This is a genomic window from Saccharospirillum sp. (genome assembly GCF_040881935.1).
GTDB lineage: Bacteria > Pseudomonadota > Gammaproteobacteria > Pseudomonadales > Natronospirillaceae > Saccharospirillum.
The window spans coordinates 37,635-94,634 of record NZ_JBBECH010000054.1 but is presented as its reverse complement, the minus strand read 5'-3'; the positions used below and the strand labels follow the sequence as shown (position 1 = coordinate 94,634).

The window sequence follows — 57,000 nt, the reverse complement described above, 5'->3', positions numbered from 1 at the left end:
TGGCTGATCAGTTGGGACTTAGCCGCGAATCTGTGGCCGGGCATATCATGCGGCTGACGCGTCAGGGCGTGATTCTGGGTAAGGGTTATTTGCTGCCCGATCAGGATCGGATTGTGGTGCTGGGAGGTGCCAATGTGGATTTGACCGGTCGCTGTCACGCAACGTATCGGTCTGGTGATTCCAACCCGGGTAGCCTGTCGCAAAGCGCCGGTGGCGTTGGCCGCAACATTGCCGAAAATCTGGCGCATCTGGGTCACGACGTGACGTTAATCACCCTGCTCGGCAACGACAATAACGGCGACTGGCTGCACCAGCGCATTGCTGCCGCTGGCATTCGAACCGATGGCCTGTTGCGCCACCCCAGCCTGCCGACCAGCACGTATCTGGCGATGAACGATCACAAGGGTCAGCTAATCGGCGCCCTGGCTGATATGGGCATTGCCGAAGCGCTGACGCCGGAAATACTGGCGCCGATGCGCTCTACACTGGTGGCGGCCGATGCCGTGGTGGTTGAAGCCAATGTTCCCGAGGCGACGCTGGACTGGCTGGCAACGCTGCCGCTGAAAGGCACGCTCTATGCCGATGCGGTCTCCACCGCCAAGGCACCTCGCCTGAAACCTCTGCTGCCGCATCTTACCGTTTTGAAGGTTAACTGCTCCGAGGCGGGCTCTCTTTTGGGTGAAACCGATATCGAGCCGGAAATACTGGCCAGTCAATTGCTGGCCCGGGGGGTTGAAACCGTAGCTCTGAGTCTGGGTCGGGATGGCCTGATGCTTTGCACCGACCAGCACCAGCACCGCCAGGGTATTTACCCGGCCCACATCGCCAGCGACACCGGTGCGGGCGATGCACTTGTCGCCGGGCTGATTCATGCCGACCGTGCGCACTGGGAGCTCTCTCACAAAGCAGCCTTCAGCCTCGGCTGTGCCGGGCTGACGCTGGAATCTAGCGGTGCCAACCACCCGCACCTTACCGAAACAACTGTTAATCAATGGATACTCGACCGATGAACACATATCTGGACATCAAACCTGAAGTGGCGGACGCTCTGGCTAAAGGCCAGCCGGTCGTCGCGCTGGAAAGCACCATCATCTCTCACGGCATGCCCTGGCCGGATAACGCTACTACCGCCAAGGAAGTGGAACAGATTATTCGCGATGCTGGCGCAGTACCCGCCACTATTGCCATCATCAATGGTCGCCTGAAAGCGGGGCTGACCGGTGATGAAATCGACACCCTGGCCAAGGCCGGTCAGTCAGTCGCCAAATGCTCCCGCCGCGATCTGCCTTTTGTGGTTGCTCAGGGTCAGCATGGTGCGACCACTGTCGCCGCTACCATGATCATTGCCGACATGGCCGGTATTCGTGTCTTTGCAACCGGCGGGATCGGCGGCGTGCATCGAGGTGCCCAGCAGAGTTTCGACATCTCGGCCGACTTACAGGAACTGGCACATACGTCTGTGGCCGTGGTCTGTGCCGGCGCCAAATCGATTCTCGATCTGGGCCTGACTCGTGAGTATCTGGAAACCCAGGGCGTGCCGATACTCGGTTACCAGACAGATTCGCTGCCCGCTTTTTATACCCGCACCAGTGAACACAGCGTCGATTACCGCCTCGACAGCGACACCGATATCGCCGCCTTTTTGAAAGCCAAATGGGGTATGAATCTGACCGGTGGCGTGGTGATCGCCAACCCAATTCCCGAAGCTCACGCCATGGACCCGGCCAAGATTCAGGCCGCTATCGACCAGGCACTGGCTGAGTCGGTCGACCAGGGCATCAGCGGCAAGGAATCGACACCCTTCCTGCTGGCCCGGGTTGCGGAGCTGACCGGCGGCGACAGCCTGGCCAGCAACATCCAACTGGTGTTCAACAACGCCCGGCTGGCGGCTGGCATCGCGCGTGAACTGATCGCCTGACCGATCTGGTTTCAGCAATCGCACTTCCTTACAGAGCCTCCGGTCCATTAAACCGGGGGCTTTTTTGTCAATTCCTATCAAACTTCCTGCATATCCCGATTAGCGGTTGCACAACGCTGCGCGGCTGGCTAGTTTATTGCTGAGATCAATGCAATATTTATACGATGGAGTCTTTGGCTTCGTAGTTACTCCAATAAAGTGCACTGCCGTACTGGTTAGCATTTAATGGAGTCCAGGGAGCGGAATGTGCTCTTGCGGAAGGGATGTCGTTAACTCAAATAAACAGAAAAGGTTAACGTTTCAATGCAGACCCACCCCATTGTTCGCCGATTTGTGTTGCTGTTCGCCTGCACGATGCCCGCATCGCTGTTCGCTGAAGACTTGCCACGCATCAATCTCTACACCGAAAACTACGGTACGTTCAATTACAGCCTGGAAGGCGCTGCCTATGAACACGACATCGAAGACATAGGTGGCACTGCCACCGAAATCGTCGAGAAGTTGTTCAATGAAGCCAACATCGACTTCAAACTGAGGCTGCGTACCTGGTCGGTTTCCTATGAGCGGGCCGTGGAACGACCCAATTACGGCGTGTATTCGACGGGTCGTACTGACTCAAGGGAAGCGCTGTTTGAATGGGTGGGCCCGGTCGGCCAGTATAACTGGATACTGCTGGCGAAAGAAGGCCATAATCTGAACATCGATAGCCTGAGCGATTTGAACGGGCTGCGCATTGGCGGCTATGAAGGCGATGCTGCGACGACCTTTCTACAGGGACAGGGTTATCAAGTCTCGACGCTGCCAAACGAATCGCTCAACGCACAGCGCCTGGCCAACGACCTGATTGATGTATGGATCACGTCAGATATCAATGGCTTCAAAATCGCTGCAGAAAGCGGCTACCCTGATGTCGAGGAAGCCTTCCGCATACGCACTGTTGGCCTCTACCTGGCCATGAACCCGGAGACCGATCCACGCGTCATCAACGCCCTGAACACGGCGTACGATAGCCTGATTGCCGAGGGCGAAATCGCCTTCGATTAACGGATCAGCCCCGGTAATAACGCTGCTCGACAAAAGGCATGCGGCTGACCGTCATCGGCAGCCGCTTGCCCCGCACTTCGGCAAATACCTCGGTCTCCAGCGCGCTGTAAGCGGTCTCGACGTAGCCCATCGCTATCGACAGCTCGGCGCTCGGCCCAAAGGTTCCGCTGGTAACCACACCAATGCGATCGCCTTCGGCGTTAAACAGCTCCGTTCCTTCACGCACCGGCGCCCGGCCAGTACCGACCAGGCCAACCCGCTTGCGCTGCCAGTCTTTGTTGGCTATCTGCCCCAGAATCACTTCTGCACCCACAAACCCGCCCGGGCGTTCACCATCGGCGCGGCGCGGTTTGGAAATTGCCCAGATCAGGCTGCCTTCCAGTGGTGTCGTGGTGGTATCAATGTCGTGACCGTACAAGCACAAGCCACTTTCCAGGCGCAGTGAATCCCGCGCGCCCAGACCGATCAGCTCGACCTCAGGCTCAGCCAGAAAGCGCCGAATCAGGCGGTCGGTATCGGTTGCCGGAATGGAGATTTCATAGCCGTCTTCACCGGTATAGCCGCTGCGCGAGACATAGCAGTCGGCGCCATCGAGCGTTAGTTGCCAGTTGTCCATAAACACCATTCTGGCGACGGCCGGTTCATACCGCGCCAACACGTCCACCGCCTTCGGGCCTTGCAGCGCGACCAGCGCCCGGTCGTCGAGCCGTTCCAGCGTAACGCCGTTGCTTAAGTGCGCTTCCAAATGGGCGATATCGGCTTCTTTACAGGCCGCATTCACCACCAGGTACAGGCAGTCCTCATACCGGGTAACCATCAGGTCATCCAGAATGCCACCGGTCTCGCTGGTAAAAATCGCATAACGCTGCTTACCCACCGGCAAGTCAATAATGTCGACCGGCACCAGTTTTTCGAGCTCAGCCGCCGCCTGCTCACCATGCAGCTTCAGCTGCCCCATGTGCGAGACATCAAACAGCCCCGCAGCAGACCGCGTATGCAAATGCTCCTGCTTAACCCCCAGCGGATACTGAACCGGCATCGAGTAACCCGCAAACGGCACCATGCGCGCGCCCATCTCAACATGAAGGTCAGTCAGCGGCGTAGTTTTCAAAGAATCTGTGCTATCAGTCATAGATCACCTATTGGCGGTTAAGCAGCCCGGAAGCCCATTCAGAAAAGTAGAGTGAACCGCATAATGCAACAACACCACCGTGTTTCCAATAGGAAACACGAGAAAGCAGGAGTCCCATTCAACCACGCAGACCAGCTTTGGGTGCCGGGTACTGGGTTGGCGGGGCGTCGGTCCCCATGGATGGGGACCGCCGAGCTTACATGGATGTACTTGCAGCGACCCGCCAAGCCAGTACCCGGTGGCCAAAGCGACTTCTGCCCTCGGCTTCAATTCAACCGACCTTAAAGAAGCCTCCCAGCTAAGCCGTCACCCACAGCACCTCGGCATCCTGGTCGCTGGTGGAGACCAGGGCGTGGCCCATGGTGCAGTCGTAGTAGGCGGAATCGCCCTCGTTTAGGGTGACTGGCTCGTAGAATTCGGTGTAGAAGAGGATCGAGCCTGAGAGGACGTAGAGGAATTCTTCGCCGTCATGGCGGATCCACTCGCCGAACTCGTCGAAGGTACGGGTATGGACCCGGGTGCGGAATGGCACCATTTTCTTCTGGGTGAGTTGGGTGGCGAGCAGCTCGTGTTCGTAGGTGGGGGTTGGGTGGGGCTTGCCTTCGCCCTTGCGGGTGATGTCGCGGCGGCCGCCGGCGCTTGCACCAGTGCGTGGCTGGGCGAACAATTGGGGAATATCGATGCCCAGCCCGTGGACCAGCTTGTTCACGGCGCTGAAGGTCGGTGAGATCTGCTCGTTCTCAATTTTCGACAGCGTGGAGCGGGCCAGCCCGGTGCGTTTGCTGGCTTCTTCGAGAGTCAGGTTCTGGCTCAGTCGTATAGCGCGGACACGCTGGCCCAGCTGTAATGGCTCCAGCGTGGCTTCTGTAGCGCTCTTGCGGGCAATGCGCATGGCTTTGGTCTCGCCTTCTTCGGCGGCCTGCTTCAGGAAATGCGGTTCGTCTGACATGCGTCGCCGGGCTCGCTGTAACGGTGGGTGATCACTGGTAAGGCACTGAGTATCGCACAGGCACCACAGGCAGGGAACGCTCGTTCTCTGATGATCCGCCTTTGTTTCCTATAAGAAATATTTGTTGTCATCATGAAAGGCCATTGCTACCCTTTCTGTTAACGAATACTGGCAACCTGACCGCTGCATCCGGGTTACCTGTCAAAACCGGCGCCCGCGCCGGTTTTGTGTTTCCGGGCTTGCCAAACCTGACTTTAAGATCAACTTTCGAGGACACGTCGATGACCGCCATTCCGACCGAACTGAGATACGCGAAAAGCCACGAATGGGTGCGCGACAACGGCGATGGCACCGTCACCGTTGGCATCACCGACCATGCCCAAACTCAGCTCGGTGACGTGGTGTTTGTTGAATTGCCAGAAGTCGGCCAGGAATTAAGTGCCGGTGGCGAGTGTGCGGTCATCGAATCAGTCAAGGCCGCCAGTGACATCTATAGCCCCATTTCAGGCACCGTCACCAGCGTCAATGACAACCTCGAAGACGCGCCCGAAACCATCAATGAAGCCTGTTATACCGATGGCTGGATCTTCACCCTGACGCCCGCCGCCGATACCGAACTGGACGCCCTGCTGACTGCAGATCAGTACCAGGCAAATATTACTTCAACGGACGCTTAGCAGCGTCCGGTTTGGAGGCCGGGTGTGCCTTGGTGCCTGAGGTCCGTGTCAGGCACCGGGTATGCCGCTCCGGGGTCGGCGTTAACCCATCCATGGGGCCTAGACCGCAACATCCATGTTGCGGACTTCCCCGGATCGGCATACCCGGCACCTGACACTCAGTTGATTACAAAGTCAGAACCTTAAGTCGACAGAACCTTTTTTTACTGTCAGTTCCACTCTCTTACCCCGAGGCACCCTCATGAACGCCAAGCTGCCACTTACCCGTAAACCCCTCGCCCAACTGGTCGGTGCCAGCTTTACCCAGCGCCATATCGGACCGGATGTGGCTGAACAGGCTTCCATGCTTTCCACTTTGGGCCTGGCTAACGTCAGTGAACTGATCGACCAGACAGTCCCAGGTGCCATTAGGCTGCAACGCCCGCTGGCGGTCGAGCCGGGTTTGAGTGAAGTTGAGGCACTGGCTGAATTGAAGCAGATCGCCAGTCAGAATCAGGTGTTTCGCTCTTACATTGGCCAAGGGTATTACAACACCCAACTGCCGGCCGTGATTGTGCGCAACGTTCTGGAGAACCCGGCCTGGTACACCGCCTATACGCCGTATCAACCGGAAATCTCCCAGGGCCGGCTCGAATCCCTGCTGAATTTCCAGCAGATCATCATGGATCTGACCGGGCTGGATTTGGCCAACGCCTCTCTGCTCGATGAAGCCACTGCCGCCGCCGAGGCGATGGCGTTGTGCCAGCGCGCTAACCGCCGTAACAAAAGCAATGTTTTCTTTGTCGCTGACGATGTGCACCCGCAGACCCTGGCCGTTCTGGAAACCCGGGCCGAGCATTTCGGGTTTGAATTGGTGGTTGCGCCCGCTGAACGCATCAGCGAACACAAACCGTTCGGCGCCCTGTTTCAGTACCCCGGTACCGATGGTCAGATTGCTGATTTGGGCAGTTTGATTACCAGCGCCAAGGCTCAGGGCGCTATGGTCGCCGTCGCCAGCGACCTGCTGGCACTGATGCTGTTGAAATCACCGGGTGAACTCGGTGCCGACATCGTGCTTGGCTCGGCCCAGCGCTTTGGCGTGCCGATGGGTTATGGTGGCCCGCACGCCGCTTTCTTTGCTGCCCGCGAAGACCTGAAACGCCAGGTACCCGGTCGTATTATCGGGGTTTCGGTCGATTCACGCGGTAACACTGCCCTGCGCATGGCGATGCAGACCCGGGAGCAGCATATTCGCCGCGAAAAGGCGACGTCGAACATCTGTACCGCCCAGGCCCTGCTGGCGAATTTGGCAGCATTCTATGCCGTTTACCACGGCCCTGAGGGTCTGAAGACCATCGCCGAGCGGGTGCACCGCCTGACGGCGATTCTGGCGCTGGGCTTGCAGAAGAGCGGCATCGGGGTGCCAAACCGTTTCTTCGATACCCTGACTCTCAGTGGCTTCGATGCCAGCGTACACGACCGCGCGCATCGCCAATTGGTCAACCTGCGCGACTTCCGCGATGGCCGTATCGGTATCAGTCTGGATGAGACCACCACCGAAGCTGATGTGCTGGATCTGTTCAGCATTCTGCTGGGCGACGACCATGGTCTAACCATCGCTGAGCTGGATGCCCAGTTGCTGACCGATAACACAATTGGTATCGACCCGGCCCAGCGCCGAACCGATGCGGTGCTGAGCCACCCGGTGTTCAACCGCTACCACAGCGAAACCGAGATGCTGCGGTACATCCGCTCGCTGGAAAACAAAGATTACTCCCTGGTGCACGGCATGATCCCGCTGGGTTCCTGCACCATGAAACTGAACGCCACCGCCGAGATGATTCCGGTCACCTGGCCGGAATTTGCCAATCTGCATCCTTTTGCCCCGGTTGAACAGGCACAGGGCTATGCCCGCTTGCTGGCGGATCTGGAACGGGATCTGGCGGAGATCACCGGTTACGATGCCATTTCGCTGCAACCCAACTCGGGTGCCCAGGGTGAATACGCGGGGTTGCTGGCCATTCGCCGCTATCAGCAGGCCATTGGCGAAGGTCAGCGCACCGTCTGCCTGATTCCCGCTTCGGCCCACGGCACTAACCCGGCGTCGGCGGCGATGATGAGCATGGACGTGGTGATCGTGAATTGTGACGATGAAGGTAACGTCGACCTGGCTGATTTGCGTGCCAAGGCCGAAGCCGCGGGCGACAGGCTTTCGGCCTGCATGATTACCTATCCGTCCACCCACGGCGTGTATGAGGAAGGGGTGCGGGAACTGTGTGACATCGTTCATGAGTTCGGCGGCCAGGTGTATCTCGATGGTGCCAACCTGAATGCCCAGGTCGGCCTGACACAGCCGGGCTTTATTGGCTCCGACGTGTCGCACCTGAACCTGCACAAGACCTTCGCGATTCCGCACGGCGGTGGTGGCCCGGGCATGGGGCCGATTGGGGTAAAAGCCCATCTGGCACCCTACCTGCCGGGCCACGTTGAAACCAAAGGCAACGGCGCTGTTTCGGCCGCGCCTTATGGTTCAGCGGGCATTCTGCCCATTACCTGGATGTACAACCGCATGCTGGGGCATGAAGGGCTGCGCCAGTCGTCGGAAATCGCCATTTTGAACGCCAACTACATCGCCGAATGCCTGAAAGACGATTACCCGGTGCTGTACCGGGGTCGCAATGGCCGGGTAGCCCACGAATGCATTCTCGACATTCGTCCGCTGAAAGCCGACACCGGCATCACCGAGGAAGACATCGCCAAGCGCCTGATGGACTATGGCTTTCACGCCCCGACCATGAGCTTCCCGGTACCGGGCACGCTGATGATCGAGCCGACTGAGTCGGAGTCCCAGGCTGAACTGGATCGTTTTATCGAGGCCATGAAAGGCATTCGTGCCGAGATCGAGCAGGTGAAGAGCGGACAGTGCAGCGATGAACAGAGCCCGCTGCGCCACGCGCCTCACACCCAGCAAGACCTGATCGGCGACTGGGACCGGCCCTACAGCCGTGAACAGGCGGTATTCCCGACCGCCGCCACCCGCGCGGCCAAGTTTTGGCCCGCGGTAAACCGGGTCGACAACGTACACGGCGACCGCAACTTTATGTGCAGCTGCCCGGGTACCGACACCTACCGGGATCGCTAACTTGACCTCTCCACCATGGCGGCCCATCCGGTGCCGCCGGTAAGAGTCTGTGCAGGCATACTGCACCCCGGGCAGCAGAGTGCTACATTAACCGGGAACCACTGCTAGCTGTAATGTGATGTCAGACTCAGTAGATGCACCCCGGGTTATACCGGAGAAGCCAAATCCGAACTCAACAGAGCTTTTTATGGCCGTGTCCCGAGCGTCGCGCCATCTGATGCGTCCCGGCGGATGGCGCAAGGGCATTGCCGACTTTCTGGCTGCCCTGGGCGCAGCCACCCAGACCAACCGGGCCTGGGTGTTTGAAGTGGTTGATCAGGGGCCAGATCATTATGTGACTAACTTCATTTACGAATGGTCGTCCGCTCCCGAATATTCAAACATCAACGATCCCCGCTTCAACCACAAGAGAGTCGCTATCGCTAACGACGACACTCGTGAATTTTATCAGGCTCGCCTGAACGGTGAGATACTCTTTCATCAGCGCACGAATCTCGGCCCCTACTTACAACACGAGTTCGAACTGCAAGGTATCCACTCCATGCTGACGATACCCATCACTGTCGAGGGTTGCTGGTGGGGCATTCTGGGCTTTGATGATTGTGATGCACCGCGCGAATATTCCAACAGCGTGATCGCTGCGCTTGAAATCGCCGCAACGCTGATCACAAATGGCATATTGCGCGAACGGCTGGAATGGGAAGTTAATCACGACTATCTGACTGGCCTGTACAACCGCCGTGCGCTGATTCGGCGCATTAAGCAATCGTTACAGAAATCACCAACGCTGGGCTCGCTGATCATTATCGACTTGGACGATTTTAAACGCATCAACGACACCCTGGGTCATCAAGCTGGCGATGCGGTGCTCAGAAACATCGCCAACACCTTACGCACTGTTCTGCCGGAGAACGCCACCCTGTCGAGATTTGGGGGCGAGGAATTTGCACTCTGGGTCGCTGCAAACGGCCCGACAGCCTGCACACTGGCAGAAACTCTGCGCCAGAAACTGCAGGAACATCGCATTACCTGGCGAAAAACCGAACTGACCATCTGTGCCAGCTTCGGTGTCGCCCAAATGCGTCCGCACCCGCATCATGAATCCACCCAGGTCATGTTCGACAAAGTGTTCGCCCGAGCGGACCGGGCTTTATTCAAGGCCAAGGACGCCGGACGAAACCGGGTCGTGTATAGCGACTGACACATCACTCCATTACGACAGCTGGAACCGGTTTGAATTTTTATTGTGACCTCAGCGGCCCGGTTCACATTCCGGGTGCCCACATCAACCTCTTCTGCACCCGCTTCCATTTCTATTACTACATCCTGAATTCCGCTCTAGCAGACATGAATCCGGCCAAAATGCAGGTGGTTTCATGAAGGTTTTGTAGAAGAAGGTTATTTCACAGCACTTGCTGGTTACAGAGCGGCCTGAGTCGCTCTGTAACTGGTGCCGTCATCAGGCTGTAGCAGAAGAACTGCGGGGGCGAGAGGGTCTTGGCTTGCGACGCACGGTCGGCTTGTTGGCAGGGGTGTCTGAACGGCGATCGTTGCGGTCACCGGACGAACGGCCCTGGCTGTTGCCACTGCCATTGCGTGACGATTGCGGACGACTTGGCCGTGAACTGCTGGCCGGACGTTTGCTGCTGGGGCGACCTTCCGGTACTCGCTGATCGGGCTCGAAGCCCTCAATTTCGGTGCGTTCGATGCGCTGGCTGGTCAGCTTTTCGATGCCGGCCAGAAAGTCCGCTTCATCGGCACTGACCAGGGAAATCGCCTTGCCCGATGCACCGGCACGACCGGTACGGCCAATGCGGTGCACGTAGTCTTCGGCGATGTTGGGCAGATCGAAATTCACCACCTGCGGCAGCTGGTCGATGTCCAAACCCCGGGCGGCGATGTCGGTCGCAACCAGAATACTGACTTTACCGGCCTTGAAGTTGGCCAGTGCCTTGGTACGGGCACCCTGGCTCTTGTTGCCGTGAATGGCAGCAGCGCGAATGTCGTTCTTTTCCAGAAACTCGGTCAGTTTGTTGGCGCCGTGCTTGGTGCGGGTGAACACCAGCGCCTGCTGCCAGCTGCCGTCGTGAATCAGCTTGGCCAGCAGGGCGGGCTTGCGCTTTTTATCGACGGTGTGCACCAACTGAGTCACCGTGGCGGCCGTGGTGTTGCGCGGCGTGACGGAGATTTCAACCGGGTCGTTCACCAGGCCTTTGGCCAGGGTGCGAATATCCGGTGAAAAGGTAGCTGAAAACAACAGGTTCTGGCGCTCTTTGGGCAGCACGGCCAGAATTTTCTTGATGTCGTTGATGAAGCCCATGTCGAGCATGCGGTCGGCTTCGTCCAGCACCAGTACTTCGAGTTGCTTGAAGTTAACCGCACGCTGGTTAAACAAATCGAGCAGACGACCCGGTGTGGCCACCAGGATGTCGGCGCCTTTGCGCAGGGCCATCATTTGCGGGTTAATTTTAACGCCACCGAAGACAACGGTTGAGCTCAGGTTCAGGTGGCGGCCGTAAGTAACGACGCTTTCCTGGATCTGGGCGGCCAGTTCCCGGGTTGGGGTCAAAATCAGTGCGCGGGTGCTGTTGCTGCGGGCACGTTCGCCGTCAGCAAGGCGTTGCAACAAGGGCAGGGTAAAGCCTGCGGTTTTGCCGGTGCCGGTTTGGGCAGCGGCCATCACATCACGGCCTGATAGTACGGCGGGTATAGCCTGGGCCTGAATGGGTGACGGTGTATCATAGCCTTGGTCGGCCACTGCTTTCTGCAGTGGCAATGACAGGCCGAGAGAGGCAAAGCTCATAGTTCGGAGATTCTCTATTTTGAAAAGCAAAGATGGGTGACCCATCCTTTTAACAGGCAGGTCGCGACGCCCGTTTTTGAGCGGCGGTGCAGCTTACAGGAAGCGGCGTTACAACGCCATGGTTGGGGGCGAATCAACCAGCCGAGATCGTAACGTCGGCCAAACGGCTGCGCCGTCCCACGGGCTGGGGTTCTATACAGGTTTTCCGCACTTCATCCAAAACCTCTCAGAGCTCAGCGGTTAAACGCTTCAATTACTTCACGGGGAATGGCCTGGGATTTGATCTTATCGGCATCGTCCGGGTCACGCCCAACCCAGACCCGGGTTTCGAAACCCTCTACAGCCAGGGCATCGCCTTTCAAAATACTGTGGTGCACATCGAAACTGCTGCGCCGAAATTCGGTAACGGTCGATTCAATCACCACCTCTTCGCCAAAATGGGACGGGATATAAAACTTCGAACGGGTATCGACCATGGGTATACCGACCATGTCGAACTGCTTGAGCATGTCGAATTTTGGAAAGCCGGCTTTGGCAAACAGCTTGCCGGTACAGGCATCGAAGTACGCAAAATAACGGGGGTAAAAAACGATGCCGGCCGGATCGCAATCACCCCACTCAATGGTTTGTGTATGTCGGTTGATGAGCATGGGATGATCCTTAGTCGGTGAGTGTCATGACAGCGGCGGACGGGATTGACTGGTATATCTCGTCAACCACTTTGGCGCGGTTTTCCAGCACGGCGCGCTGATTAATCGAGCCTTTGTCGGTAATTTCATGAGCATCGAGACGCGGCAGTTCCGTGAGTAACACCAAACGTTCAACGCGGTTCGAACTGCCCGTGCTGCTGGCCTTCAGGTCACGCAGCAATTGCTTGAAGCGTTCAATGACAACGGGGTGTTTCACCACGTCGTCGATCTCGGCGTCTGCATCCAAACCAGCCAGAAGACGACACTGCTCCCGCTCGGGGAACACCAATGCGGAAACAAAAGCCCGATCGAGCCCGGCGATAACGACGTCCTGAACCACAGGCGCACCGGCGTCAATAATTCGCGCGCGCAACGGCCCGACACTGACCCAGGTGCCGGTGTTGAGTTTGAAGTCTTCCGAGATGCGGCCATCGAATTTCATGCCGCGCTGCGGGTTTTCCGGGTCGATGAATTTGGCGGCATCGCCCAGACAATAGAAGCCTTCTTCATCAAACACCTTGGCGGTCACATCCGGCTGGCGCCAATATCCCGGCATGACATTCGGACCTTTGACCCGGCATTCAAGCTTGCCGCCATTGGGTACCAGCTTTACCGCAACCCCCAAAGCCGGTAGACCGATCACACCGGATTGCGATTCTTCCAGCGAGGCAAACATCGCCGACGGAGCGGTTTCAGTTGCCCCCAATCCGGTCAACATTCCAATTTTGGCGCCGATGGTTTTAATGGCCAGGTTGTCCAGCTTGTCCCAGACGTGCTGGGAAAGCCCGGCACCGGCAAAGAACATCAGATTCAGGTCCCGGAAGAAGCGTTCGCGTAACGCATTGTCTTGCTCCAGCCGGTCGGCCAGTAGTTCAAACCCTTTGGGTACGTTGAAGTAAACCGTCGGCGAAATTTCCTGGAGGTTATGGATTGTGCGCTCAAACAAGGCAGGCGTCGGCTTGCCATCGTCGATGTACAAGGTACCGCCGTTGTACAACACAATGCCCACGTTGTGGTTGCCACCGAAGGTATGGTTCCAGGGCAACCAGTCGAGCAATACCGGCGGCTCTTTTTTCAGAAAGGGCATAACTGCGGCAAGCATCTCCTGGTTCGATGCCAGCATCCGGTTGGTGTTGATAACGCCTTTGGGCATGCCGGTTGAACCGGAGGTAAACAGAAACTTGGCAATGGTATCGGGCGTTAATGCGGCATGCGCCTGGTCGACTGCATCAGTAACCGGTGTCGACACCAGACTGCTGAACGGTTGTGAAGTGCCAGTGTAACCGGTGGTATCCAACGCAATCACCTGGGCATCATCTGCTGCGATGGCATTGAGAGCGTCGCCATAATCGCTGGCGTTGTCGACAAAATAGGCTCCGGGCGTGAGCAGTTCACAGATGTATTTGGCCTTGCCAAAGTCTTTACTGATCAGACAATAAGCCGGTGACAAGGGCGCATAGGGTATGCCCACATACATCGCTGCCAAAGCCAGCAATAAATGCTCGGTACTGTTGCCACTCAAAATCGCAAGAGGTCGTTCGGGCGTCAGCCCCATATCCAACAGCGCCTGCGCCAGTGACCGAACCCGTTGCAGCGTTTCACCATAACTGACCGGTTCCCATTCACCTTCGCTGTTGCGCTCAGCCACAAACACCCGGTCTGTCGCAACGCTGGCCCAGTGATCCAACCGTTCGATTAACGTATCGGGGTAGGCCGGTAGCTGCTCTTCGGTTTCCAGCAACTGAGTGCCGTCGGAACGCTTCGTCAATCGAGCGGTCGCCTGACCGATTTCAATATCGCGGTAACCTGTTGCCATTTCCTCACCTTTTTATTTTAGTCACCCGGCTCTCTTTTTGTTGCGAGCGTGGGTTGTTACTGTGGTTAACGTTGAATTTTATGCGGTGGCAATCGTTCGGGTTGCAGGCCCGCTTCACTCCGTGCCGTTTTGGAGGCACATCCCTGTGCCGCCAAACGGCACGCGGGCGTCCTGCCCGCTACTGCGTGAAACGCCCCTGCAACCCTGTGTTAATTGCCAACCTAAACTTTAAAAATCTTAAAACTATTTTTTCATTTTCAGGTTAAGCGTCGCCACCAAACTAAGAGCAAGCTGCCGGGTGTACCTATCCGGGGTAGTCCGCAGCAAGGATGCTGCGGACTAGGCTCCATGGATGGATTCACGCCGACCCCGGATAGGTATACCCGGCTGCTGGCACGAACTCCTGGCAAAAAACTCACCCGAACTGGTACTGGCCAATGCCACGGTCCGCATTTTGAACCCGGTCCAGATGCACTCGTATTTCTGGCAAATGGTGCGCGCAGTAGAACGCCAGTAAGGCCTGGATGTTGTTTCGTTCTTTGGGCGATACTGTGTCGTTTTCGGCGGCCAGCACTGACAAGGCCAATTGCCAGCCGAGAGCCAGAATGCCGGTGGCTTCCAATAGAGCTACTGACGCTGCGTGCATTAGGGTGGCGTTGCTGGCCTGGTGTTCGAGCAGGTCGCGGGCGGTGTTGTGCAGTGCATCTATTTTTCGGGTTAGCAGTGCCCAGTCTGTTGAACATTCCGGATGTTCGCTGAGTGGCTGAAGGTCGGTTTTTATACGGTTCAGCCAGTCGTAAAATATTTCGCCATTGTCGCGCTGGAGTTTTCTGAACAGAAAGTCTTGCGCCTGGATGCCGGTGGTGCCTTCGTAAATAGTGCTGATGCGCAGGTCGCGATAAAACTGAGCGACGCCGGTTTCTTCGATGAACCCCATGCCGCCGAATATTTGAATGGCATCGCCGGTTAAGCGGTTTGCCATTTCGGTAACGTGTGCCTTGAATATTGGTGTGAGTAAATCGAGTTCCTGTTGTGCTTGCTGCGACTCGGGGTGATGTTTTTCTCGTGCGCAATCAACTTTGTGGCCGAGGTGCAGGCCCAGCATTCGCGCCGCAAACAGGCAGCTGCGCATACCGAGTAGCAGACGTTGGATGTCCGGGTGTTCGACGAGGGCTACTGGGCTCTTGCCGGTTTCTACGTGGCGGCCCTGCTGACGTTCTTGCGCCCAGGCGAGTGCCGCCTGGTAGGCTCGTTCAGCTACAGCTACGCCTTGCAAGCCAACGCTTAACCGGGCTTCGTTCATCATTACGAACATGACCGACAGGCCACGATTCGGTTCGCCGACTAATTGGCCCCAGGCGCCCTGGTTGCCACCCAGTTGCAACGAACAGGTTGGGCTACCGTGCAGGCCGAGTTTGTGTTCGATGCCGGTGCAGGCCACGTCATTGGGTTGCAATTGACCGTCTTGCGTTTCAACGTGACTGGGCACGGCAAACAGGGAAATGCCTTTGCTGCCTGCCGGTGCATCGGGCAATCGTGCCAGCACCAGATGCAGTTTGCGTTCTGTAAAATCGTGATCACCGTAGGTGATAAATTGCTTGTCGCCCTGCAAACGGTAGCCGCCCCGCTCATCGGCTGTGGCCCGGGTTTTCATCAGCCCGAGGTCTGACCCGGCCGCGGGTTCAGTCAGCGCCATGGTGGCGGTCCAGTCGCCGCTGACCAGGTGTGCTCCGTACTGTTCGATCAAGTTCGTATCACCACTGGCCAGTAAGGCTTCGACAGCACCTTCGGTCAGTGGTTGCACCAGGCTGAACGCCAGGTTCGCACTTTGCCAGCCTTCTGTGACGGCCATGGCCAATACCTTGGGCAACGCCTGGCCACCCAGGGATTCCGGCAAACACAGGCCTGTCCACCCTGCTTCCCGGAATTGCGCGTAGGCCTCTGCCCAGCCATCCGGAGTTGTCACTTTGCCCTGGTCGAGACGACAGCCTTGCTGATCACCGGTTGCATTCAACGGCGCCAGAACCTGCTCGGCGAAGCGGGCCGCTTCTTCGATAACGGCGCTCATCAGTTCATCGTCGAGCGCTTCGCAGGCGGGCAACCGGTTCAACCGGTCACGACCGATTAAATGCTGCAGCCCGAAACGGATGTCTTCTACCGGCACACGATAGGCAGTCATGCGGTTACCTCGCCGCCATGCGCAACGCGCCATCGAGGCGAATGACTTCGCCGTTGAGCATGGGGTTTTCCAGAATATGAGCGGCGAGCGCGGCAAATTCTTCAGGCTCACCCAGGCGGGCCGGAAAGGGCACGGAATCGCCGAGTGATTGCTGCACTTCTTCGGGCAATACCGACATCATCGGTGTTTTAAACAGCCCGGGCGCTATGGTCATTACCCGAATGCCGAAGGCCGACAATTCCCGTGCCAGTGGCAGCGTCATGCTGACGATGCCACCTTTGGATGCGGCGTAGGCTGCCTGACCAATCTGGCCATCGTAGGCAGCGACCGAGGCGGTATTGATGATAACGCCCTGCTCCAGACCTTCGTTCGGCGGTGAGTGTTGCATCGCCTCGGCGGCCAGGCGGATCATATTGAAGGTACCGATCAGGTTGACCTGAATGGCTCGCGAAAACGTGTCCAGGCGGTGCACGCCCTTACGCCCAAGCACGCGCTCGGCACCAGGAATGCCTGCGCAATTAATCAGCGCATTGAGTGGACCCCAGCGCTCCTGAAGCGCGGCCAGGGAGGCGCTAACTTGGGTTTCATCGGTGATGTCGGTATGCGCAAAGACAGCGTTGTCGCCAAGCTCGGCGGCCAGTTTTTGACCGGCTTCATCGTTTACATCGGCCAGGGTAACCCGGGCACCGGCGGCGACTAAATGCCGCGCCACCGCTTCACCGAGCCCGGAACTGGCGCCAGTAACCAGAGCGTTGAGTTCAGACAGTTTCATAACGCCCCCTTAACCCGCATTTTCCAGCAGCACGCTGATGCCCTGCCCACCCCCGGCACAGGCCGAGGAAATGCCAAACTGTTCACCGCTTTCTTTCAATTGACGCGCAACGGTGTGAGTGAGGCGCACGCCGGTGACGCCCAGCGGGTGACCGATGGCGATGGCGCCGCCATTCACGTTTACCTTATCGCGGTCGAGCCCGAGCTCACGCTCAACAGCAATATACTGGGCGCCAAAGGCTTCGTTGATTTCGATACGGCCAATGTCGGCCAGTTTCATTTTCTGATTGGCCAGCACGCTGCTGATCGCCGGTGCCGGGCCGATGCCCATGATTTCTGGCGGCACACCGACTACTGAGCCACCGACAATGCGCGCCAGTGGTTTCAGCCCGTGAGCTCGCACGTATTCACCCGAGGCAACCAGCACAGCGGCAGCGCCATCGACAATGGCTGAGGAGTTACCCCCGGTTTGCACGCCGCCGAAAGCCGGGCGCAGCTTGTTCAGAATCTCCAGCGGGCTCGACCGAACGTGACCGTCCCGATCGAAACTGGCGGCGCGATCCGACAGCTTGAGACCCCGGTTTTTATAGCCTTCCAGCGGGAAGTCGGTGTTGGTGACCGAGACCACTTCGTCGTTGTAAAAACCCCGGTCCCAGGCATCGATGGCGGCGGCAAAACTGCGCGCTGCATAGTCATCGACCTCAGCCCGGCTGATGTCGTAGCGTTTGGCCAGCTCTTCGGCGGTGTGGCCCATGGCCATATCCGGGGCGGTGTCGATCATCGCTTCCCAGAGGAAATCACCGAACTCTACCTGGCCCAGTTTGAAGCCAGCACGCTGGGTATAAGACGCCACCGGGTTGCGGGACATCGACTCGGCACCGGCACAGAGCACCAGTTTCGCCTTGCCGAGTTTGATCTGGTCGGCAGCGGTCAGAATGGCTTCGAAGCCGGTGGCGCACAGTCGGTGCACCAGCAGCGAAGGGGCGGTTTGTTTTACACCGGAGTACAAACCGATGTGGCGCGGCAGCATGAAGGCATCAAAGCTAGCCTGGGCCACGCTGCCCGCAATCACAGCATCAACGTCACTGGCGGGAATGCCGCTGTGTTCGAAAGTGGCGCGGGCTGCGTAAATGCCAAGATCAATTGGAGACACTTCACGCAGTACGCCGCAGTAGTCGGCAAACGGCGTACGCCTTCCGTCTACCAGATAGATATCGTCGTATTGGGACAAGAGCGCATCGCGCTCGGAAGCCTGATAAGTAGTGCTCATGATCATTTCTTCCTGTTCAGAAATTGGCCTATGCGGGCCTGAACCTCGGGGCTGGTCTGGGTCATGCCGGCGACCAGCGATTCGGTAAAGAGACCGTCGTCCATCGACATGCTGTCGATGCGGCTCATGGCGCTGACCATGGCCCAGTTCGACAACGGTGAGTTCTGCGCGATGCTGGCGGCCAGCTCGCGGGCTTTGGCCTCGCCTTCACCCGAGCCAACCCGGTAATGCGCCAGACCCAACCGCTCACCTTCATCGGCATTCAGGGTTCGACCGGTCAGCATCATTTCCGTCATCCGGCCCGCACCAATAACGTTGGCCACTCGCACCGAGGCACCGCCGCCAACGAAGATGCCGTGCCGGCCTTCGGGCAACCGAAAGAAGGTGGAATCTTCTGCAATGCGGACATGAGCGGTCGACGCCAGCTCAAGCCCGCCGCCAATCACGGCGCCTTTAAGCACGGCAACGATAGGGATGCCCGCGTTGGTCATTTTGCCAAACACCCGGTGCCACATCTGGGAGTGACGCACTACTTCAAACGGCTCCCGGGCCTGATGTTCGGCCAGATCCAGACCGGCACAGAAGTTGTCGCCAGACCCGGTCAGAATCACCACGCGAATGGACGCGTCCAACGGGTTGAACAGTGCTTCCAGTTCGAGCAGCAAAGCATCGTTAATGGCATTGTGTTTCGCGGGACGATTAAGGCAAACATGGGCGATACCATCGTTTACGTCCATTGATACCAGTGCGGTGTCGGTCATAGCAACCCATCCTGTTCGGGTTGGCGGCGCCCGATAGAAAGACCACTATCCAGATGCCGCCCATGAATTCGTTAAGCGAAGACTACCGATTAATTGTTGTATTTGTAAACAATTTATTTTTAATCATTTTTAGCGATAAGCCGCCACTGGTTTGGAACAAAACGCTCTATATAAAGGCTATACCCAGACTCCATGCGGCTTACACTACCTCTTATTCAGTATGGCTGTCGTCAGTATTTATCCAATTTATGTTGATAAGCACAACAATATATGACATAAACAACACAGATCTTACCCGGCGCCTGACCGCGCCGACTGAACACCGGCACCACTAACCAATACAACAAGACACAAAAGAGGTTATAGAGATGCGTAAGACTCGATTTCTCGCCACCCTGACCCTGAGCGCAGCAACACTCGCCTTTGCCGCCCAGGCCGTCCACGCCGAAAATATGCGCCTGGCTCCGGGCACGCCGCCTGCCCACCCAGGACATACGCCGCTGTTTACCAGCTTCCAGGAACAACTCGCCGATAAAACCGGCAACCGGATGAACAGCACCATTCTGGGCACGGAAGTCGCCAATCTGGGCAACATGCGTACTGCCGTTACCAGCGGCCTGGCCGATGCGGGTATGTTCCTGCCTGCTTATTTCCCATCGGATTTGCCGGAAATCAACCTGGTCGGTGACCTCTCGTTTCAGGGCACCAACTCCCAGGCCATGGGCGCTGCGATGACCGACTACATCGTCAATTGCGCCGACTGCCAGGACAACCTGAAAAACCTGGGCATTGTCTACACCAGCAGCCACGCTTCAGACCTGTATCAGTTACTGACGACCGAACCGGTCAGCGACATTGACGACTTACAGGGTTTGCGCTTGCGTGCCGGCAACCCCCAATACGCTCGCTGGGCAAGCACCATGGGTGCGTCACCATCAAACACCTCGGTCGGCGAAACCTTTGAAGCCATCTCCCAGGGCATTCTGGATGGCACCATCGCTTCCTCGGCGGATCTGATCTCCTTCCGGCTGGACGATGTCATCACACACATCACCACCATTCGCCTGGGCACCTACCACTCCACCATTTCGCACGCCTTTGGCCGCAACAGCTGGGCACGTCTGAGCGAAGCAGACCGCAAGATGCTGGCTGAATCATCCAGCCTGTCTAGCGCACTGGCTACCCAGCGCTGGGCTCACGAAATGCCCGCTGAAGCCGAGGCACTGGCGCGCAATGAAGGCATCGAGTTTGTTGAACCCAGCCAGGCATTGCTAGACGCAACCGCCACCTTTGTTGAAGACGACATGGCTCAGGTCGTTGCCGATGCTGAATCGCGGTATGGTCTGGAAAACGTGGAAGCCAAGCTGGAGCAGTTCACGACGCTGGTCGATAAATGGACCGAGATTGCCACAGAACTCGATGACGACCCCGAGGCCATTGCTGAACGGGTGAACGAGGAAGTCTGGGCCAAGGTCGACTTTTCTACCTATGGTGTTCAGTAACCCCTGCATGTACTAAATTTGCCTTAAGCAGTTGGCGATGGATTGGTACCACCGGTCCCTCGCCTTTTTTATCAGAACGTGAGTGAGTAACTCGATGTCGATGAGCGGATTAAATCGCCTGGCCGATCAGCTGTCCCGGGCACTGGCGTTGCTGGGCACCCTGGGCATCGCCGCCATGTTGATCCATGTAACGTTGGATGTGGTGCTGCGCAGTACGATGTCCTATTCCATTCCCGCCACGCTGGAGATTGTCACTCGCTACTACATGGTGACCCTTGCTCTGCTGCCACTGGCCTGGGTGGAACATCAACGCAATATGATTGCCGTTGAAGCCGTTACTGACGTTCTGGGTGAACGTTTTAAAGCCTGGACTGATGTATTGGTTGCGGTGATTTCCCTGCTGATCTATTTCATTTTTATGGTGGCGACCTGGACCAAGGCCGTCGAACAATTTGAACGCGGTGCCTACGTTATGTCGCTCGATTTCCCGATGCCGGTCTGGCCCACCTATTTTGTGATTCCTATTTCGTTCGGCCTGGCCTGCTTGGTCTGCCTGATACGACTGATCATCCATCTTTCCCCCACCCCATCCACCAACGCCCCGGAGTAAGGATTCACCATGTCGGTTGAAATCGGTTTGTACGGTCTGGTTGCTCTGCTGGTGTTGCTGGCCCTGCGTGTACCCGTTGCCCTGGCGCTGATGGCCGTCTCGCTCGGTGGTGTAACCTGGATGATCAACTGGGACGTTGCCATCGGTATGCTTGCTGGCACGCCCTATGATTTTGTTGCCAAATGGACGCTGAGCGCCGTGCCCATGTTCCTGCTGATGGGCTTCGTCAGTTACCACGCGGGCCTGACCGCCGGGCTGTTTAATGCGGCCAAGGTGGTGTTTCGCTGGCTGCCGGGCGGCCTGGCGATTTCCAGTATTTTTGCCAGCTCCGGCTTTGCGGCGGTATCTGGCTCCAGCCTGGCCTGCGCTGCTGCCATGGGCCGCATCGCGATTCCGGAAATGGTTAACAGCGGCTACAAGCCAAGTTTCGCCTGCGGCACTATTGCCGCGGGCGGCACCATTGGCGCGCTGATCCCTCCAAGCATTCTGATGATTGTTTACGGCGTTTTCGCTCAGGTGTCGATCACTCAGGTGTTCCTCGGCGGCATTACCATTGGTCTGCTGACGGCGTTCAGTTACACCATCGTTATTCTGCTGGTCAGCTGGCGCCGGCCGGACATCGTGCCGCGCAAGGTCGAAGGCGCCTACGATTACAGCCCGGCCCAAGCCATTCGTGAAATCTGGCCAGTGTTGCTGTTGGGTTTTATGGTGTTTGGCGGTCTGTTCAGTGGCTTTTTCACGGCGACTGAAGCAGGTGCGATCGGCGCGGCCGGTGCCATTATTATTTCTGCGGTTTTGGGCAAACTGAGCTGGGCACTGATTCGCACCTCGCTGCTGGAAACCCTGTCGACCACGGCTTCGCTGCTGATCATTGGGGTTGGCGCCAGTATGTTTACGGTCTTTCTGAGCCTCAGCGGTCTGGCGGGTTTCATTTCCCAGGCGGTTTCTGGCTGGGACCCAAGCTACCTGCAACTGATGCTGATGGTGGTGCTGATCTATCTGTTCCTCGGGCTGTTCATGGAACCCTTTGGCGCCATGCTGGTGACGTTGCCGATTTTAATGCCAGTTTTCGAGCAATACGACATCAGCCTGATCTGGTTTGGCGTGCTGCTGGTAAAACTGCTGGAGATCGGCATGATCACACCGCCGGTGGGCATGAATATCTTCGTGATACGCGGCGTCGCCGGCCAATACGCGAGTCTGGTCGATATTTTCAAGGGCGTCAGTACTTTCCTGATTGCCGACCTGGTGGTGGTTGCACTGGTTATTTTCTTCCCGGCGATCGTGTTGGTGCTGACGGGTAGTTGAACTTTGTGCCAGGAGTTTTTGCCGGACGCTGGTTTTGCCCTTCCTCGGTGTAATACGGTGGTAATCGCCCGTGCAGGCCACCGGGGAGACCCATCCGGGGTCGGCATGAACCCGTCCGTGGGGCAACTAATAACGGGTCACAAACACTTTGGAGTTTGTGTTGTGATCTAAAAAACCTTAGGTGGTAATATGGACGCTTTGTCCCCCGAAAGGAACGAACCTAACACCAACACTGGCACATCAACAGGAGCCCCGATGACCCAGAACACCCAAAAAATAGATGCCACCTTGTTGAACAGTCTGGTGGGTTACCGGTTACGCCGGGCACAGCTTGCCTATTTTGAGAACTTCACGGCGACCTGCACCGAACAGGGCGTAACACCGGGTCTGTTCGGTATTCTGTGTGTGGTGCGGGATAACCCGGGGCTGACGCAGACCGCCGTGGCCAATGCCATCGATACCGATCGCTCGGCGATGGTATCGGCGGTCGATAAACTGGAAAAGCAGGGGTTGATTGAACGTCGCCAGTCGGATTCCGACCGGCGTTCCTATGCCTTGTTCCTGACCGATGAAGGTGTGCGGTTTACCGAGAACCTGCATAGAAAAGTACTGGCGCACGAGGCTCATTTTGAGCAGGTAATGAACAAGGGTGAGAAAGAGTGGTTACTGGGCATGCTTGAACGCATTATTGAGCTGGATCATCCCGAGGGCTGAACGTGTCGAGAATTACGGGGCGTTTAACTCATCCGCCCAAAAGCCCTGTCATGCCGTATACCACCGCACCTACCAGAGTCGCCACGCCCACGTGACCGCTGATCCGCAGCGCAACCAGCACCGATACGCTGCCAACCACCAAGCGCAGCATTGAACCAAATGCCTCCTCCGGCTGCCAAAGCCCAACCACCGATAACACGATCAGGGCGGTAATCGCCGTCAGCCCCAGGGCACTGAGCATCAGGGTCAGTCGTGATGGGCGTTGGGACAAACCAGACCCGGTGATCAGAGGCAAAAATCGCATTAAAAACGTGCCAGCCCCGGCCAGCAGAATCAGAGTCATGAAATTCAAGACCGACCCTCCCGGTTCACACCCACCCAGGGCCGAATCAACGCGCCGCCGATCATGCCGACAATCATCGCCACATGCCCGGGCAGCCACAGCAGCGAGAGACCGGTTAGCACGGCACTCACTGCAATTACCGGCCAAAGCGCTCGCTGAAAGGCTTGCCCGATCAAGGCAATGAACAAAGCGGGCAACACAAAACTGAGCGCCTGGCCAATCACACCGTCATCGCCGCCTAGGCCAGCTCCCAGCATCACACCCAAGCCGGTGCCCATCACCCAGGAGCCATAGGCACCGAGCCCGACACCCACGCACCAGACCGGGGGCAGCTTGCGCCGGGTGGCTTCGGACATCGCCGTGGCAAAAGCCTCATCGGTCAGGCCAAACGCCAGCAGCGGCGACCAGCGACCCGGTTTGCGAGTCAGCTGTGCCGCCAGGGCCGGGCCATAGAAGACGTGGCGTACATTCAGCAGCAACACGGCCATCAGTGCTGTCAGTCCACCGGTTCCGGCCGCGAGCAGGCTGGCCAGAACAAACTGGGCTGCACCGGCGAAGACGATGATGGAGATGGCCATCGCCTGCCAGGGCGCGAGGTTTGCCTGTAACGCTACTACGCCAAAAGAAAACGCCATGGGCACGTAGCCGATAGCCAGCGAAGCGCTGGCTCGCAGGCCAGCTAAAAAATGTGACAGGGTAGAAGATGAATCGTCAGACACGGTCATGCTCAATGGCAAAATCAGTAAGCTTTGTATCGAAGGTGACGGCATCACTCAAGCATTAAATGAATTTGTGCGGTGATCGACAACCTTCAGAGAGAACTTCACTCTGGTGACTATCAGCCAGTATACAGCCCGCCCTCGCTCCGCTAACCTGTCTTCCGGATTACTTCCCAAAACCGTGTCAAAAAGGATGTAACATGATCGCACTGGTCGTCGGCCTGGTTATTTTTCTCGGCATCCACTCCACCCCTATGCTGGCGCCGCAATGGCGGGAATCGATGATTCGCCAGATGGGCCGAATGCCCTGGAAAGCTCTGTACAGCCTGGTATCGCTGATGGGATTCGGTCTGATCATCTGGGGCTATGGCATGGCCCGCCTCGACCCGGTCTGGGTCTGGTTTGCCCCCGGCTGGACCCGCCACCTCTCAGCCTTGTTGATGATCCCTGCTTTTATTTTCCTGGCAGCCGCTTATGTGCCGGGCAACCGCATTAAAGCCCGGCTTGGCCACCCCATGGTGCTGGCTGTAAAGACCTGGGCCATCGCTCACCTAATCGCCAACGGTACCCTGGCTGATATTCTATTGTTCGGTGGCTTCCTGGCCTGGGCCGTGGCGTATTTCATTTATGCCCGCCGTAAAGACCGTGCAAACAACACCCACTACCCGGTCAACGGCCTCAAGTACGACATCATCGCGGTTGTTGGCGGCCTGGTGGGCTATGCCGTATTCGCTTTCTGGGCCCACCAGTGGCTGATCGGCGTTCCACCCTTCGGTTGAGTTTTGCCTTGGTGCCAGGAGCCCGTGTCAGGCACCGGGTATACCTGTCTGGGGCCGGCGTGAACCCTTCCATGGGGCCTAGACCGCAGCATCCATGCTGCGGACTTCCCCAGACAGGTATACCCAGCACCCGACACTCAGCTGGTCGCAAATTCCGCACTTGAGTTCTAGTAAGCCTTAGCTTCTAAGCAGACCCCCAGACAAACTGGTAAACTGAGCGTCTAATTCTTACAAGCTCGCATTCAAAGTTGGCACTATGCAAAGTGTCGGCAACCCGGTTGCCGACACGAACCACAGGCAACAAGGCCAGCCCTGGCACCGGAATGCGAGCGACACCCTCAGGACACAGCCCATGATGCAATCCGACGACCTCCACCTTCACCTGCGTAACCTGGTCGAAGACGACTACCCCCAACTCAAGCGCCTGATGGACCGGGTGTATGACGATATTGGTGGCGCCTGGCCGGAAGAGACCATCAAACGGCTGATCAAGGATTTTCCAGACGGCCAGATTGCCATTGATGATGATGGCGAACTGATCGGCGTGGCGCTGAGCGTGCTGGTGGATTACACCACTTTCTCTAACCCGCACAAATACGACGATCTGATTGGTCAGCGGGAGATCATCCTGAACAACACCCGCGGCGATGCCATGTATGGGCTCGATGTGCTTATCGACCCGGATTACCGCGGCCATCGCCTCGGGCGTCGGCTCTATGATTCGCGCAAGGAACTGTGCCGTCAGTTGAATTTGCGTGCCATTCTGGCCGGTGGCCGGATTCCCAATTACCACGAACACGCTGATGAACTGAAACCGACCGAGTACATCGACCAGGTCGCCCGCAAGGAAATTCACGACCCGATTCTCTCGTTCCAGTTGGCTAACGACTTTCAGGTTAAACGCCTGATGCGCCGCTACCTGCCGGAAGATGAGAAATCACTCGGCTTTGCCACTCTGCTCGAATGGAACAACATTCTCTTCGAGCCGGCCGAGCTCGTGCTAGACAACACTCGAAGCCATGCCCGCGTTGGCGCTGTGCAGTGGCAGATGCGTGAATTTGCCTCGGTCGAGGATGTGTTGCAGCAGGTCGAATATTTCATCGATGCCTTATCGGGTTACCAGAGTGACTTCGCGGTGTTCCCGGAGCTGTTTAACGCTCCGCTGATGGGCCTGACCGACCAAACCGATCAGGTTGAGGCGATCCGATTTCTGGGGACTTTTACTGAAAAGTTCAAAACTGAAATGAGCCGCATGGCGGTCAGCTATAACATCAATATCATAGCGGGTTCGATGATTGAGGCCGACGACAACGGTTACCTGTACAACATCGCCTACCTGTTTCGCCGCGACGGCACTCAGGAGCGCCAGGCCAAGCTGCACATCACGCCGCAGGAGCGTCGCGACTGGATCATCGAGGGCGGTAACGAGCTGGCGGTTTTCGAGACCGATGCCGGGCGGGTTGGCATGCTGATCTGCTACGATGTTGAGTTCCCGGAGCTCGGCCGCCTGCTGGCCGATGACGATATGGACATTCTCTTCGTCCCGTTCTGGACCGATACCAAAAATGGCTACCTGCGCGTGCGCCACTGTGCCCATGCCCGGGCCATCGAAAACGAATGCTATGTGGTCATTTGCGGCAGCGTTGGCAACTTGCCCTCAATCGAGAACCTCGACATTCAGTATGCTCAGAGTGCGGTCTTCAGCCCGTCGGATTTCGCCTTCCCGCATGATGCGGTGCTGAACGAAACCACGCCCAACACCGAGATGATTTTCTTTTCGGATCTGGATTTCAACAAACTGAAACTGGTGCGCAGTGAAGGCTCGGTCACCAATCTGAAAGACCGGCGCAAAGACCTGTTCAGCCTGACCCGGCGCAATCCGAAGTAAGGTGGTTGCCTGGTGTCATGAGTCAGAAATTCGCAGGTCAATGGGCTTGGGTGGTGACCTCTGCTTCTGTGGCAGTCGGACTACCAGGTACGCCTTCTGAAGGCACGCCGTGAACCCATCCATGGGGGCTCGAAGACCGCATCCCTGCGGTCTAACGGCCTCCAGCAGGCGCACCTGGCAGTCCTTGGGTGAACATGAGGTAACTTCAGCACGAATTTCTAACTCATGACACTAGACGAAGTCGACTCTCGCATTAAACGCCACCACCACTCGATCCTTACTGCCGAAATACGGCAAGGCCGAGTGCTTTAGATAGGATGGAAAAATAACCACCTGCCCCGCGACGGGCTGGATGTCGTAAATACCCTGTCCATTCAGGTAATGACTCCCCGCATCCAGAAAATGATCGGCATTGACTCTTGGGTCGTAGAATCGGTTTACACCGCTGCGCCGCTCAAAGTCGGCATCGCCGACTTCAAGGTAGTAGATACCGCACCAGGAACAATTGGGGTGGGAGTGAGCATCGTGGTAGCCGCCCGTTTGGGTGAGGTGATACCAGCTTTCGGTGATGGTGACGTCTGCGCTGGCGTCTTCTGGCCAGTGGCCTTCGTTTGCGTAGGTGGCTATGTCCAGCACCAGCGACGATAACGCCTGGTTTAGCACCTGCACGTCGAGGTCGTCACCGTCGAGAAAGTCCAGCTCACTTTCGAACAGATGCTGTTTGGCGCCCACGGCGACTTCGCTGGCTACCGCTATTTTATGGTGAGCATGATGGCGATAAATAAGCGAGATCAGTTGGCTGGCGATCAGCGAATGCTCTGCCAGGGGCGCAATGAACAGTTCGCTGCCCCACAGCGGAATTGGTTCGATCATCGGTTCATCCTGTGCGCTGATGGCTGCTGGTTCGGCTGGGTGGTGATCTTGGCACATGGTAATCAGGCTCGGTAAGAACAACGGTGTGCCAGTGTACGGCCAGTGCCCCACCCAGACAAACACGGATGACTGTTGCGCTGCAGGAACGAAGCGGTCGACTATGACTTGCCAGGCCATGCTACCCTGAGGCTATGAAGAAACCCCCTAATTCGGAGATTTGAATGAACGCTGTTACCCAATTACTCCAGTCCCACCGATCGATTCGTGCCTTTACCAACAAACCGGTCCCGCAAGAGCTGGTAGAAGATCTGGTCCGCTGCGGCCAGGGTGCTGCTACGTCGAGCTTTATCCAAACCACCACGGTGATTCAGGTCACTGACCCGGAAAAGCGCGCCAAACTGGCTGAGTTGGGCAACAACCAGAAATACATTAACGAAGCGCCGGTGTTTTTCGTATTCTGTGCCGATATGAACCGTCACAAGCAAGCCTGCGAGATGCACGATGCGCCCATGCTGAGTGGTTTCACCGAGCAGTTCCTGACCGCTTCAGTCGATGCTGCCCTGTTCGCCCAGAACCTGGTCGTGGCAGCCGAATCTCAGGATCTGGGCATCTGCTACATCGGTGCGTTGCGCAATAACCCTCAGGGTGTCAGCGATGTGCTCGGCCTGCCCGATCTGGTCTACCCGGTCTTCGGCCTGTGCATCGGCTACCCCGACCAGAACCCGGAGGTAAAACCCCGTTTGCCGGTGTCAGTCGTACTGAAACAAAATGGTTACGAGCCAGATGATGTGGCGACTGTAAAAGACTACGACGAACACGTCCGACACTACTACGCGACCCGCAGTGGTAATCCAAAGAGCCAGAGTTGGAGCGAACAGATCTCAGGCATGCTGCAAAAAGAAGCGCGGCCCCACATGTTGCCCTTCCTGCAGAAGCGCGGGTTTTTGTTGAAGTAGTCGGCTGCCCTGGTTCAGCATACCTAGTGCGCCATGAGTCCGTGCCAGCCGCCGCTTGCGCCTATCCGGGGTCGGCGTGAACCCATCCATGGGGCCTAGACCGCAGCATCCTTGCTGCGGACTTCCCCGGCTAGACACAACCGACGCCAGGCACTCATAGCGTGGTTACTTGCGCTACTTTAAGAAGTAACTGGTCTTGTTCGTGTCGAAGACGGCCTAAAGGGCCCCCCCTTGCTTTACCTTCAGCCGCCTAAACCATCCACAACACCATGTCGTTTGGTTGCTCCAGCAAGGCTTTCCAGTCATTGCAGAAGCGAGCAATGGTGCCTCCGTCCAACACCCTGTGATCTCCAGACCAGCTGACCTGAATGATGTCTCGAATTTCGAGTTCATCCTTTTTGTTGGGTCTTGGCAGGCGCTGTAAACGACCAATTCCGACAATAGCCACCTCCGGTGCATTGACGATGGGTGTGGTGACCGTGCCGCCAATGGAGCCGATGTTGGAGACGGTAATCGTGCCGCCTTTCAGATCATCCGGACTCAGACGTCCCGACCTTCCGGATTCTGTTAAGCGTTTTATCTCTTCGGCCAATTCCAGCAGGCTAAGGTTTTGCACGCCTTTAATGTTCGGCACCAGCAGGCCCATTGGTGAATCCACCGCCATGCCTATGTTGTGATCGGCGAACTGGTGGATTTCATCGCCTGCGTCGCTCATGTGGCTGTTCACAATGGGGTGACGTTTCAGGGCAACTGAGAGGCTCTTGATGAACAGACTCATCACGGTCAGTTTAACGCCCTGGCTTTCCAGTCGCTGGTTCAGCGAACGGCGCAGCCGGGTCAGTTCGGTGACGTCGATTTCTTCGGAATAGGTAAAATGCGGAATGGTTTGGGCCGAATGCGTCATCTGCCGGGCCATGGCCGCGCGCATGCCTTTGACCGGAATGATGTCGACGTCGCCTTTGTGGGCCGTGGCTGCTTTGGGTTTGGCGGTTTCCGTTGGCTTGCGCTTGGATCCAGGCTCGTCTTCCAGTTCACCCATAAAACGCAGCATGTCTTCTTTCAGTACCCGGCCATTCTTGCCGGAGGCTGGCACTTTACCCAATTCAATTTCATGTTCACGCGCTATGCGTCGCACCGCGGGAGTCGCCAGTACCTTGCGCCGGTTTTCATCGGTGCTGCTGATACTCTGGCGCGTCTGCGTAACCGCTTCCGGTGCCTTGGGTTGGGCGACGGCCGGGGCAGTGGGCGTGTGGTCTTCGTAGTCGCTCAGGGCAAGTCGGAACAGGGGCGAGTGCACCCTGGCGATCTCGCCCTGCTCGACATAGCGCTTTACCACCCGGCCTGCGTGTTTGGCGGGAATTTGCACCAGGGCTTTGTCGGTTTGCACATCGGCTACCGGTTGGTCTTCGGTGACGGTATCGCCTTCTTCGACCAGCCATTCGACCAGTTCGCATTCAACAATACCTTCGCCGATGTCCGGCAGGATGAAATCTTCTTCGTAACCCGCCTTGGCGCTAGCCGTCGCTGGCGAAGCACCCTGGTTTTCAGGTTTGGGTTCTGTTTTTTTCTCTGGCTGACTGGGTGTAGATTCGTCTTCAATTTCCAGTGCAAACAGAGGTGCATGTACTTTGGCGATGTCGCCCTGCTCAACGTAACGTTTTAACACCCGTCCTGCGTGCTTGGCGGGAATTTGCACCAGGGCTTTATCGGTTTGCACATCGGCCACCGGCTGGTCTTCGACGACGATGTCGCCTTCTTCAACCAACCATTCCACCAGTTCACACTCAACAATGCCTTCGCCGATGTCCGGCAGGATAAAATCTTCTTTCATGGTCCTGCTCCTTAATAATTCATCGTGGCGTGAATGGCTTCGAAGACTTTGGTCTCATCCGGCATGTATTCGGCCTCGTGCGATAACGGATACGGCACATCAAGCCCGCAAACGCGATTGACCGGAGCTTCGAGGTGCAGGAACGCCTGCTCCTGAACGGTGGCGGCGATCTCGGCGCCGAAGCCATTGGTCAGCGGGGCTTCGTGGGTGACGACCAGGCGACCGGTTTTCTTCACCGAGGCAATCAGGGTATCGACATCCCAGGGCAGAATGCTGCGCAGGTCGATGACTTCGCAGTCGATGCCTTCCTTTTCCGCCCGCTCGGCGGCCTTGCTGGCGACCTCCATCTGGGCGCCCCAGGCGAGCAAGGTGCAATCCTGCCCTTCACGCACGATCTCGGCGACGCCGATGGGCAGTTCGTAATCGTCTTCGGGCACGTCGCCCACGGCAGCGCGGTATAACCGCTTTGGTTCAAAGAAAATCACCGGATTGTCATCGCGAATCGAGGCCAGCAACAACCCTTTGGCCTGATGCGGGTTGCGGGGCACGACGACTTTTAAGCCGGGGGTGTGCGCAAAATACGCCTCGGGGCTTTGCGAGTGATAATGCCCGCCGCGAATGCCACCGCCGTAAGGGGTACGAATGGTCAGCCCGCCAACGTTGAATTCATTGCCGCTGCGATAACGGAACTTGGCGGTCTCATTCACAATTTGGTCGAACGCCGGAAAAATGTAATCACCAAACTGGATTTCAGCGATGGCTTTATGCCCTTGCGAAGCCAGGCCATTGGCAAAGCCTATAATGCCCTGCTCGGTCAACGGCGTATTAAAACAGCGCGCCCGGCCGAACTTCTCCTGCAAATGGCTGGTCGCCCGGAACACACCACCGAAGTGGCCAACGTCTTCGCCGAAACAGACGACTTTATCGTCTTTTTCCATGGCGGTGATCAGGGCGTTGTTAATCGCCTGTAACAGATTCATCTGACTCATGCGTCCAACCTCCCTGATGTTTTCGGATACTGATCCGGGTATTTGCGCATGTGCGCTTTCAGCTGTTTCAATTGCTGACGCAAATGCGGTGTTGGTTCGTCGTAGACATCGGTAATCAGGTGATCAATGATCGGCACCGGCCGTTTTTCGGCTGCTTTCATTGCCGCCAGAATGGTAGCCCGGTGTTCGGCATAGAGCGTCTTCTCCTGCTCATCACTCCACCAACCTTTATGAGTCAGCCAGTGTTTGTAGCGCAAGATCGGGTCTTTCTTGGCCCACTGGGCCTCTTCATCTTTGGAGCGATAGCCGGTCGGGTCATCGGAAGTGGAATGCGCGCCGAGCCGATACGACATCGCCTCGATTAGCACCGGTGCATTGTGTTCCAGCGCATAGGCTCGCGCTGCAGCGGTGGCCGCATAAACAGCGAGTAAATCGTTACCGTCAACCCGCATCGTGGCAATGCCATAACCAATACCGCGCGAGGCAACGCCGTCACCACTGAACTGCTCAGCCGAAGGCGTGGAAATCGCATAACCGTTGTTACGACACAAAAAGATCGTCGGGCATTTCAACACGGCCGCCATGTTCAGGCCGGCATGAAAGTCACCCTCACTGGCGGCACCCTCACCAAAGTAACAAATGGTGCAGGCATCAAGGCCATCCAGTTTCTGGCCATAGGCATAGCCTGCCGCTTGCGGAATCTGGGTGCCCAGGGGCGAGGAAATGGTGTTGTAATTCAATGCTTTGCTGCCGTAGTGAATCGGCATCTGGCGGCCCTTGCCAAGGTCGCGCTCGTTGGAAAAGCACTGATCCATAAACTGGTCCACGGTGAAACCCCGGTGGCGCAAGGCACCCTGCTCCCGGTATTGAGCAAAGATCATATCCTGAGGCTTCAACGCACCCGCACTGCCGACACTCGCCGCTTCCTCGCCAAGCGAGGCCAGATAGAACGGAATTCGACCCTGGCGCTGCGCCCCAACCATGCGTTCATCCAACACGCGGATAAACACCAGGTCGTCATACAGTTTCAACGCCATCTCTTTATCAAACTCAGGCTCCTGCGCGCCTTTGTACAGCGTGCCGTCCTGCTTCAATACCTTAAAGGTGGGAATATCGAGGGCATCGCCCAGCACAAAGCCCGGCTTGTGGATGCTTTTACTCATAGGACCCGTTCCTGTTCTTGTTAACAATTCAGACCGCCTTTTGAGCGACCCCGGTTCACATTATTCATTGCTGAGGGATCACCTCAGTTGAGCCTAGCTTAGGGGCAAATGGGTTGCCTGGCAGCCACTTCTGCATTGAAGCCACGAGTTACCCTGTTGGGCTGGGTTTACGTTTGTGGCTCGGGGCCGCGAATGGCGCCGGGTAGGGGTCTGGCGGGTCGCTGCAAGTACATCCATGTAAGCTCGGCGGTCACCATCCATGGTGACCGACGCCCCGCCAGACCCCTACCCAACGCCAATCGCTGGTCTTCAGTGGTTGCCTTCAAAACTAAAATTCATATTTAAGGTGTATGCGGAACTGGACTTTTACCTCTGTATTTTTTGGTCAATTTGAAACCACCGCTGCAGCTTAAGGGATACCGGGTGCACCTTTTGCGGACCGTTAGATCACATGGATGTGATCTTCGAGCCCCCATGGACGGGTTTACGGCGTGTCCGCAAAAGGTGTACCCGGTGTCCCGACAAAACCTCCCGGGCGGCTACACAACTTGCCACAGTAATCACCCCAAAGCCTGGTTAACCTTGGAAGGCACAGGCTTGCCCAGTTTTTCGAATAACCACCGGCCCGTCGCCGCCAGCGCTTCAAGGTCGACGCCCGTGTCGAAGCCCTCGTTTTCGAGAAGGTAGACCACCTCTTCGGTGGCGACATTGCCGCTGGCTCCGGGGGCATAAGGGCAGCCGCCGGCACCGCCGACGCTGCTGTCGAAGGTGCGGATGCCAAGGTCGAGGCCTGTCATGATGTTGGCAGCGGCCATGCCGTAGGTATCGTGGCAGTGGAGTCCCAACTGGTCGGCATCGTGTTCGGCGAGCAGGGCGGTCAGTACGGCCTTGATCTGACGTGGCGTGCCGCGACCGATAGTGTCGCCCAGGCTGACTTCGTAGCAGCCCATTTCGAACAGGGCCCGGACGACCGGTAGCACCTGCGCCGGGGTAATTTCGCCTTCGTAGGGGCAGGCTACCAGGCAGCTGACGTAACCGCGTACGCGTACGTCGGCGGCCAGGGCCTGCTCTGCCACTGGTTTGAATCGGGCCAGGCTCTCTTTGATTGAGCAGTTGATGTTCTTTTGGCTGAACGTTTCGCTGGCGGCGCCAAAAATGGCGATGTCTCTTGCGCCCGAGGCCTGTGCCGCCTCCCAGCCCTGCAGATTCGGAACCAGCACAGGGTATCTCTCGTAGCTGGTGAGATTCAGCCCGGCCAGCACCTGATCAGTCCCGGTCATTTGCGGGACCCATTTCGGTGAGACGAAACTGCCCGCCTCTACCGTGGACAGGCCCGCCTCTACCAGACGCCGGATCAGCTCCAGCCGGTCAGTTACCGAGAGCGGGGTAGATTCGTTTTGCAGGCCATCGCGCGGCCCGACTTCCACCAGATTGACTGCTGGCCTGCTCATGCGGCGGCCTCCTCATCGGGTTCTACCACAAACAGCACCTGGCCATCTTCGACCCGGTCGCCGACCGCCAGTGAGCACTGCACCAGGGTGCCGTCAACTGGAGCTGTCAAAGTGGTTTCCATTTTCATGGCTTCCATCGACAGGATCTTGTCGCCGCGTTTAACCCGGGCACCCGCCTCCTGATGCACCGCAGTTACCGTGCCGGGCATCAGCGCTTTCACCTGGCCATCACCACCCTGTCCATCTTCATGGGCAGCTTCGGCCTGCCACCAGACCTGGTGCCAACGGCTGTGACCATCGTCTACCTCGATGCCGGTAGCATCCGGCCAGGCATCCAGCTGACAACGGTGCTGACCCGCGCGGCTTTGCAGGCGGTAACGCTCGTCACCCAAGTGCTCGACTGTGACGTCGCTCAGTGTCAGCGTTTCAGTAGCGCAATGTGCCTGCCAGACGCCCTGATGTACCGTCACCACACATTGCTCGGTTTCACTTTGGTTATACAGCCAGCGACGTTGCTGAAACCGCCGCCAGCCGGAAAGCCGCTGCCAGGGGTCGGTGTGATCGGCATCGCGGTGATTCTGCACCACGCTGGCGGCCAGCGCCGACCAGCAAGCCGGTTGGTCTGGCTGGTGTTGCCAGAGGTCGCGGTGGGCCTCAATCCAGTGGGTGTGGATGTTGAAATCGGCTACGTCAGTTGCAGCGCAGAGGCGGCGCAGGAAATTCAGGTTGGTGGTGAGGCCGATCAGGCGGGTCTCAAACAGCGCGCGATTCAGGCGGGCCAGGGCTTCACCCCGGTTCGCGCCGTGCACAATCAGCTTGGCCAGCATGGGATCGTAGAATGGTGAGACCTCACTGCCGCTTTCGATGCCGGTGTCGATGCGTACGCCCGGGCCTTGGGGCCAGACGACATGACTCAACCTGCCGGTGGTGGGGCGAAAATCCTGATCCGGATCTTCGGCGTACAGGCGCACTTCAAAGGCGTGGCCTTCCGGGCGCGCCGGGCGCCCGCTGGGCAGTGGCTCGCCTTCGGCGATACGCAGCTGCAGCGCGACCAGGTCGAGCCCGGTGATGCATTCGGTAACCGGGTGCTCGACTTGCAGGCGGGTGTTCATTTCCAGAAAGAAAAAGTCGCCACTGGCATCGACGATGTATTCGACCGTGCCCGCGCCGACATAGCCAATGCTCGATGCCGCGACTTCAGCGGCCTGCCACATCGCCTGACGGGTCTCGTCATTAAGTTTCGGGGCTGGGGCTTCTTCGACCACTTTCTGGTGACGCCGCTGCAACGAGCAATCGCGTTCAAACAGCGACCAGACAGTACCCTGCGTATCGGCCATAATCTGCACTTCAACGTGGCGCGGATTAACCAGATAGCGCTCCAGCAGCAGCCGGTCGTCGCCAAAGGCGTTACGGGCTTCGCGGCGGGCGCTTTCCAGCGCATCGGCAACCTGATCGAGTTTCTCGACCACACGCATGCCTTTACCACCGCCCCCGGCCGAGGCTTTTACCAGCAACGGGAAGCCAATGCGTTCTGCTTCTTCAAGCAGGCGGGTATCACTCTGATCGTCGCCATGGTAGCCGGGAATCATCGGCACCCCGCGCGGTTCCAGCGTTTGTTTGGCAGCGGCTTTCGAGGCCATGGCACGCATGGCAGCCGGGGGTGGCCCGACCCACGCAATGCCGGCTTCGGTCACAGCTTCGGCGAAGTCGGCGTCTTCCGATAAAAAGCCATAGCCCGGATGTACCGCATCAGCACCGGTGTCGCGCACCGCCGCCAGCAAAGCATCGCGATTCAAATAACTCTGGCTAGCCGTCGCGCCGCCCAGGCAAATGGCCTGATCGGCTTCGCGCACGTGCAGGGCGTTGCGGTCGGCATCAGAATAAACCGCGACGGTTTCAATGCCGAGCGCGCGGGCGCTGCGCTGAATGCGCCGGGCAATTTCGCCGCGGTTGGCGATGAGTAAACGGTGTATGCGTTTCATGAGGGTTCAATCCAGTTCGGGTTGCGCTTGTCGAGAAAGGCGGTCAGCCCTTCCTGGCCTTCGGCGCCGACACGCTGGCGGCCGATGCGGCCAGCCAGTTCGTCCATTAGTGCATCATCTACAGGCCGTTGAGCAACGTCTTTGACCAGGGCTTTGGCCATGGCCTGGGCCTCAGGGCCACCGGCGGTCAGGTCACTGAGCAGTCGCGACAGTTCGGCCGCCAGGTCTTCTTCATCGACCACTTCGTGCACCAGACCCATGGCGCAGGCCTGCTGGGCAGTGAAACGTTCACCAGTTTGAAAATAACGCCGCGCCTGACGGGCACCCATGGCGCGCACCACAAAGGGAGAAATAGTTGCCGGGGTCAAACCCAGCCGTACTTCACTCAGCGCAAAAAAAGCGTTCTTGGTGGCCAGCACGATGTCACAACAGGCGAGCAAACCGACACCGCCCCCCATGGCCGCACCCTGGGTAACGCCCACTAGCGGTTTGCGACAGGTATCGAGTTTCTGCATCAAAGTCGCCAGCTTGCGCGCGTCGTCCCGGTTTTCGGTTTCGGTGCGGTCTTTCATCGCCCGCATCCAGTTCAAATCGGCACCGGCGCTGAAATGTTTGCCTTCGGCTTGCAACACCAGAACTCTAATGCCCGGATTAGCATCAAGCGCGTCAATTTGATGCGTTAATTCCGCAATCAGTTCCGCACCGAAGGCATTGCGTACTTCGGGCCGGTTCAATGTCAGATAGGCAACTACGCCTTCTTGTCTAACCGTTAGTGCCTGCATAACAACTCCCGCCTCACTCATCCACATTCGGAGTTTAACTTGACCTTTTTGCCAATCGTCCGTGCCAGTCACCGGGTGTGTCTAACCGGGGTCGGCGTGAACCCATCCATGGGGCCTAGACCGCAGCATCCATGCTGCGGACTTCCCCGGATAGACACACCCGGCAACAGTCACTCTGATAGCAGCCAACTCCTAACTTGTATAATTACATCCGAAACACGCCATAGCGTGTCGGTTCTGTCGGTGCGTTGCGACTCGCTGAAAGCGCCAGCGCAAGCACGACCCGGGTGTCGGCCGGGTCGATAATGCCGTCGTCCCATAATCGACCGGTGGCGTAGTAAGGGTCGCCCTGAGTTTCGTATTGCGCCTGAATGGGTGCTTTGAAATCAGCCAGTTCTATTTCGCTCATCGGTTCACCTGCCGCCGCTTTCTGATCGGCTTTAACCGTGGCCAAAACGTTCGCCGCCTGTTCTCCACCCATAACGGAAATGCGCGCATTGGGCCAGGTCCATAGGAACCTCGGGTCGTAGGCGCGGCCACACATGCCGTAGTTGCCAGCGCCGAAACTGCCGCCAGTAATGACGGTGTATTTTGGGACCTTGGCACAAGCTACGGCGGTGACCAGCTTGGCACCGTCTTTGGCGATGCCGCCGTTTTCATATTTTTTGCCGACCATAAAGCCGCTGATGTTTTGCAGGAAGACCAGCGGAATATCGCGCTGATTACACAATTCAATAAAGTGCGCGCCTTTTAAAGCAGATTCCGAAAACAGAATACCGTTGTTGGCGAGAATGCCGACCGGTTGGCCTTCAATATGGGCGAAGCCGCAGATCAGGGTGGTGCCGTAGAGGGCTTTGAATTCATCCAGCTTCGAGCCATCGACAATACGCGCGATCAGTTCACGGGCATCGATTGGGGTGCGGGTATCGTCTGGAATCAGGCCGTAAATTTCTTCCGCCGAGTAGGCCGGTGGCTCGGCTGGTTGTAAACCACGTTCGGGTTTTGCGGGCCAGTTAAAGTGGCGAACGGCCTGACGCGCCTGCACCAGTGCGTGATCGTCGTTGTCGGCCAGATAGTCAGCTACGCCACTGGTGCGCGCATGTACATCACCGCCGCCCAGGTCTTCGGCCGAGACTTCTTCGCCGGTGGCGGCTTTTACCAGTGGTGGACCGCCGAGAAAGATCGTGCCCTGATTGCGCACGATGATACTTTGGTCACACATCGCCGGTACATAGGCACCGCCCGCTGTGCAGGAGCCCATTACCACCGCCAGTTGTGGAATCCCCTGGGCCGACAGGTTGGCCTGATTAAAAAAGATGCGGCCAAAATGTTCGCGATCGGGGAAGACTTCATCCTGCAGCGGTAAATACGCGCCGCCGCTGTCGACGAGGTAAATACAGGGCAAACGGTTTTCCGCTGCGATGGCCTGGGCGCGCAAATGTTTCTTTACCGTCATCGGGTAATAAGTACCGCCTTTAACAGTGGCGTCGTTGGCGACGATCAAACAATCGATGCCTTCGACCCGGCCAATTCCGGCGATCACACCGGCGCTGGGCACGGCGTTTTCATACAGACCCCAGGCCGCCAACGGCGCAATTTCCAGAAAGGGGGAACCGACATCCAGCAGGCGTTCAATACGTTCACGCGGCAGGCGTTTGCCCCGGGCGAGGTGCTTGGCGCGCGGGCCTTCGCCACCGCCCAGCTCGACCTGGTGCAGACGCTGTTGCAGTTGGTCGCGCAGGTCTCGATTTGCTTTTTCCTGTCGCTGAAACTGCTCTCCGCGCACGTCGATGCGCGATTGAATTCGGCTCATGCGCCACGCTCCTCAATGGATCGAACGATAATTAAATTCTGAATGTCGCTGGTGCCTTCGTAGATTTTGGTCACTCGCACATCCCGGGCAATTTGCTCCAATGGGAAGTCACTCAGGTAACCATAGCCGCCCAATGTCTGCAGCGCATCGGAGCAGACTTTTTCGGCCATTTCGCTGGCAAACACCTTAGCCATGGCGGCTTCGCGCAAGCAGGGTAACCCTACGTCTTTCAGCCGCGCTGCATGCCAAACGAGTTGCCGCGCCGCTTCTATTTGAGTCGCCATATTTGCCAGCCTAAAACTCACGGCCTGATACGTCATTAAGGGCTCACCAAAACTGGTGCGCTCAAGCGCATAAGCACAGGCCACTTCATGCGCGGCTTGCGCCATACCGACACATTGGGCGGCAATGCCAATACGGCCGCCTTCAAGGTTACTCAGGGCAATCGAATACCCTTGGCCTTCCTTACCCAATAAGGCATCTGCAGGTAGGGCAAGGTCGTTAAAAGTTAGCTGCGCTGTATCCGAAGCCCGCTGACCCATTTTCTCTTCAACGCGACTGACTTCGTAACCGGGCAAATGCGTCGGCACCAAAAAAGCACTAATGCCCTTCTTACCCGCCGCCGGGTCCGTCACCGCAAACACAATGGCGAGATCTGCAATCGCGCCATTGGTTATAAACTGTTTGGTGCCATTCAACACCCAGCCACTGTCGGTTTTGGTCGCCCGGGTCTTCAATGCCGACGCATCCGACCCGGCCTGCGGCTCAGTCAGACAAAACGCACCCAGCTTTTCACCACTGGCCATCGGTACCAGCCATTCCTGCTGCTGTTGCGATGACCCAAACCCAAACAAGGGCCCACACACCACAGAGTTCATTACCGAGGTAATGGTCGACAAAGCCCCATCACCCCGGGCAATTTCTTCAACCACGAGCGCCAACGTCAGATACCCGGCACCCACGCCCCCAAGCTCTTCAGGCACAGTCAGTCCATAAAACCCCTGCTGACCCATTTCCCGAATCGCATCAATCGGATGCTCACCACTGCGATCCCACTCAGCCGAATGCGGTTTCAACTGCTCCCGCGCAAACACCCGTGCTGCATCACGCATCATGATCTGAATATCACTTAACCCAAAGTCGGACTGTACTGTCATGAGATCGCCTGTCGTATTTATTCAGTTTGCTTCGGTGCCGGGAGTTAAAGTTCCGGGTTTCCCGGTTGGCTCTACTTGATTGCCGGGCGTTCGTGGCGGGCGCCGGGTAGGCCCTTCCGGGGTCGGCGTGAACCCATCCATGGGGCCTAGACCGCAACATCCATGTTGCGGACTTCCCCGGAAGGGCCTACCCGCCACCCCCCACTTGTCTCACGGCTTAACTCAAATTCAACCACTCGATCTTCAGTCTTTTTCCAAGTGATTCTGCAACCACCGTGGACCAGCTCAGGAGGTCGGGTATGGTGCTGGCGGGGCGTCGGTCCCCATGGATGGGGACCGCCGAGCTTACATGGATGTACTTGCAGCGACCCGCCAGGGCCATACCCGACCTCCTGAGCGACTTCAGCCACGGAGCCGAAGAAGCCACCGTTAATTCAACCACCGAAGCACCCCATTCCACCGAACCTCAACGGGTCTCGTTGAACAACTCACGGCCAATGAGCATGCGTCGGATCTCGCTGGTGCCCGCGCCGATCTCGTAAAGTTTGGCGTCGCGCAGCAGACGGCCGGTTGGGTATTCGTTGATGTAGCCGTTGCCGCCGAGTACCTGAATGGCATCGAGGGCCGCCTGGGTTGCATTTTCGGCAGCGTAGAGGATGGCACCGGCGGCGTCTTTGCGAGTGGTTTCTCCGCGATCGCAGGCCGCTCCAACCGCATAGACGTAGGCGCGGCAGGCGTTTAGGCGAGTGTACATGTCGGCGACTTTGCCCTGCACCAGTTGGAACTCGCCGATGGGCTGGCCAAACTGTTCGCGTTCGTGCACGTAGGGCAGTACTACGTCGAGGCAGGCTTGCATGATGCCGACCGGGCCGGCGGCGAGTACCGCGCGTTCATAGTCGAGGCCGCTCATCAGAATTTTTACACCGTCGCCCTCGGCACCCATAACGTTTTCGACCGGGACTTTGCAGTCCACAAACACCAGTTCACAAGTGTTACTGCCGCGCATACCGAGTTTGTCGAGCTTCTGGGCAGTGCTGAAACCGGGGAAGTCTTTTTCGATCAAAAAGGCGGTGATGCCGCGCTTGCCTCCGGTCGGGTCTGTTTTCGCGTAGACCACCAGTACGTTGGCTTCCGGGCCATTGGTGATCCACATCTTGTTGCCGTTGAGTAGATAGTGGTCGCCTTTGTGTTCGGCTTTGAGCTTCATGCTGACCACGTCGGAACCTGCACCGGGTTCACTCATGGCCAGTGCCCCAACGTGCTCGCCGCTGATCAGTTTGGGCAGGTACTTGGCTTTCTGGTCGGCGCTGCCGTTGCGGCGAATCTGGTTTACGCAGAGGTTGGAATGGGCGCCGTAACTGAGGCCGACGGACGCCGAGGCGCGACTGATTTCTTCCATCGCAACCATGTGGGCCAGGTAGCCCATGCCGGTGCCGCCCAGTTCTTCGTCAACGGTGATGCCGAGCAGACCCAGATCACCGAATTTTTGCCACAGGTCGGCCGGGAAGAGGTTGTCGTGGTCGATCGTCGTAGCGCGCGGGGCGATCTCTTTTTGCGCGAAGTCACGGACGGTGTCGCGCAGCATGTCGAGGGTTTCGCCCAGGCCAAAGTTCAATGCGGGGTAACTGTTCATAGCGATCTGCCGTCCTGTTTGATTTGTTGTGATTGGATCAGTCTCTGCAGGCTAATTAACGTTGACGTTAACGTCAACTTAGGCCAATGGTGGGCGCAGTCAAGAGAAGTTGACGCTTCCTTGAAAGCGCCGCTCCAGGCGGGTCTGTAAATGAAGAGTCAGGCGGGCTGCCCAGTATGACTACAATCGGGTATTGTAGCGCCAACACGAATAACGACAGGTTTCTTCATGAAATACATACTATCGCTGCTCTCTGTTCTTGCCCTTACTGCTTGCACTGCCGCACCCACCAAAGCCCCTTATGCCGGAGAGAACGAAGGTTTGGTCATTTTTGGCGCCGAGATCGAAGTGCGCGGCGATGCCGAACTGGAATACGATTTTATGCTCACCGTTGAACACCTGGACAGCGGTGAGCAGTACCGGCGGCGCATGCAGGTCGAGGAGAGCAAGACCTACGCCGTTATGGGTCGGTTGGCGCCAGGTGAGTATCGGTTTGTGAAACGTGAAGACATTCGTCGTGATGGTCGTGGTATCCGTCTGTTCGACATCGACGGCGAATTCAGCGTTGAAGCTGGCTATGTGACCTTGCCCAAGCGGGTGATGGTTGAGAAGAAGCTGTTCACACGGAAGGCTGAGATCACCGATCTCGACAGCGATGCCGCCGAAGTGCTGTTTCTGACCGATATTCTGACCGATGACACCTATGAGGGATGGTCGCTACTGCGCCCGGCTGAATAACGGGTGCGTCAGTTAGGGCCCTAAACCCGATATTAGTTCCCCACCCGTCGGTCTATCACCATGCGCTGGCACTCGCTAATCTGCTGATCTACATCGCCGGGGGTCAGAAAACCGGCAAAGGCCTGCTGACCATCCCGGTAAGCGAGCGCCAACTGTGGTGGCCCGAGAATGGGTAGCGGGTGATACAACCAACCGGGTGTAACGTCTTCGCCCCTGCCAGTGACGCTGGCGACGGTAAACGCCCTTTTATCTCGCTAGTAAGTCATCGCACTTCAAGATCGGCCAGGCACAGGTCGGTTTGTTGGCCGCTGTTGTCAGAATCGGCCATTAAGCCGATGGCGTCAAAGTGATCGGGCCGGTCACCGAAGGCAACCTCCCAGTCATCAAGGAGGCGACGTTTTATGCTATGCCAGTCTCCCGACTCACCATTGCTGACCACCCACATGTGAAACTGGCTGGTAAAAGGGTTTGGCCAATGGCTGTCGACCGCCAGCTCACCGGCATGCACATAGGCCAGCACGCGCGAGCGCCAGAAAAACAGGGGGTGTTCGACCGCCACATAGATGCGACCGGCGAAGTCATCACCGGTTTTCTCCTGCCGGGTTACGGAGGTGATGTCTTGTTCCGTGCGCCAGCGCCAACTCAGTTCGGTGGCGTCATCGAGTTTAATTCCCTGCTCCCGTATCCTTGCCGAGGCTGTGTTGTTGGAGGTCATACGCAGGCAGGCATCGCTGGCTTGCCATTCAAAACGGGACTCGCCCTCGAAGCTGTGTTCCTTCCATGTGTCTGTTTCATCGAGTGGCAGCGGTTCGGCCACCAAAGAGTTGAGGTAAAGAGCCAGCAAAAATGTGGAACCGTGCCTTGGCACAGCGCTCAGGGGGCGTATCATTGCAATGTTACTCCATATCATTCGCCAGTTTCACACGTTATCACAGGGCCAACATGTTTCCGCTTTCGCATTTCAATCATCGTTTGTCGACTCATTTACTGACTGCAGCCCTCACGGTGACAGCGTCTTTTATACTGGTCGCTTGCCAGAATGACGATGACACCAGCGTGGCCGATATGGCCAACCGCACCGCCGAGACAGCGGTTGCAGAAAATGCAGCCGAGGCTCCCAACCTCGCCTTAACCGAAGAAGAACAACTCATAGAACCCCCGAAAGGTTCTGAAATAGCCCCGATGTCCGTCGCGCCAGGCGACGATCTGGCCTTTCAGGAACTGAGTTGGGACGACTTGCTCCCGGCAGATTTCGATTTCAATACACTGCGCGACAAGATTGATCTCGAAAGCTACAAGATCTACGACCTGACGGATGACGACCCCGAAGCCCAGCGCCTCTATTCCGACTTGCAGTCGGTGATGGCCGATGTGCCCATGGTCGAGGCACTTGATGGTGTCGAAGCTCGCATACCGGGCTTTCTGGTGCCGCTGGAAATGTCCGCCGATGAAGTCCGTGAGTTCTTTCTGGTGCCCTACTACGGCGCTTGCATTCACTCGCCACCACCGCCTGCCAACCAGATCGTTCACGTGGTGCTGGACGAGCCGGTAAAGTTTGACAACCTGTTCGAACCCTACTGGGCCAAAGGCACCATCGACGTCATCAAGACCGATACCGATATCGGCACCGCCGGTTACCGGTTGAATGTGGCGTCTATTTCGCCTTACGAGTGACGCTTTCATCCAGGTTTAATTCAAAACCGAGCTCCAGCGCATCGGCACAGGCGTCGTCATCACTCGAACGGGAAGCAGGTTACTTCAGGCACCGATTGTTTCTCAACCCAGGCGGGTCAGTTCCAGCGCGGTTACACCCGGCAGCGACCAGACAAACTCGGACCCCATCAGCGCCGAGGGTGTGGTGCTGCCCAAAGCCGAGACAGACTGATTCAACACCGCCGTCACGATGGCCAGGGGCGCGGTGATGGTCAGATCGTAGCCATTGGGTGTTTCGAACCGGCCGACCACTTTTTTGCCCGCTGCATTACGCGCTTCACCCCAAAGATAGGTGCGACTTTTCGCGCGCTGCTTAGCCGTCGGGCCCGGTACATTTTTTTCAATGCGACGCTTCATAAACGCCTGCACCCAGGGTTGGCCCATCAGCCAGCGCATCGACTGCAAACGCTTCATGCGCTTGACCGTTCGCTCGGTGACCGGCACGTAAACCGCGATATTTTCCACGCCTATGCTGTGATAAGCCGTGCTGACATCGCCCCAGGGAATGCTGACCGCAGTGCGCTCACCCTGCCCCATATCCAAACGCCGCGTTTTCAGCGGCGTTTCCACGATGCGGCCATTTTTGCGAATGCGGCTCAGGCCTGCCATACCCTCAACCGAGGTTTTCGCCGTGCCCGGGCTCATCGGACCTCCGGCCTTAAAGGCGAGATCGAGCTCGGTCAGATCCGGCAGGGCCCGCTTAAGCTGCGCCGCCAGGCAATCGGTCGGCACCACATCAAACCCCACACCCGGGCAGACAATGATGCCAGCTTCCCGCGCGCGTTTGTCAATCTCCTCGCGGTGGGCGTGTTCAAACACATCCATTTCACCAGTGATGTCCAAATAATGCGTCTTGCTCGCCAGGCATCCCTCGAGCATGGGTCCACTGGTGGCGGAGAAGGGCCCCGCGCAGTGCAGCACCAGTGTCATGTCCTCCAGCTCGCGCTTCACCGCAGCCGAATCCGACAGATCGAACACCCGAAACCCCAGATGCAATTCATTGGCCAGGGTGCGCAACCGGTGTTCATTACGCCCGGCCAGCATAGGTGTTAAACCACGGGCCACGGCCTCACGGGCAATCAGCTCACCGCTGTAACCGTAGGCTCCGTAAATCATCCAGTTCTGTGCCATGGTCCACTCCCTATTAAGCCTGAAAATGCGTCGCTATTCAGCCAACAGCCTAGCGTATTGGGCTGATCAATGATGGTGCTGATCAACGATGGTATCATGCACCAAACTGTTGGAGTTGATGAATTGTATTCAAGAATAATGAAAGGAGGGCGATGGCCGCTTCATTTTCAACACCGGTGTCGGCCTGAACAAACACCACAGAGGCTCCCCGCTGTGCCGCCATCTGGCGCAGAGTGGTGATCATGTTCTGAACAGTTTTTGCTGCCTTTAGAAGAACTTGTAGTTATTGCGGCCTGCCTTTTTAGCCAGATACATGGCAGCGTCTGCATTGTGCATCAGTGTTTCAGCGTCGACGCCGTTTTCCGGGTAGATACTGATGCCTATACTCGGGGAAACAGTCAATATATGGCCATCAATCTCGTGCGCGGTTGCGAACCTTGCCAACAGCTTTTCGGCAATATGGGCTGCATCTATTTTTTCTTCGATTTCAGTCAACAGGATAACAAACTCATCGCCGCCATGCCGACTCACAGTGTCGGTAAAGCGCACACAGTTGACGATATCCGCCGACAGCTCTTTGAGCAACTGATCACCTACTGCGTGGCCCAAGGTATCGTTTATCTGTTTAAAATTATCCAGATCCAGAAACAGCAGGGCTATCTGCTTATGGTGACGTTTTGCCATGCCGATTGCATGAGTCAGACGCTCGGCCATCAATAGCCGGTTTGGCAGGCCGGTGAGAAAATCATGCTGGGCACGGTGGTCCATATCACGAATCACCTCCCCCGATTGGCGAGCGTCGTGGAACACAATGACTGCACCGGACAATTTACCGAGATGATTGCTGATGGGGGCGGCGGAATCTTCGATGGCCATGTCAGTTCCGTTGCGGCAGACCAATACACTGCCCAGCGCCAGCTCAACGATTTTTCCTTCGTCAATGGCACGCTGTGAAGGGCTGATGGCACGCTGCCCGGTTACCCCATCGATAACATAGAACACCTCTTCCACCTTACGCCCAAGCGCATCTTCGCTCTGCCAACCGGTGAAATTTTCAGCCACCTTGTTGAGGTATATCACGGTACCGTTCAGGTCTACAACAAGAATGCCATCACCAATGGCGTCCAGTGTAATATGAGCGATATCCTCGAACGAGAGGGTACTAAAGGGACTGCTAAGAAAGTTATTCAATAGTGGTTTGGTTCGCGTACGCTGGTAAATTTCAACCAGATGCCACATGGTATACAGCTGGGATTGAATCCAGATCTTGAGAGAATCCATACCTTTAAAAAAAGGATGTTCTATCGCTTTATATTTTTCAGGTACCGGTCTACTGCGGTTTCCTAAGCCCGTGTGCCTCTGTGAGACAACTGAGTGTGTACTTTTGTTGGAAACGTGAGTAATGGGCATCGTCTTATCCAATTCATTGACCATAGCATTTACTGTGAATCGCCAATTTTTGGGTGTCTGTGCGCGAGCCCACTTACCCATATTATGAACAATTCCACTGGTCAAACCCGAACAGGATTCAGTAGAACGACTGCATCAAAATTGACTCTCTCCTACTGGGTATCGAATTTCATGGGTTTCGGGAATGACTATAGCTCATACCCTGGCGTTAAGCATGGTGTTTTACCTATGGTTTGTACTGGCTTCTATTTTGGTTCAATGGGCTATCAGTCTCCCGGGTACGCCATACATACATCCCTGTCATCCCTGTCGTTCGTGTTCTCCCTGTCGTCCATGCAGATTCGTTATTTCTTAGCCTAAGCGATGGCGACCTGGAAAACTGATAGACCATTAATGTCTGTACCAGCTCTTAGCCAGATTACTCGGGCAAAAGCACCCGCTCTGTACGGTATCGAACATTGGTGGAAAAAGTGCTGTTTTGTGACCGAGACGACCAGTCAGGACCGGGATCTGGCAAGCGCTTTCTGCCTGGGTGGGTGGCAGGCTGTTGATTAACCGGTCCCGTTCAGGGCCTGACCGAATAATACCCAGTCATCTGTGCGCTACTACACCAGTCGGGTTTAATGAGCATCTAAGCCGTTATAGCTAAGAAGCAGGGTGGCGCATGAAGCCGCGACGCAATAGAGTGAGTGGGATAACGCACAGACACTCAAGCAACTGAACGATATTATCCGCAGATGTGGACATTCCAGATAGGGGTCCATCGCCAGTTGAAAAAAACGATTTTAAGGAATGACCAATTTTTCAGGGACGATTTTCTCGAATGCACAGCACCACAGATGTCTTAACCTTCCTCCAACAGGTTTACCGCCAAAGGAGACCGATATGAACTGGGATACTATTGAAGGCAACTGGAAAGAATACAGGGGCAAAGCAAAGGAAAAATGGGGCAAACTGACCGATGACCGGCTCGATGTAATCGCTGGCCGACGCGATCAATTGTTGGGTGAGATTCAGAAATCCTACGGTGTCAGTAAAGATGAAGCCGAAAAACAAGTTACCGAGTTTGAAGAAGCTAAAAGGGATGTACCGTCATAACCTATAAATAATCTGTATCTCAAACCTGCAGAGGGTGTCGCAGGCGCTAGTTGTTCTCTGACCTACTATCACTAGGATAAATAGCCTAAAGGCGCCCTGTCAGGAACATAACCAGCAGAACCACTACTACCAAGCCTAACAAACCACTGGGCATATAGCCCCATCCACGACTGTAAGGCCAAGCCGGAATGACGCCCAATAAAGCCAGCACCAGGATAACCAGCAGAATTGTAAACAGGCTCATGTCAGATCCTCTCTAAAAACCTGGAGAACCGGACATTAGCTTACTGAAAGTGGTGAGTTCGGTGCGCTATCGTACAGAAAATAAATAGATGCCGTTTTACAGTTCAGGTGACAAGAAAAACCAACCAGGGAGGGACTGACTGATGAAGACATCTCAACTGATCGCCGTGGTACTCATTTTTCTGGGCGTGCTCACACTGGCCTATGGTGGCTTTACCTATTCCCAGGAAACCAATGAGGAAAACCTGGGTTCTTTGAGTCTGGCCGTCGATGACAGGAACCGGGTATACATTCCGGTGTTGGCAGGCGTAAGCGGAATACTGATTGGTGGACTTATCTTTGTGTTTGGTCGTTCCCCGCGTTCATAAATAGCAGAGGTTCGATAATCAACATTTATTTAAAAAGGAATATCAACATGTTACCAGTTAGGATGAGAAGTTTCAGCGACCACTTACTCGCTACCGTCATTGCGGTGGTAACGGTCGTCCTGCTAAGTGCCTGTGCTTCAGCACCGGTTTCTCCGGAATCTACTTTGACCAGTGCGCGTGAAGCCATTGCCAGCGCGGAAAGAGCGGGTGCCCGGCAGTATGCAGCGGCAGAACTGGATGAAGCCCAGCAAAAGCTCATTCTGGCCGATGAAGCCGTCACCAATGAAGAAATGGAAGAGGCTGAACGCTTCGCACAACAGTCCCTCATTGTTGCTGAGCTGGCGTTGGCACGTACCGAATCCGCCAAGGCGTTGGAAATTAATCAGGAAATAAACCGTAGCACAGATGCCCTTATTGAAGAAATGCAACGAGTAGGAGAATGACCATGACTATTTTAACAACGCATGCCATAAAGCGCGGATCTAAGATCAGTGGATTGGTGCTCTCGTTGCTGCTGGTCGCTGCTTGTTCTTCAACACCGGCGGTCAGTCCCGAAGGCTCCGCACAGGTGCGCAATAAACTGACCGCACTGCAAAATGACAGCAATCTGGCCTCCCAGATTCGTGCCGAGCTACGCGAAGCAGAAGAGGCGGTTCAAATTGCCGAGCAACCTCTACCTGAAGACGAAGCTGCCCTTGGAGAACACCGAGTCTATATAGCCGAGAACAAGGTAGCCATCGCCGAGGCAAAAGCCACCGCTCGTTTTGCCGAAGTACAGCGTGCCCTGCTCAGCGAGGAGCGCGAAGCTGCGCGGCTTCAGGCTCGTACGCAGGAAGCAAACCAGGCGCGCCTGGAGGCCGAACGTGCACGCAGCGATGCGGATGCCGCACAACAATCGAGAGCTCAGGCTGAAACCCTTGCTGCTCAGCAAGCGGCCGAATATCAACGACAGATCGATGCACTGGAAGCAGAACCCACCGACCGTGGCCTGGTGCTCACACTGGGAGATGTTCTCTTTGCCACCGGAAGTGCTGAAATTCGGGGCGGTGCCAGCACCAACCTCAACAGGCTGGTGAGCTTCCTGCAGCAGTACCCGGAACGCAAGGTTCAGATCGAAGGCCATACCGATAATGTTGGTAGTTCGCAGATCAACCAGGTGCTGTCAAAACAACGTGCAGAATCGGTTAGAAATTACCTGATTCAGCAGGGTATCGCTTCAAATAGAATAACGGCTATGGGTCTCAGCATGAACCAGCCAATTGCCAGCAACGATACGGCTGAGGGACGGCAGCAGAATCGCCGCGTTGAAATTATTATCGATGAGCCCTCCTAGTCAATAACACTCGCTTTCTGGAAAACACAGATCAGCAGATAGTTACAGAGGAGCATTGAGCATGATTAAGAAAAAGGGATTTCCCTTGAAACTGGTCGGCGGTCAACTCCAACAACAGCATGTGGATTCGCCACCGCCAGACACGGTGTCCGGTGACAGGAAAGCACCACAACCCGAAGTAGTTTCAGAGTGGGAAGACGAAGGCGGAAGGCTGGATCCGCCAAAAGATACGCCAGACTCCGACTCGCCCGGCAGAGGAACCTAGGGAGCCTCTGAACAACTCCCCCAGGGCTCCCTAGTAAACACGACGCAAAGAAGGCCCGGATAGAGGACGTCCGGGCTTTATCCGGCAGAAAATATTTTGTCGCTTTCTGCCAGATTACAACGGCACAACCTACCCTCTCAGCATTCAAGCCGCTTTAGACTCATCATCACTTCATTTCGCAACCAGCGGTTTTCCGGATCAGCATCGGGCGACCGGGCTGTCGGTGTCGGAGAGCAATCGCACTGCAAAGCTGTGGAACCCGTTTCTACCACCCGGTACCACTGAGAGGGTATCGCCACTGATGTGCCCACCGGGGGGTTCAGCAATTACGTGTATGTCTTTTGTTGACCAGCTCGACTGGCTACAGAGGCGTAACCAGACCTCAGTTAATTTTGGCAAATTGGCACGACCGGTATTGCTCTATGGAAAAAAATGACTTTACTATGGACCACCCATCTCCAAGGAGCACCTCGATGCTGATGTCAGCCGCCAAATCCACCCTGGTTCTGGTCGATTTTCAGGAACGTCTAATACCAGCCATTGACGATGCAGAGTCCGTGGTTGAGCGTGCCCTTACGCTCGCCGAGCTGGCACAGCTGATGGAAGTGCCCATTATTGGAACCGCGCAATCGCCGGATAAACTCGGGGCCACCATTGACCGAATTCATCAGCATTGCCAGCAAACCTTGCACAAAAACACCTTCGATGCTTGCGAAAGCGGGCTGCTGAACGCTCTTGAAGATCGCCGGACACACGTGGTTATTGGTGGCTGCGAGGCCCATATCTGTGTGCTGCAAACCGCCATGGGTTTGCTGGATGCGGGTTTTCGGGTCTGGGTAGTGGCCGATGCGGTCGGCTCCCGCCTGCCCGCCAACCGCGAACTGGCGCTGCAACGGCTGCATCAGCAAGGTGCCGACATTGTCTCGACTGAAATGGTGGCTTTTGAATGGCTGGGCAGGGCTGACCACCCACAGTTTCGGAACGCTCTGGCGCAAATAAAATAACAGCAACCGGTATACACTGGCGCACCCGATCACGGCCGGATTACTGAACCATGCTTGCTCAATTTACCCAATGGATGCCCGACTCCCTGAGCACACTGGCATTCTGGAGTCTGGTGTTTGTCAGCTACCTGACCTCGGCCATAACCGCTGCCCTGGGGATTGGCGGCGGTGTGACCCTGCTGGCGATCATGGCCAACCTGCTACCGACCAGTGCGGTCATTCCCCTTCATGGCGTGATTCAGTTCGGCTCCAATGTCGGGCGATTGAGCATACTGTTCCGGTTCGTCGACTGGCGACTGGTTCTGTGGTTTTCCATTGGCAGCCTGATCGGTTCAGTGGTTGGCGCCGGTGCATCTACCCAAATGCCCGCGGCCGGCCTGCAGATCGCCATGGGTGCGTTCATTCTCTATACCGCCTGGTTCCCGCCCATTAAATTACCTTCCGGTAAGAAGTTCCTTTCATTGCTCGGCGTTGTCACCTCGTTCATTAGCATGATTGTTGGCGGCATTGCACCCCTCGTGTTCGCGGCCATCAAACCGATGTTCGCTGAACGTACCGCCCTGGTGGGAACCATGGCCGCGCTGATCAGCGGCCAGCAGTTGCTAAAAGTCCTGTTCTTCGGTTTTTTTGGCTTCGTGTTTACCGACTGGTACCTGATGATCGCGCTGATGCTGATCACCGGCTACCTCGGCACCCTGACTGGCAGACTATTTCTGGAGCGTTTTACCGCAGAGCAAGTGCAACCGGTGTTGAAAGTCGTGCTAACCGTTATGGCCGCTCGGCTTTTATACCTCGGTCTGTTTGGTTAGCGATCAAACACCTCAGGGTTATACAAATTGTGTCGCCCGACTGCCTGAATATCGCGCTCGCCACAGAGCGCGAGACTGACGTCCAGTTCATTGCGTAATATCCGCAACACATCGGTTACCCCAGCCTCACCGGCGGCACCCAGCCCATACAAAAACGGCCGGCCGATATAGGTTGATCTGGCACCCAGACACAAGGCTTTCAGCATTGCCTGGCCGGTATGAATGCCACCGTCAATATGAACTTCAATATCGTCACCGACCGCATCCAAAATCGCGGGCAGCACTTCAATACTGGAAGGCGCACCATCGAGCTGACGGCCACCGTGGTTCGATACAACAATGGCATCGGCACCGGTTTTAACTGCGAGCTTCGCATCTTCGGGGTCCATAATGCCTTTGAGAATGATCGGCCCGCCCCAGCGCTCCTTAATCCAGGCAATGTCGTTCCACGACAGTTTAGGATCCAGCTGTTTGGCCGACCATTCCGACAGCGACGTCATGTTCTCAATACCTTTGACGTGGCCTATCACATTGCCAAAGCCACGACGTTTCGTACCCAACATGCGCATCGCCCAGCCGGGCCTGGCCATAATTTGCAGCAAACTGTTCAACGTGAACGAAGGCGGCGCGCTGAGCCCATTGCGAACATCCTTGTGGCGTTGACCTAGAATCTGCAGGTCCAGCGTTACCACCAAAGCACTGCATCCGGCGGCCTTGGCACGATCAATCAGCCGACCTATAAAATCCCGATCACGCATCACATACAGCTGGAACCAGAAGGGCTTAGTCGTGTGAGCAGCCACGTCTTCAATCGAACAAATGCTCATCGTCGACAAGGTAAAAGGCACTCCGGCTTGTTCAGCAGCCCGGGCAGCAAGAATTTCACCATCGGCCCATTGCAGGCCGGTCAACCCCGTTGGTGCAAATGCCAATGGCATTGAAACCGGCTGGCCAACCATTGTCGTTGCCAAACTTCGATTGCTCATATCAACAGCGACACGCTGGCGAAATTTTAACTTATCAAAATCCGACGCATTTGCCCGGTAAGTCGACTCAGTCCAGGAGCCTGAATCCGCGTAATCATAAAACATCCGCGGTACCCGACGACGGGCCAGATGCTGGTAATCGAGAACATCACAGGGTTTCTTCATAATAAACACATCCTTAAATCATACGAATCCCAGCTAAATTCTGTAATTGCAACATGCTTAGTGGTGGCTACCGGGTAGGCCTATCAGGGGAAGTCCGCAACATGGATGTTGCGGTCTAGGCTCCATGGACGGATCTACGCCGACCCCTGATAGGCCTACCCGGTGGCCGCCACGAACTCCTGGCACTACCTCTACCTCTTGCCTGTTCAGCTTCGCTGAACAGGCGGCTGGTCGTTAGTATCCAGAGTAATCTCCGGATGCGGACTTTCAATTGGTGTCGCCCGTTGCGCCAGATAAGCCCCGGCAATAACTACCAACGAACCTACCAATTGCACAGTCGATAAAGCCTCACCCAATAACAGCCAGGCCAACACAATGGCGGTCACCACTTCCAAATAAGCCACCCCACCGGCAACAGGCGGTGAAAGCCTTCGAATCGCGGCAACGCCGGTCACATACGCCAGAGCCGTGGCAATCAATCCCAGCCAAACCACAGACACCATAGCCGAGGTTTGCATACCGGCAATGGTGATGTCGCCCGCCAGAATCGACCAGGGTAAGGTCCAGGGCTGAGCGATCAGGGAGAGCGCGAGAAAGGCAACGACACCGCCAATGGCGATCAGCGCCAGTGGCTCAACATCGTCCTGTGCCGCGTCGGATAATAGAAAGAACGAGGCCTGGCCCACGGCGGCACCGGCAGCGAGCAACAACCCTAGGGGGTCGAGCACCAGCCCATCCCAGACTTCGAGCAGGCCAGCCAAACCAAGCACCGCCAATGCTACGCCCAAGATAGCCGAACCCGCCACAGGCTGACGACGCACCAGGCTGACCCAAAGCAATACCAGCACGGGCCCGAGAAATTCAATCAGCAGAGCAATGGCAACGGGAATGCGTGACACGGCACCAAAGTAAAGCGCCTGAACACCCGCAATGGGAAAAACGCCATAGGCGATCAGCAAGCGCCACTGAGTACGCAATATCCGACGGTAATGCCAGGCAACCGGGAGCAAAATCAACACCATGCCCAGCAACCGCAGCCAGGTAACATGAAGCGGCGACATGCCTGCCACCATTAATGGTTTGGCAAAGGCACCGGACCCACCGAAGGCAAGGGCAGACATCAGGGCAAAGCCCAGCCCGGTTAGTTTCTGGTGGGCGGCGCCCGGTGCTTTAATGGCCGTAGTCATGGTTCGCCATCAGAGGTCAAAAATGAACCCGGAGTCTACTCCGACAGATGAGTAAATGCATCTGCAAGGAGCGTTGCAATAACGGTTCCGTTTACGGTCCTAAACGCTGACTACAAAGCATCACAAGACAAGCTTTAGAGCCTGAGCTAAGCTACCCTAAACGTCAAAACCGTATGTCAATTATGGTCACCGTAACCTTTACCCCCAATCTGCAACGCCATGTATCGAGCCCGCCCCGTGAAGTCAACGCCACCACGGTGTCCGAGGCGTTACACCAAATTTTTGCCGTAAACGAAATGCTCGCCGGATACATTCTGGACGACCAGCACCGGTTGCGAAAAAACATCGCCATTTTTGTTGACGGCGCGATGATTCAGGATCGACATACCCTGACTGACCCTCTGCAGCCGACGTCTGATGTGCAGGTGCTGCAAGCACTCTCCGGTGGCTGACACACCGGAAAGCAATGATAAAAAAGCAAGGAGCCTCCCATGAACGAGACACTGCACATCGGTACCCGCAAGGGGTTATTTCAATTCACCCGCACCGGCCCGGGCCGATGGCACCAAAACGACCCGGCCTTTCTTGGTGATCCGGTCACCATGGTGCTGACCGACGCGCGCACGGGCAATCGCTACGCCGGGCTGAACCACGGTCATTTTGGGGTCAAACTGCACGCGGCCAGGGCGGGAACGAACGACTGGCAGGAGATTGGCACACCCGCCTTTCCCAAAGTGGATGAAGGCGATGGACCGACTGTGGACTTAATCTGGGAACTGGTTCCGGGTGGCCCGGATGAACCCGGCACTCTGTGGACAGGGACGATTCCCGGCGGCCTGTTCAAGTCGACCGATAGCGGCGCGACCTGGAATCTAATCGAACCGCTCTGGCAAAAGCCAGAACGTGATAAATGGTTTGGTGGCGGTTACGACAAACCCGGTATTCACTCCATTTGTGTGCACCCGAACGACAGTAAAACCATTCGGTTGGCCATCTCTTGCGGCGGTGTCTGGGAAACCAGAGATGGTGGTGAAACCTGGCAGCAAACAGGCCAGGGTCTGCGTGCGGCGTTTATGCCGCCGGAACTGGCCTACGACCTTGTCTCACAGGACCCGCACCGCATGGTACAATGCCCGGCGGCACCGGAGCACCTGTGGATACAACACCACAACGGCATTTTCCGCTCTGAAGACGGCGGCCACCAATGGACCGAGATCAGCGATGTCTCACCCTCGGTATTCGGCTTCGCCGTCGCAGTGCATCCGACCCAACCCGATACCGCTTGGTTCGTACCCGCAATCAAAGATGAACACCGCATCCCGGTAGACGCCAGACTGGTCGTCACCCGCACCCGCGATGGCGGCAAACACTTCGAAACCCTCACCCAAGGTCTACCGGAAGAACCCGCCTACGACTTGATTTACCGCCACAGTCTAGACATCGACGCCAGTGGCAACCTACTAGCTTTCGGCTCTACAACAGGCAACTTGTGGGTCAGTGAAGATCAGGGCGATCACTGGAAATGCCTGTCCAAGCACCTGCCGCCCATTAATGTGGTGCGGTTTGATCCGTAATACAGCGATGAAGTATGCCTTGTTGCCAAGAGTCCGTGTCGAATACTGGGTGTACCAAGCGCTACTGCATCGCCACGTGACGCAACTCACCCATAGCCTGACGAATAATACTGACACTCGACTTCAAAAAGAGCCCTGCCATCAGCGCCGCAACGATGAGATCTGGCCAGGGGCTAGCGGTAATACTTACCAAGACCGCCGCGCCGATCACAGCAACATTGCCAATCGCATCGCAGCGTCTGAACGGCGCAGTTCAGTCGTTTGGCCAGATGCCATTAAATCCCTGCTGCGCTTGTCGCGCCACGCCGACGAACCTTGCCATGAAGCCAACGCCATTGCTGAGGAGCAACTGACTGCTGTCAGATCCAGATTAGCCAGGTTGCAGGCGCTGGAAGAGGAGCTGTCACGGATGGTGGGGGTTTGCGAAGGCGGTACGGTGGAGCATTGCCGGGTAATTGAAGTACTGGAAAATCATGCCTTGTGTTTGCATGATCATGAAGCTGGCAAATAGAGCATCTAAGAAAACGAAAAAGTCATTTATTCAAACGCGCCCAGGCACGATCAAACACTTTCTCACCAGAGATTGCAACTTGCTGCCCTGAGCGTAATTCTTCCAATCTGTGCCGCGCTACTTCAGCCCATTATCTATCAATATCTGACTCGGGCGGATTGAAGCTGCGCAACAACGAATCAATCAGCCTAGCTCGCTCCTCAACTGGCAGCATAGCGGCCTCGTCTATCAGTTCATTTGTCTTCATTGTTCTATCTAGTGCTGTTCAAGCATCTCTTTGATGGTAGTGCAACCTCATCCAACACGATAGTGATTTTACCGAATACAGCGCGACTCACTGTTATTATTTCAACTCTGCTTTCTTGCCAGCGCCGCCCGACAATCCCGCTCAGCCTGCTCCAGTTCCTGCAGGGTTTTTTCCAGGTCTTCTTTTTGTTGAAGCAAGGTTTCGCGATGTTCAGTCAGGGTGCGTAAGTATTGCTCCAGTTGCGGGATTTCATCTTCCGGCGTTTCGTAGGCAGTGACCAGTTGCTGGATCTCATCCAGACTGAAACCCAGACGTTTGCCGCGTAATATCAGCACCAGCCGGGCACGGTCGCGTTTGTGATAGATGCGACGCTGACCGTCGCGTTCCGGCGTCAATAACCCTCTGTCTTCGTAGAAACGGATGGTTCGCGTAGTGACATCAAATTCGCCCGCCAGGTCGCGGATGGTGAAGGTTTGCAGGTCGGGAGTCGCTTTGTTCATAAAGTCTGGGTCTTCAGATAATAAGTCGCAGGTTACCAATATTGAGCTGCAATGTTTGCAACCAATCGAGTGCCAGTTACCGGGTGTACCTAACC

At 56.6% G+C, this 57,000-nt stretch carries 55 protein-coding genes (1 of these 55 cut by a window edge); 25 read left to right on the top strand and 30 right to left on the bottom strand.

Annotated elements, in window-relative coordinates; all coding sequences use genetic code 11:
- The 3 genes from WEB54_RS09970 to WEB54_RS09960 all read left to right on the top strand — a co-directional run.
- Window positions 1–1,010, top strand: partial view of a PfkB family carbohydrate kinase gene (locus tag WEB54_RS09970; protein WP_368054703.1) — the 3' portion only. 67 nt of this gene lie to the left of the window's left edge; 1,010 of the gene's 1,077 nt are visible here — the last part of the coding sequence; its start codon lies off the left edge, out of view; it ends in the stop codon at window positions 1,008–1,010.
- A complete protein-coding gene (locus WEB54_RS09965) occupies window positions 1,007–1,918 on the top strand; it encodes a pseudouridine-5'-phosphate glycosidase (RefSeq protein WP_368054701.1) in 912 nt (303 codons plus the stop codon). Before WEB54_RS09970 ends, WEB54_RS09965 begins: the two co-directional genes overlap by 4 nt.
- Before the next feature lie 303 nt (window positions 1,919–2,221).
- Window positions 2,222–2,962 carry a substrate-binding periplasmic protein gene (locus tag WEB54_RS09960; RefSeq protein ID WP_368055352.1) on the top strand — a complete coding sequence of 247 codons (741 nt, stop codon included), beginning with the start codon at window positions 2,222–2,224 and terminating at the stop codon, window positions 2,960–2,962.
- A 4-nt stretch (window positions 2,963–2,966) separates the two neighbouring features.
- Here WEB54_RS09960 and gcvT read toward each other — a convergent pair whose 3' ends face one another.
- Window positions 2,967–4,094: a glycine cleavage system aminomethyltransferase GcvT gene (gcvT, locus tag WEB54_RS09955; RefSeq protein WP_368055350.1), complete on the bottom strand. Its 1,128-nt coding sequence runs from the start codon at window positions 4,092–4,094 to the stop codon at window positions 2,967–2,969.
- 298 nt (window positions 4,095–4,392) lie between these two features.
- Window positions 4,393–4,986 (bottom strand): helix-turn-helix domain-containing protein, encoded by a 594-nt coding sequence (locus WEB54_RS09950; protein ID WP_368054255.1) that lies wholly within the window; start codon window positions 4,984–4,986, stop codon window positions 4,393–4,395.
- A gap of 338 nt (window positions 4,987–5,324) precedes the next feature.
- Between WEB54_RS09950 and gcvH the strand changes: the two genes are divergently transcribed.
- From gcvH to WEB54_RS09935, 3 genes are all read left to right on the top strand, one after another.
- Window positions 5,325–5,720 carry a glycine cleavage system protein GcvH gene (gene gcvH, locus WEB54_RS09945; protein ID WP_368054253.1) on the top strand — a complete coding sequence of 132 codons (396 nt, stop codon included), beginning with the start codon at window positions 5,325–5,327 and terminating at the stop codon, window positions 5,718–5,720.
- A 241-nt stretch (window positions 5,721–5,961) separates the two neighbouring features.
- Window positions 5,962–8,841: an aminomethyl-transferring glycine dehydrogenase gene (gene gcvP / locus WEB54_RS09940; RefSeq protein ID WP_368055348.1), complete on the top strand. Its 2,880-nt coding sequence runs from the start codon at window positions 5,962–5,964 to the stop codon at window positions 8,839–8,841.
- Window positions 8,842–9,028: 187 nt separating this feature from the next.
- Window positions 9,029–10,042, top strand: coding sequence for a diguanylate cyclase (locus tag WEB54_RS09935; RefSeq protein WP_368055346.1), 1,014 nt, complete (start codon window positions 9,029–9,031; stop codon window positions 10,040–10,042).
- Between the two features lie 258 nt (window positions 10,043–10,300).
- Here WEB54_RS09935 and WEB54_RS09930 read toward each other — a convergent pair whose 3' ends face one another.
- From WEB54_RS09930 to WEB54_RS09900, 7 genes are all read right to left on the bottom strand, one after another.
- Window positions 10,301–11,644, bottom strand: coding sequence for a DEAD/DEAH box helicase (locus WEB54_RS09930; RefSeq protein ID WP_368055344.1), 1,344 nt, complete (start codon window positions 11,642–11,644; stop codon window positions 10,301–10,303).
- 233 nt (window positions 11,645–11,877) lie between these two features.
- Complete coding sequence (locus tag WEB54_RS09925; protein ID WP_368055343.1) at window positions 11,878–12,294, bottom strand: acyl-CoA thioesterase; 417 nt, start codon at window positions 12,292–12,294, stop codon at window positions 11,878–11,880.
- 10 nt (window positions 12,295–12,304) lie between these two features.
- On the bottom strand, window positions 12,305–14,149 hold the full coding sequence (locus WEB54_RS09920; protein WP_368055341.1) for a feruloyl-CoA synthase: 1,845 nt from the start codon (window positions 14,147–14,149) through the stop codon (window positions 12,305–12,307).
- Between the two features lie 415 nt (window positions 14,150–14,564).
- Entirely contained in the window at window positions 14,565–16,328 is a 1,764-nt protein-coding gene (locus tag WEB54_RS09915; protein WP_368055340.1) for an acyl-CoA dehydrogenase, read from the bottom strand.
- Between the two features lie 4 nt (window positions 16,329–16,332).
- On the bottom strand, window positions 16,333–17,100 hold the full coding sequence (locus tag WEB54_RS09910; RefSeq protein ID WP_368055338.1) for a 3-hydroxyacyl-CoA dehydrogenase: 768 nt from the start codon (window positions 17,098–17,100) through the stop codon (window positions 16,333–16,335).
- A gap of 9 nt (window positions 17,101–17,109) precedes the next feature.
- Window positions 17,110–18,369 (bottom strand): acetyl-CoA C-acyltransferase, encoded by a 1,260-nt coding sequence (locus tag WEB54_RS09905; protein WP_368055336.1) that lies wholly within the window; start codon window positions 18,367–18,369, stop codon window positions 17,110–17,112.
- A gap of 2 nt (window positions 18,370–18,371) precedes the next feature.
- Complete coding sequence (locus WEB54_RS09900) at window positions 18,372–19,130, bottom strand: crotonase/enoyl-CoA hydratase family protein (protein ID WP_368055334.1); 759 nt, start codon at window positions 19,128–19,130, stop codon at window positions 18,372–18,374.
- A 368-nt stretch (window positions 19,131–19,498) separates the two neighbouring features.
- On the opposite strand from WEB54_RS09900, the gene WEB54_RS09895 reads away from it, so the two are divergent.
- From WEB54_RS09895 to WEB54_RS09880, 4 genes are all read left to right on the top strand, one after another.
- On the top strand, window positions 19,499–20,632 hold the full coding sequence (locus WEB54_RS09895) for a C4-dicarboxylate TRAP transporter substrate-binding protein (protein WP_368055332.1): 1,134 nt from the start codon (window positions 19,499–19,501) through the stop codon (window positions 20,630–20,632).
- A gap of 82 nt (window positions 20,633–20,714) precedes the next feature.
- Window positions 20,715–21,242: a TRAP transporter small permease gene (locus WEB54_RS09890; RefSeq protein WP_368055330.1), complete on the top strand. Its 528-nt coding sequence runs from the start codon at window positions 20,715–20,717 to the stop codon at window positions 21,240–21,242.
- A 9-nt stretch (window positions 21,243–21,251) separates the two neighbouring features.
- The gene (locus WEB54_RS09885; RefSeq protein ID WP_368055328.1) at window positions 21,252–22,550 is read left to right on the top strand and encodes a TRAP transporter large permease; all 1,299 of its coding nucleotides are present in this window, start codon (window positions 21,252–21,254) and stop codon (window positions 22,548–22,550) included.
- Window positions 22,551–22,805: 255 nt separating this feature from the next.
- A complete protein-coding gene (locus WEB54_RS09880; protein ID WP_368055326.1) occupies window positions 22,806–23,264 on the top strand; it encodes a MarR family winged helix-turn-helix transcriptional regulator in 459 nt (152 codons plus the stop codon).
- Window positions 23,265–23,292: 28 nt separating this feature from the next.
- Here the strand turns inward: WEB54_RS09880 and WEB54_RS09875 are convergent, their stop codons facing one another.
- Entirely contained in the window at window positions 23,293–23,607 is a 315-nt protein-coding gene (locus WEB54_RS09875; RefSeq protein WP_368055361.1) for an AzlD domain-containing protein, read from the bottom strand.
- Window positions 23,608–23,612: 5 nt separating this feature from the next.
- Window positions 23,613–24,326, bottom strand: coding sequence for an AzlC family ABC transporter permease (locus tag WEB54_RS09870; protein WP_368055325.1), 714 nt, complete (start codon window positions 24,324–24,326; stop codon window positions 23,613–23,615).
- 200 nt (window positions 24,327–24,526) lie between these two features.
- On the opposite strand from WEB54_RS09870, the gene WEB54_RS09865 reads away from it, so the two are divergent.
- Together WEB54_RS09865 and WEB54_RS09860 are read left to right on the top strand one after the other, a co-directional pair.
- Window positions 24,527–25,105, top strand: coding sequence for an NnrU family protein (locus WEB54_RS09865; protein ID WP_368055323.1), 579 nt, complete (start codon window positions 24,527–24,529; stop codon window positions 25,103–25,105).
- A gap of 355 nt (window positions 25,106–25,460) precedes the next feature.
- Window positions 25,461–26,993, top strand: a complete 1,533-nt coding sequence (locus WEB54_RS09860; RefSeq protein ID WP_368055359.1) for a GNAT family N-acetyltransferase — start codon at window positions 25,461–25,463, stop codon at window positions 26,991–26,993.
- Between the two features lie 231 nt (window positions 26,994–27,224).
- Here WEB54_RS09860 and WEB54_RS09855 read toward each other — a convergent pair whose 3' ends face one another.
- Window positions 27,225–27,866: a putative 2OG-Fe(II) oxygenase gene (locus tag WEB54_RS09855; protein ID WP_368055321.1), complete on the bottom strand. Its 642-nt coding sequence runs from the start codon at window positions 27,864–27,866 to the stop codon at window positions 27,225–27,227.
- A gap of 221 nt (window positions 27,867–28,087) precedes the next feature.
- Between WEB54_RS09855 and nfsA the strand changes: the two genes are divergently transcribed.
- Window positions 28,088–28,822, top strand: a complete 735-nt coding sequence (gene nfsA, locus WEB54_RS09850) for an oxygen-insensitive NADPH nitroreductase (RefSeq protein ID WP_368054439.1) — start codon at window positions 28,088–28,090, stop codon at window positions 28,820–28,822.
- Between the two features lie 250 nt (window positions 28,823–29,072).
- On the opposite strand, the gene WEB54_RS09845 is transcribed toward nfsA, so the two are convergent.
- The 9 genes from WEB54_RS09845 to WEB54_RS09805 form a co-directional block, all read right to left on the bottom strand.
- Entirely contained in the window at window positions 29,073–30,653 is a 1,581-nt protein-coding gene (locus WEB54_RS09845) for a dihydrolipoyllysine-residue acetyltransferase (protein ID WP_368054441.1), read from the bottom strand.
- 11 nt (window positions 30,654–30,664) lie between these two features.
- On the bottom strand, window positions 30,665–31,642 hold the full coding sequence (locus WEB54_RS09840) for an alpha-ketoacid dehydrogenase subunit beta (protein ID WP_368055318.1): 978 nt from the start codon (window positions 31,640–31,642) through the stop codon (window positions 30,665–30,667).
- A complete protein-coding gene (locus WEB54_RS09835; protein WP_368054445.1) occupies window positions 31,639–32,805 on the bottom strand; it encodes a thiamine pyrophosphate-dependent dehydrogenase E1 component subunit alpha in 1,167 nt (388 codons plus the stop codon). Before WEB54_RS09835 ends, WEB54_RS09840 begins: the two co-directional genes overlap by 4 nt.
- 560 nt (window positions 32,806–33,365) lie before the next feature.
- Window positions 33,366–34,256 (bottom strand): hydroxymethylglutaryl-CoA lyase, encoded by an 891-nt coding sequence (locus tag WEB54_RS09830; RefSeq protein WP_368055316.1) that lies wholly within the window; start codon window positions 34,254–34,256, stop codon window positions 33,366–33,368.
- Window positions 34,253–36,238 carry a biotin carboxylase N-terminal domain-containing protein gene (locus tag WEB54_RS09825; RefSeq protein WP_368054449.1) on the bottom strand — a complete coding sequence of 662 codons (1,986 nt, stop codon included), beginning with the start codon at window positions 36,236–36,238 and terminating at the stop codon, window positions 34,253–34,255. The genes WEB54_RS09830 and WEB54_RS09825 overlap by 4 nt, the downstream gene beginning before the upstream one ends.
- Window positions 36,235–37,020, bottom strand: a complete 786-nt coding sequence (locus tag WEB54_RS09820; RefSeq protein WP_368054451.1) for an enoyl-CoA hydratase/isomerase family protein — start codon at window positions 37,018–37,020, stop codon at window positions 36,235–36,237. Before WEB54_RS09820 ends, WEB54_RS09825 begins: the two co-directional genes overlap by 4 nt.
- Before the next feature lie 205 nt (window positions 37,021–37,225).
- Window positions 37,226–38,833, bottom strand: a complete 1,608-nt coding sequence (locus WEB54_RS09815; RefSeq protein WP_368055313.1) for a carboxyl transferase domain-containing protein — start codon at window positions 38,831–38,833, stop codon at window positions 37,226–37,228.
- The gene (locus WEB54_RS09810; protein ID WP_368054455.1) at window positions 38,830–39,990 is read right to left on the bottom strand and encodes an acyl-CoA dehydrogenase family protein; all 1,161 of its coding nucleotides are present in this window, start codon (window positions 39,988–39,990) and stop codon (window positions 38,830–38,832) included. The genes WEB54_RS09815 and WEB54_RS09810 overlap by 4 nt, the downstream gene beginning before the upstream one ends.
- Before the next feature lie 466 nt (window positions 39,991–40,456).
- The gene (locus WEB54_RS09805) at window positions 40,457–41,623 is read right to left on the bottom strand and encodes an isovaleryl-CoA dehydrogenase (RefSeq protein ID WP_368055311.1); all 1,167 of its coding nucleotides are present in this window, start codon (window positions 41,621–41,623) and stop codon (window positions 40,457–40,459) included.
- A gap of 228 nt (window positions 41,624–41,851) precedes the next feature.
- Between WEB54_RS09805 and WEB54_RS09800 the strand changes: the two genes are divergently transcribed.
- Window positions 41,852–42,361 (top strand): hypothetical protein, encoded by a 510-nt coding sequence (locus WEB54_RS09800; RefSeq protein ID WP_368054459.1) that lies wholly within the window; start codon window positions 41,852–41,854, stop codon window positions 42,359–42,361.
- 262 nt (window positions 42,362–42,623) lie between these two features.
- Here WEB54_RS09800 and WEB54_RS09795 read toward each other — a convergent pair whose 3' ends face one another.
- The gene (locus WEB54_RS09795; protein ID WP_368054461.1) at window positions 42,624–43,250 is read right to left on the bottom strand and encodes a DUF3047 domain-containing protein; all 627 of its coding nucleotides are present in this window, start codon (window positions 43,248–43,250) and stop codon (window positions 42,624–42,626) included.
- A 116-nt stretch (window positions 43,251–43,366) separates the two neighbouring features.
- Here WEB54_RS09795 and WEB54_RS09790 point away from each other — a divergent pair, with 116 nt between their 5' ends.
- On the top strand, window positions 43,367–44,035 hold the full coding sequence (locus WEB54_RS09790) for a DUF3299 domain-containing protein (protein WP_368055309.1): 669 nt from the start codon (window positions 43,367–43,369) through the stop codon (window positions 44,033–44,035).
- Between the two features lie 102 nt (window positions 44,036–44,137).
- On the opposite strand, the gene WEB54_RS09785 is transcribed toward WEB54_RS09790, so the two are convergent.
- The 3 genes from WEB54_RS09785 to WEB54_RS09775 all read right to left on the bottom strand — a co-directional run bounded on the left by WEB54_RS09785 (window position 44,138) and on the right by WEB54_RS09775 (window position 46,615).
- Window positions 44,138–45,205 carry a trans-acting enoyl reductase family protein gene (locus WEB54_RS09785; protein ID WP_368054465.1) on the bottom strand — a complete coding sequence of 356 codons (1,068 nt, stop codon included), beginning with the start codon at window positions 45,203–45,205 and terminating at the stop codon, window positions 44,138–44,140.
- A gap of 94 nt (window positions 45,206–45,299) precedes the next feature.
- Entirely contained in the window at window positions 45,300–45,449 is a 150-nt protein-coding gene (locus tag WEB54_RS09780; protein WP_368055307.1) for a hypothetical protein, read from the bottom strand.
- Between the two features lie 23 nt (window positions 45,450–45,472).
- Window positions 45,473–46,615, bottom strand: a complete 1,143-nt coding sequence (locus WEB54_RS09775) for a diguanylate cyclase (RefSeq protein ID WP_368055305.1) — start codon at window positions 46,613–46,615, stop codon at window positions 45,473–45,475.
- 885 nt (window positions 46,616–47,500) lie between these two features.
- Between WEB54_RS09775 and WEB54_RS09770 the strand changes: the two genes are divergently transcribed.
- Window positions 47,501–47,713: a CsbD family protein gene (locus WEB54_RS09770; RefSeq protein WP_368054469.1), complete on the top strand. Its 213-nt coding sequence runs from the start codon at window positions 47,501–47,503 to the stop codon at window positions 47,711–47,713.
- A gap of 85 nt (window positions 47,714–47,798) precedes the next feature.
- Here the strand turns inward: WEB54_RS09770 and WEB54_RS09765 are convergent, their stop codons facing one another.
- On the bottom strand, window positions 47,799–47,957 hold the full coding sequence (locus tag WEB54_RS09765; protein WP_368054471.1) for a DUF3309 family protein: 159 nt from the start codon (window positions 47,955–47,957) through the stop codon (window positions 47,799–47,801).
- A gap of 142 nt (window positions 47,958–48,099) precedes the next feature.
- Here WEB54_RS09765 and WEB54_RS09760 point away from each other — a divergent pair, with 142 nt between their 5' ends.
- The 6 genes from WEB54_RS09760 to WEB54_RS09735 all read left to right on the top strand — a co-directional run bounded on the left by WEB54_RS09760 (window position 48,100) and on the right by WEB54_RS09735 (window position 51,735).
- Window positions 48,100–48,324 carry a hypothetical protein gene (locus WEB54_RS09760; RefSeq protein WP_368054473.1) on the top strand — a complete coding sequence of 75 codons (225 nt, stop codon included), beginning with the start codon at window positions 48,100–48,102 and terminating at the stop codon, window positions 48,322–48,324.
- 47 nt (window positions 48,325–48,371) lie between these two features.
- Window positions 48,372–48,767 carry a DUF4398 domain-containing protein gene (locus WEB54_RS09755; RefSeq protein ID WP_368054475.1) on the top strand — a complete coding sequence of 132 codons (396 nt, stop codon included), beginning with the start codon at window positions 48,372–48,374 and terminating at the stop codon, window positions 48,765–48,767.
- A gap of 2 nt (window positions 48,768–48,769) precedes the next feature.
- Window positions 48,770–49,657 (top strand): OmpA family protein, encoded by an 888-nt coding sequence (locus WEB54_RS09750; RefSeq protein WP_368055302.1) that lies wholly within the window; start codon window positions 48,770–48,772, stop codon window positions 49,655–49,657.
- 61 nt (window positions 49,658–49,718) lie between these two features.
- The gene (locus WEB54_RS09745; RefSeq protein WP_368055300.1) at window positions 49,719–49,922 is read left to right on the top strand and encodes a hypothetical protein; all 204 of its coding nucleotides are present in this window, start codon (window positions 49,719–49,721) and stop codon (window positions 49,920–49,922) included.
- A gap of 473 nt (window positions 49,923–50,395) precedes the next feature.
- Complete coding sequence (locus WEB54_RS09740; RefSeq protein WP_368054481.1) at window positions 50,396–50,926, top strand: isochorismatase family protein; 531 nt, start codon at window positions 50,396–50,398, stop codon at window positions 50,924–50,926.
- A 50-nt stretch (window positions 50,927–50,976) separates the two neighbouring features.
- Window positions 50,977–51,735: a TSUP family transporter gene (locus WEB54_RS09735; protein ID WP_368055298.1), complete on the top strand. Its 759-nt coding sequence runs from the start codon at window positions 50,977–50,979 to the stop codon at window positions 51,733–51,735.
- On the opposite strand, the gene WEB54_RS09730 is transcribed toward WEB54_RS09735, so the two are convergent.
- On the bottom strand, window positions 51,732–52,886 hold the full coding sequence (locus WEB54_RS09730) for an L-lactate dehydrogenase (protein WP_368054485.1): 1,155 nt from the start codon (window positions 52,884–52,886) through the stop codon (window positions 51,732–51,734). The genes WEB54_RS09735 and WEB54_RS09730 overlap by 4 nt on opposite strands.
- A gap of 206 nt (window positions 52,887–53,092) precedes the next feature.
- Window positions 53,093–54,073, bottom strand: a complete 981-nt coding sequence (locus WEB54_RS09725; protein ID WP_368055296.1) for a DMT family transporter — start codon at window positions 54,071–54,073, stop codon at window positions 53,093–53,095.
- 173 nt (window positions 54,074–54,246) lie between these two features.
- Between WEB54_RS09725 and WEB54_RS09720 the strand changes: the two genes are divergently transcribed.
- Together WEB54_RS09720 and WEB54_RS09715 are read left to right on the top strand one after the other, a co-directional pair.
- Window positions 54,247–54,525: a MoaD/ThiS family protein gene (locus WEB54_RS09720; RefSeq protein WP_368054489.1), complete on the top strand. Its 279-nt coding sequence runs from the start codon at window positions 54,247–54,249 to the stop codon at window positions 54,523–54,525.
- Window positions 54,526–54,564: 39 nt separating this feature from the next.
- The gene (locus WEB54_RS09715; RefSeq protein ID WP_368054491.1) at window positions 54,565–55,647 is read left to right on the top strand and encodes a WD40/YVTN/BNR-like repeat-containing protein; all 1,083 of its coding nucleotides are present in this window, start codon (window positions 54,565–54,567) and stop codon (window positions 55,645–55,647) included.
- A gap of 61 nt (window positions 55,648–55,708) precedes the next feature.
- On the opposite strand, the gene WEB54_RS09710 is transcribed toward WEB54_RS09715, so the two are convergent.
- Window positions 55,709–55,858 (bottom strand): hypothetical protein, encoded by a 150-nt coding sequence (locus WEB54_RS09710; RefSeq protein ID WP_368055357.1) that lies wholly within the window; start codon window positions 55,856–55,858, stop codon window positions 55,709–55,711.
- Here WEB54_RS09710 and WEB54_RS09705 point away from each other — a divergent pair.
- Complete coding sequence (locus WEB54_RS09705; RefSeq protein ID WP_368055355.1) at window positions 55,808–56,158, top strand: MerR family DNA-binding protein; 351 nt, start codon at window positions 55,808–55,810, stop codon at window positions 56,156–56,158. The genes WEB54_RS09710 and WEB54_RS09705 overlap by 51 nt on opposite strands.
- Window positions 56,159–56,506: 348 nt before the next feature.
- Here WEB54_RS09705 and WEB54_RS09700 read toward each other — a convergent pair whose 3' ends face one another.
- Window positions 56,507–56,905 (bottom strand): MerR family DNA-binding transcriptional regulator, encoded by a 399-nt coding sequence (locus tag WEB54_RS09700; RefSeq protein ID WP_368055293.1) that lies wholly within the window; start codon window positions 56,903–56,905, stop codon window positions 56,507–56,509.
- Window positions 56,906–57,000 lie beyond the last annotated feature (95 nt).

Coding starts and splice junctions, on each gene's coding strand:
- WEB54_RS09965 (WP_368054701.1), top strand. CDS start 1,007: ATGAACACATATCTGGACATCAAACCTGAAGTGGCGGACGCTCTGGCT.
- WEB54_RS09960 (WP_368055352.1), top strand. CDS start 2,222: ATGCAGACCCACCCCATTGTTCGCCGATTTGTGTTGCTGTTCGCCTGC.
- gcvT (WP_368055350.1), bottom strand. CDS start 4,094: ATGACTGATAGCACAGATTCTTTGAAAACTACGCCGCTGACTGACCTT.
- WEB54_RS09950 (WP_368054255.1), bottom strand. CDS start 4,986: ATGCGCATTGCCCGCAAGAGCGCTACAGAAGCCACGCTGGAGCCATTA.
- gcvH (WP_368054253.1), top strand. CDS start 5,325: ATGACCGCCATTCCGACCGAACTGAGATACGCGAAAAGCCACGAATGG.
- gcvP (WP_368055348.1), top strand. CDS start 5,962: ATGAACGCCAAGCTGCCACTTACCCGTAAACCCCTCGCCCAACTGGTC.
- WEB54_RS09935 (WP_368055346.1), top strand. CDS start 9,029: ATGGCCGTGTCCCGAGCGTCGCGCCATCTGATGCGTCCCGGCGGATGG.
- WEB54_RS09930 (WP_368055344.1), bottom strand. CDS start 11,644: ATGAGCTTTGCCTCTCTCGGCCTGTCATTGCCACTGCAGAAAGCAGTG.
- WEB54_RS09925 (WP_368055343.1), bottom strand. CDS start 12,294: ATGCTCATCAACCGACATACACAAACCATTGAGTGGGGTGATTGCGAT.
- WEB54_RS09920 (WP_368055341.1), bottom strand. CDS start 14,149: ATGGCAACAGGTTACCGCGATATTGAAATCGGTCAGGCGACCGCTCGA.
- WEB54_RS09915 (WP_368055340.1), bottom strand. CDS start 16,328: ATGACTGCCTATCGTGTGCCGGTAGAAGACATCCGTTTCGGGCTGCAG.
- WEB54_RS09910 (WP_368055338.1), bottom strand. CDS start 17,100: ATGAAACTGTCTGAACTCAACGCTCTGGTTACTGGCGCCAGTTCCGGG.
- WEB54_RS09905 (WP_368055336.1), bottom strand. CDS start 18,369: ATGAGCACTACTTATCAGGCTTCCGAGCGCGATGCGCTCTTGTCCCAA.
- WEB54_RS09900 (WP_368055334.1), bottom strand. CDS start 19,130: ATGACCGACACCGCACTGGTATCAATGGACGTAAACGATGGTATCGCC.
- WEB54_RS09895 (WP_368055332.1), top strand. CDS start 19,499: ATGCGTAAGACTCGATTTCTCGCCACCCTGACCCTGAGCGCAGCAACA.
- WEB54_RS09885 (WP_368055328.1), top strand. CDS start 21,252: ATGTCGGTTGAAATCGGTTTGTACGGTCTGGTTGCTCTGCTGGTGTTG.
- WEB54_RS09880 (WP_368055326.1), top strand. CDS start 22,806: ATGACCCAGAACACCCAAAAAATAGATGCCACCTTGTTGAACAGTCTG.
- WEB54_RS09875 (WP_368055361.1), bottom strand. CDS start 23,607: ATGACTCTGATTCTGCTGGCCGGGGCTGGCACGTTTTTAATGCGATTT.
- WEB54_RS09865 (WP_368055323.1), top strand. CDS start 24,527: ATGATCGCACTGGTCGTCGGCCTGGTTATTTTTCTCGGCATCCACTCC.
- WEB54_RS09860 (WP_368055359.1), top strand. CDS start 25,461: ATGCAATCCGACGACCTCCACCTTCACCTGCGTAACCTGGTCGAAGAC.
- WEB54_RS09855 (WP_368055321.1), bottom strand. CDS start 27,866: ATGATCGAACCAATTCCGCTGTGGGGCAGCGAACTGTTCATTGCGCCC.
- nfsA (WP_368054439.1), top strand. CDS start 28,088: ATGAACGCTGTTACCCAATTACTCCAGTCCCACCGATCGATTCGTGCC.
- WEB54_RS09845 (WP_368054441.1), bottom strand. CDS start 30,653: ATGAAAGAAGATTTTATCCTGCCGGACATCGGCGAAGGCATTGTTGAG.
- WEB54_RS09840 (WP_368055318.1), bottom strand. CDS start 31,642: ATGAGTCAGATGAATCTGTTACAGGCGATTAACAACGCCCTGATCACC.
- WEB54_RS09835 (WP_368054445.1), bottom strand. CDS start 32,805: ATGAGTAAAAGCATCCACAAGCCGGGCTTTGTGCTGGGCGATGCCCTC.
- WEB54_RS09830 (WP_368055316.1), bottom strand. CDS start 34,256: ATGAGCAGGCCAGCAGTCAATCTGGTGGAAGTCGGGCCGCGCGATGGC.
- WEB54_RS09825 (WP_368054449.1), bottom strand. CDS start 36,238: ATGAAACGCATACACCGTTTACTCATCGCCAACCGCGGCGAAATTGCC.
- WEB54_RS09820 (WP_368054451.1), bottom strand. CDS start 37,020: ATGCAGGCACTAACGGTTAGACAAGAAGGCGTAGTTGCCTATCTGACA.
- WEB54_RS09815 (WP_368055313.1), bottom strand. CDS start 38,833: ATGAGCCGAATTCAATCGCGCATCGACGTGCGCGGAGAGCAGTTTCAG.
- WEB54_RS09810 (WP_368054455.1), bottom strand. CDS start 39,990: ATGACAGTACAGTCCGACTTTGGGTTAAGTGATATTCAGATCATGATG.
- WEB54_RS09805 (WP_368055311.1), bottom strand. CDS start 41,623: ATGAACAGTTACCCCGCATTGAACTTTGGCCTGGGCGAAACCCTCGAC.
- WEB54_RS09800 (WP_368054459.1), top strand. CDS start 41,852: ATGAAATACATACTATCGCTGCTCTCTGTTCTTGCCCTTACTGCTTGC.
- WEB54_RS09795 (WP_368054461.1), bottom strand. CDS start 43,250: ATGATACGCCCCCTGAGCGCTGTGCCAAGGCACGGTTCCACATTTTTG.
- WEB54_RS09785 (WP_368054465.1), bottom strand. CDS start 45,205: ATGGCACAGAACTGGATGATTTACGGAGCCTACGGTTACAGCGGTGAG.
- WEB54_RS09780 (WP_368055307.1), bottom strand. CDS start 45,449: ATGATCACCACTCTGCGCCAGATGGCGGCACAGCGGGGAGCCTCTGTG.
- WEB54_RS09775 (WP_368055305.1), bottom strand. CDS start 46,615: ATGCCCATTACTCACGTTTCCAACAAAAGTACACACTCAGTTGTCTCA.
- WEB54_RS09770 (WP_368054469.1), top strand. CDS start 47,501: ATGAACTGGGATACTATTGAAGGCAACTGGAAAGAATACAGGGGCAAA.
- WEB54_RS09765 (WP_368054471.1), bottom strand. CDS start 47,957: ATGAGCCTGTTTACAATTCTGCTGGTTATCCTGGTGCTGGCTTTATTG.
- WEB54_RS09760 (WP_368054473.1), top strand. CDS start 48,100: ATGAAGACATCTCAACTGATCGCCGTGGTACTCATTTTTCTGGGCGTG.
- WEB54_RS09755 (WP_368054475.1), top strand. CDS start 48,372: ATGTTACCAGTTAGGATGAGAAGTTTCAGCGACCACTTACTCGCTACC.
- WEB54_RS09750 (WP_368055302.1), top strand. CDS start 48,770: ATGACTATTTTAACAACGCATGCCATAAAGCGCGGATCTAAGATCAGT.
- WEB54_RS09745 (WP_368055300.1), top strand. CDS start 49,719: ATGATTAAGAAAAAGGGATTTCCCTTGAAACTGGTCGGCGGTCAACTC.
- WEB54_RS09740 (WP_368054481.1), top strand. CDS start 50,396: ATGCTGATGTCAGCCGCCAAATCCACCCTGGTTCTGGTCGATTTTCAG.
- WEB54_RS09735 (WP_368055298.1), top strand. CDS start 50,977: ATGCTTGCTCAATTTACCCAATGGATGCCCGACTCCCTGAGCACACTG.
- WEB54_RS09730 (WP_368054485.1), bottom strand. CDS start 52,886: ATGAAGAAACCCTGTGATGTTCTCGATTACCAGCATCTGGCCCGTCGT.
- WEB54_RS09725 (WP_368055296.1), bottom strand. CDS start 54,073: ATGACTACGGCCATTAAAGCACCGGGCGCCGCCCACCAGAAACTAACC.
- WEB54_RS09720 (WP_368054489.1), top strand. CDS start 54,247: ATGTCAATTATGGTCACCGTAACCTTTACCCCCAATCTGCAACGCCAT.
- WEB54_RS09715 (WP_368054491.1), top strand. CDS start 54,565: ATGAACGAGACACTGCACATCGGTACCCGCAAGGGGTTATTTCAATTC.
- WEB54_RS09700 (WP_368055293.1), bottom strand. CDS start 56,905: ATGAACAAAGCGACTCCCGACCTGCAAACCTTCACCATCCGCGACCTG.